The 57,671-nt window shown below is 32.3% G+C and carries 50 protein-coding genes and 1 riboswitch (1 of these 51 only partly in view); of the genes, 11 read left to right on the forward strand and 39 right to left on the reverse strand.

Annotated features, from left to right (window positions below; translation table 11 throughout):
* Nucleotides 1-1,679, forward strand: the 3' portion of a protein-coding gene (locus M2651_RS02825; protein WP_252130820.1) for a GH39 family glycosyl hydrolase. 826 nt of this gene lie to the left of the window's left edge; the window shows 1,679 of its 2,505 coding nt (coding positions 827-2,505); its start codon lies beyond the left edge, outside the window; it ends in the stop codon at nt 1,677-1,679.
* 56 nt (nt 1,680-1,735) lie between these two features.
* On the opposite strand, the gene M2651_RS02830 is transcribed toward M2651_RS02825, so the two are convergent.
* From M2651_RS02830 to M2651_RS02955, 26 genes are all read right to left on the reverse strand, one after another.
* Complete coding sequence (locus M2651_RS02830; protein WP_252130821.1) at nt 1,736-2,662, reverse strand: sugar phosphate isomerase/epimerase family protein; 927 nt, start codon at nt 2,660-2,662, stop codon at nt 1,736-1,738.
* Nucleotide 2,663: 1 nt separating this feature from the next.
* Complete coding sequence (locus tag M2651_RS02835) at nt 2,664-3,641, reverse strand: sugar phosphate isomerase/epimerase family protein (protein ID WP_252130822.1); 978 nt, start codon at nt 3,639-3,641, stop codon at nt 2,664-2,666.
* 140 nt (nt 3,642-3,781) lie between these two features.
* Nucleotides 3,782-4,420, reverse strand: a complete 639-nt coding sequence (locus tag M2651_RS02840; protein WP_252130823.1) for a nuclear transport factor 2 family protein — start codon at nt 4,418-4,420, stop codon at nt 3,782-3,784.
* 58 nt (nt 4,421-4,478) lie between these two features.
* Nucleotides 4,479-5,414 carry an ABC transporter permease gene (locus M2651_RS02845; RefSeq protein ID WP_252130824.1) on the reverse strand — a complete coding sequence of 312 codons (936 nt, stop codon included), beginning with the start codon at nt 5,412-5,414 and terminating at the stop codon, nt 4,479-4,481.
* Nucleotides 5,414-6,922, reverse strand: a complete 1,509-nt coding sequence (locus tag M2651_RS02850; RefSeq protein WP_252130901.1) for a sugar ABC transporter ATP-binding protein — start codon at nt 6,920-6,922, stop codon at nt 5,414-5,416. Before M2651_RS02850 ends, M2651_RS02845 begins: the two co-directional genes overlap by 1 nt.
* Nucleotides 6,922-7,893: an ABC transporter permease gene (locus M2651_RS02855; RefSeq protein ID WP_252130825.1), complete on the reverse strand. Its 972-nt coding sequence runs from the start codon at nt 7,891-7,893 to the stop codon at nt 6,922-6,924. The genes M2651_RS02850 and M2651_RS02855 overlap by 1 nt, the downstream gene beginning before the upstream one ends.
* Before the next feature lie 118 nt (nt 7,894-8,011).
* Nucleotides 8,012-9,148 (reverse strand): sugar ABC transporter substrate-binding protein, encoded by a 1,137-nt coding sequence (locus tag M2651_RS02860; protein ID WP_252130826.1) that lies wholly within the window; start codon nt 9,146-9,148, stop codon nt 8,012-8,014.
* 357 nt (nt 9,149-9,505) lie between these two features.
* Nucleotides 9,506-10,477, reverse strand: a complete 972-nt coding sequence (locus M2651_RS02865; RefSeq protein WP_252130827.1) for a sugar phosphate isomerase/epimerase family protein — start codon at nt 10,475-10,477, stop codon at nt 9,506-9,508.
* Nucleotides 10,478-10,495: 18 nt separating this feature from the next.
* The gene (locus tag M2651_RS02870; protein WP_252130828.1) at nt 10,496-10,891 is read right to left on the reverse strand and encodes a C-glycoside deglycosidase beta subunit domain-containing protein; all 396 of its coding nucleotides are present in this window, start codon (nt 10,889-10,891) and stop codon (nt 10,496-10,498) included.
* A gap of 16 nt (nt 10,892-10,907) precedes the next feature.
* The gene (locus M2651_RS02875; protein ID WP_252130829.1) at nt 10,908-11,462 is read right to left on the reverse strand and encodes a nitroreductase family protein; all 555 of its coding nucleotides are present in this window, start codon (nt 11,460-11,462) and stop codon (nt 10,908-10,910) included.
* A 78-nt stretch (nt 11,463-11,540) separates the two neighbouring features.
* The gene (locus M2651_RS02880) at nt 11,541-12,992 is read right to left on the reverse strand and encodes an FAD-dependent oxidoreductase (protein ID WP_252130830.1); all 1,452 of its coding nucleotides are present in this window, start codon (nt 12,990-12,992) and stop codon (nt 11,541-11,543) included.
* Between the two features lie 29 nt (nt 12,993-13,021).
* The gene (locus M2651_RS02885; protein ID WP_252130831.1) at nt 13,022-13,975 is read right to left on the reverse strand and encodes a flavodoxin family protein; all 954 of its coding nucleotides are present in this window, start codon (nt 13,973-13,975) and stop codon (nt 13,022-13,024) included.
* Nucleotides 13,976-14,094: 119 nt separating this feature from the next.
* On the reverse strand, nt 14,095-15,426 hold the full coding sequence (locus tag M2651_RS02890) for a hexokinase family protein (RefSeq protein ID WP_252130832.1): 1,332 nt from the start codon (nt 15,424-15,426) through the stop codon (nt 14,095-14,097).
* A gap of 19 nt (nt 15,427-15,445) precedes the next feature.
* Nucleotides 15,446-16,360, reverse strand: coding sequence for a sugar phosphate isomerase/epimerase family protein (locus tag M2651_RS02895; RefSeq protein ID WP_252130902.1), 915 nt, complete (start codon nt 16,358-16,360; stop codon nt 15,446-15,448).
* 77 nt (nt 16,361-16,437) lie between these two features.
* Nucleotides 16,438-17,547, reverse strand: coding sequence for a Gfo/Idh/MocA family protein (locus M2651_RS02900; protein WP_252130833.1), 1,110 nt, complete (start codon nt 17,545-17,547; stop codon nt 16,438-16,440).
* Nucleotides 17,548-17,815: 268 nt separating this feature from the next.
* Nucleotides 17,816-18,874, reverse strand: a complete 1,059-nt coding sequence (locus tag M2651_RS02905; RefSeq protein WP_252130834.1) for a Gfo/Idh/MocA family protein — start codon at nt 18,872-18,874, stop codon at nt 17,816-17,818.
* 224 nt (nt 18,875-19,098) lie between these two features.
* Nucleotides 19,099-19,440 (reverse strand): nuclear transport factor 2 family protein, encoded by a 342-nt coding sequence (locus M2651_RS02910; protein ID WP_252130835.1) that lies wholly within the window; start codon nt 19,438-19,440, stop codon nt 19,099-19,101.
* Nucleotides 19,441-19,461: 21 nt separating this feature from the next.
* Nucleotides 19,462-19,866 carry a C-glycoside deglycosidase beta subunit domain-containing protein gene (locus M2651_RS02915; RefSeq protein WP_252130836.1) on the reverse strand — a complete coding sequence of 135 codons (405 nt, stop codon included), beginning with the start codon at nt 19,864-19,866 and terminating at the stop codon, nt 19,462-19,464.
* A gap of 15 nt (nt 19,867-19,881) precedes the next feature.
* Complete coding sequence (locus tag M2651_RS02920; protein ID WP_252130837.1) at nt 19,882-20,775, reverse strand: sugar phosphate isomerase/epimerase family protein; 894 nt, start codon at nt 20,773-20,775, stop codon at nt 19,882-19,884.
* 173 nt (nt 20,776-20,948) lie between these two features.
* The gene (locus M2651_RS02925; RefSeq protein ID WP_252130838.1) at nt 20,949-23,456 is read right to left on the reverse strand and encodes a GH39 family glycosyl hydrolase; all 2,508 of its coding nucleotides are present in this window, start codon (nt 23,454-23,456) and stop codon (nt 20,949-20,951) included.
* 274 nt (nt 23,457-23,730) lie between these two features.
* Nucleotides 23,731-24,750 (reverse strand): ABC transporter permease, encoded by a 1,020-nt coding sequence (locus M2651_RS02930; RefSeq protein WP_252130839.1) that lies wholly within the window; start codon nt 24,748-24,750, stop codon nt 23,731-23,733.
* Between the two features lie 20 nt (nt 24,751-24,770).
* Complete coding sequence (locus M2651_RS02935; RefSeq protein WP_252130840.1) at nt 24,771-26,249, reverse strand: sugar ABC transporter ATP-binding protein; 1,479 nt, start codon at nt 26,247-26,249, stop codon at nt 24,771-24,773.
* 80 nt (nt 26,250-26,329) lie between these two features.
* Nucleotides 26,330-27,364 carry a sugar ABC transporter substrate-binding protein gene (locus M2651_RS02940; RefSeq protein WP_252130841.1) on the reverse strand — a complete coding sequence of 345 codons (1,035 nt, stop codon included), beginning with the start codon at nt 27,362-27,364 and terminating at the stop codon, nt 26,330-26,332.
* A 174-nt stretch (nt 27,365-27,538) separates the two neighbouring features.
* Nucleotides 27,539-29,020, reverse strand: coding sequence for an ATP-binding cassette domain-containing protein (locus M2651_RS02945; RefSeq protein ID WP_252130842.1), 1,482 nt, complete (start codon nt 29,018-29,020; stop codon nt 27,539-27,541).
* A complete protein-coding gene (locus M2651_RS02950) occupies nt 29,017-30,072 on the reverse strand; it encodes a sensor histidine kinase (protein ID WP_252130843.1) in 1,056 nt (351 codons plus the stop codon). The genes M2651_RS02945 and M2651_RS02950 overlap by 4 nt, the downstream gene beginning before the upstream one ends.
* A gap of 54 nt (nt 30,073-30,126) precedes the next feature.
* Nucleotides 30,127-31,746 (reverse strand): response regulator transcription factor, encoded by a 1,620-nt coding sequence (locus tag M2651_RS02955; protein ID WP_252130844.1) that lies wholly within the window; start codon nt 31,744-31,746, stop codon nt 30,127-30,129.
* Between the two features lie 307 nt (nt 31,747-32,053).
* On the opposite strand from M2651_RS02955, the gene M2651_RS02960 reads away from it, so the two are divergent.
* Both M2651_RS02960 and M2651_RS02965 read left to right on the forward strand, forming a co-directional pair.
* A complete protein-coding gene (locus M2651_RS02960; RefSeq protein WP_252130845.1) occupies nt 32,054-33,064 on the forward strand; it encodes a sugar phosphate isomerase/epimerase family protein in 1,011 nt (336 codons plus the stop codon).
* Between the two features lie 13 nt (nt 33,065-33,077).
* The gene (locus M2651_RS02965; RefSeq protein WP_252130846.1) at nt 33,078-33,470 is read left to right on the forward strand and encodes a C-glycoside deglycosidase beta subunit domain-containing protein; all 393 of its coding nucleotides are present in this window, start codon (nt 33,078-33,080) and stop codon (nt 33,468-33,470) included.
* Between the two features lie 49 nt (nt 33,471-33,519).
* On the opposite strand, the gene M2651_RS02970 is transcribed toward M2651_RS02965, so the two are convergent.
* The 6 genes from M2651_RS02970 to xylA form a co-directional block, all read right to left on the reverse strand.
* Entirely contained in the window at nt 33,520-33,735 is a 216-nt protein-coding gene (locus M2651_RS02970) for a heavy-metal-associated domain-containing protein (RefSeq protein WP_252130847.1), read from the reverse strand.
* A gap of 76 nt (nt 33,736-33,811) precedes the next feature.
* Nucleotides 33,812-36,055: a heavy metal translocating P-type ATPase gene (locus M2651_RS02975; protein ID WP_434062132.1), complete on the reverse strand. Its 2,244-nt coding sequence runs from the start codon at nt 36,053-36,055 to the stop codon at nt 33,812-33,814.
* A gap of 22 nt (nt 36,056-36,077) precedes the next feature.
* A complete protein-coding gene (locus M2651_RS02980) occupies nt 36,078-36,344 on the reverse strand; it encodes a metal-sensing transcriptional repressor (protein ID WP_252130848.1) in 267 nt (88 codons plus the stop codon).
* 131 nt (nt 36,345-36,475) lie between these two features.
* Nucleotides 36,476-37,975 carry a xylulokinase gene (gene xylB, locus M2651_RS02985; protein WP_252130849.1) on the reverse strand — a complete coding sequence of 500 codons (1,500 nt, stop codon included), beginning with the start codon at nt 37,973-37,975 and terminating at the stop codon, nt 36,476-36,478.
* Between the two features lie 34 nt (nt 37,976-38,009).
* A complete protein-coding gene (locus M2651_RS02990) occupies nt 38,010-39,170 on the reverse strand; it encodes an ROK family transcriptional regulator (RefSeq protein WP_252130850.1) in 1,161 nt (386 codons plus the stop codon).
* A gap of 61 nt (nt 39,171-39,231) precedes the next feature.
* Entirely contained in the window at nt 39,232-40,551 is a 1,320-nt protein-coding gene (gene xylA, locus M2651_RS02995) for a xylose isomerase (RefSeq protein WP_252130851.1), read from the reverse strand.
* Between the two features lie 226 nt (nt 40,552-40,777).
* Nucleotides 40,778-40,899: riboswitch (cyclic di-AMP (ydaO/yuaA leader) on the forward strand.
* 2 nt (nt 40,900-40,901) lie between these two features.
* Here xylA and M2651_RS03000 point away from each other — a divergent pair.
* A complete protein-coding gene (locus M2651_RS03000) occupies nt 40,902-41,927 on the forward strand; it encodes a peptidoglycan DD-metalloendopeptidase family protein (protein ID WP_252130852.1) in 1,026 nt (341 codons plus the stop codon).
* Nucleotides 41,928-42,038: 111 nt separating this feature from the next.
* Here the strand turns inward: M2651_RS03000 and M2651_RS03005 are convergent, their stop codons facing one another.
* The gene (locus tag M2651_RS03005) at nt 42,039-42,359 is read right to left on the reverse strand and encodes a rhodanese-like domain-containing protein (RefSeq protein WP_252130853.1); all 321 of its coding nucleotides are present in this window, start codon (nt 42,357-42,359) and stop codon (nt 42,039-42,041) included.
* A 187-nt stretch (nt 42,360-42,546) separates the two neighbouring features.
* On the opposite strand from M2651_RS03005, the gene M2651_RS03010 reads away from it, so the two are divergent.
* Complete coding sequence (locus tag M2651_RS03010) at nt 42,547-43,866, forward strand: replication-associated recombination protein A (protein WP_252130854.1); 1,320 nt, start codon at nt 42,547-42,549, stop codon at nt 43,864-43,866.
* A 69-nt stretch (nt 43,867-43,935) separates the two neighbouring features.
* Here the strand turns inward: M2651_RS03010 and M2651_RS03015 are convergent, their stop codons facing one another.
* From M2651_RS03015 to arfA, 4 genes are all read right to left on the reverse strand, one after another.
* Nucleotides 43,936-44,826 (reverse strand): carbohydrate ABC transporter permease, encoded by an 891-nt coding sequence (locus M2651_RS03015; RefSeq protein ID WP_350338282.1) that lies wholly within the window; start codon nt 44,824-44,826, stop codon nt 43,936-43,938.
* Between the two features lies 1 nt (nt 44,827).
* Complete coding sequence (locus M2651_RS03020) at nt 44,828-45,724, reverse strand: carbohydrate ABC transporter permease (protein WP_252130855.1); 897 nt, start codon at nt 45,722-45,724, stop codon at nt 44,828-44,830.
* 116 nt (nt 45,725-45,840) lie between these two features.
* The gene (locus M2651_RS03025; protein WP_252130856.1) at nt 45,841-47,211 is read right to left on the reverse strand and encodes an ABC transporter substrate-binding protein; all 1,371 of its coding nucleotides are present in this window, start codon (nt 47,209-47,211) and stop codon (nt 45,841-45,843) included.
* Between the two features lie 28 nt (nt 47,212-47,239).
* The gene (gene arfA / locus M2651_RS03030; RefSeq protein WP_252130857.1) at nt 47,240-48,751 is read right to left on the reverse strand and encodes an arabinosylfuranosidase ArfA; all 1,512 of its coding nucleotides are present in this window, start codon (nt 48,749-48,751) and stop codon (nt 47,240-47,242) included.
* Nucleotides 48,752-49,117: 366 nt separating this feature from the next.
* Between arfA and M2651_RS03035 the strand changes: the two genes are divergently transcribed.
* Nucleotides 49,118-50,038 carry an ArsR/SmtB family transcription factor gene (locus M2651_RS03035; RefSeq protein WP_252130858.1) on the forward strand — a complete coding sequence of 307 codons (921 nt, stop codon included), beginning with the start codon at nt 49,118-49,120 and terminating at the stop codon, nt 50,036-50,038.
* 117 nt (nt 50,039-50,155) lie between these two features.
* Here the strand turns inward: M2651_RS03035 and M2651_RS03040 are convergent, their stop codons facing one another.
* Nucleotides 50,156-52,813, reverse strand: a complete 2,658-nt coding sequence (locus tag M2651_RS03040; RefSeq protein WP_252130859.1) for a sigma-54-dependent transcriptional regulator — start codon at nt 52,811-52,813, stop codon at nt 50,156-50,158.
* Between the two features lie 505 nt (nt 52,814-53,318).
* Between M2651_RS03040 and M2651_RS03045 the strand changes: the two genes are divergently transcribed.
* From M2651_RS03045 to M2651_RS03065, 5 genes are all read left to right on the forward strand, one after another.
* Nucleotides 53,319-53,651, forward strand: a complete 333-nt coding sequence (locus M2651_RS03045; RefSeq protein WP_252130860.1) for a PTS sugar transporter subunit IIA — start codon at nt 53,319-53,321, stop codon at nt 53,649-53,651.
* Nucleotides 53,652-53,709: 58 nt separating this feature from the next.
* Nucleotides 53,710-54,021, forward strand: a complete 312-nt coding sequence (locus M2651_RS03050; RefSeq protein ID WP_252130861.1) for a PTS sugar transporter subunit IIB — start codon at nt 53,710-53,712, stop codon at nt 54,019-54,021.
* Between the two features lie 35 nt (nt 54,022-54,056).
* On the forward strand, nt 54,057-55,466 hold the full coding sequence (locus tag M2651_RS03055) for a GH1 family beta-glucosidase (RefSeq protein WP_252130862.1): 1,410 nt from the start codon (nt 54,057-54,059) through the stop codon (nt 55,464-55,466).
* Nucleotides 55,467-55,525: 59 nt separating this feature from the next.
* The gene (locus M2651_RS03060; RefSeq protein ID WP_252130863.1) at nt 55,526-56,845 is read left to right on the forward strand and encodes a PTS sugar transporter subunit IIC; all 1,320 of its coding nucleotides are present in this window, start codon (nt 55,526-55,528) and stop codon (nt 56,843-56,845) included.
* A gap of 130 nt (nt 56,846-56,975) precedes the next feature.
* Nucleotides 56,976-57,254, forward strand: coding sequence for a hypothetical protein (locus tag M2651_RS03065; protein WP_252130864.1), 279 nt, complete (start codon nt 56,976-56,978; stop codon nt 57,252-57,254).
* Nucleotides 57,255-57,321: 67 nt separating this feature from the next.
* Here the strand turns inward: M2651_RS03065 and M2651_RS03070 are convergent, their stop codons facing one another.
* Entirely contained in the window at nt 57,322-57,486 is a 165-nt protein-coding gene (locus M2651_RS03070; protein WP_252130865.1) for a hypothetical protein, read from the reverse strand.
* Nucleotides 57,487-57,671 lie beyond the last annotated feature (185 nt).

Here is a 57,671-nt window from a genome sequence, read left to right on the forward strand (position 1 = left end):
CTGGTAAAAATGAAATAAATTATTTGGCAGTTACCACTTCTTCTTCACTTACAAATTTAGCAAAATATCTTAATATGTTTCCTGAACATAATGTTAATTTATTGCAAAGAAAACTGGATAAACAGATTGATATAGGAACTATAGATATTAATAAATGCAAAAAAATTTTAGCTCATAAATTCCGCAAACTTTGTTGTGTTGGCAGTACAAGAGATTTATTATTTTCGGAAGTTCAAGATATGCTTAAACAACTACAAAGAGAAATGCCTTTTGAATATATAAAATTCCACGGACTTTTATCCGATGACATGATGATATATGACGAACTTTCAGACGGAACCCCTATTCTAAGCTTTACATATATAGATAAAGTACTTGATTTTCTGCTAAGCGTTGGACTTAAGCCACTTATCCAGCTGTCTTTTATGCCAAAAGCTTTAGCTTCTGACAAAGAAAAAAACTCTTTTTTTATGCAGTATAATACCAGTCCTCCAAAAGATATAAATAAATGGGTTTACTTAGTAACATCACTAACCAATCATTTAATTGACCGATATTCTTTAAAGGAAGTATTAAAATGGCCTTTTTGTGTGTGGAATGAACCGGATACCCCTCCTGAAATGTTCGGATTTAAAGACACTACAAGCTTTTATAATTTTTACAAAGCTACTTATTTTGCTGTAAAACAGATAGATAAACGTATTATTTTTGGTTCTCCTTCTCTACTGCTTTTACCAGAAGATCCATTTAACTGGTATTATTCTTTTTTTGAATACTGTTATAAAAACAAATGTCTTCCTGATTTTCTTAATATTCATTACTATGATGATAATTTTGAAATATTAACGAAAAATCCAATAAACAATATTATATTAAACCGCCTCAATACAGACGAGGATTCTTTTTCAAAATACCTAGATTCACTATTTAACAGATTAGAACTTTACCATTTAAAAGATATCCCAGTCTATATGACAGAATGGAACTTAACAGTAAATCACCGTAATCTAATTAATGATACTTGTTTTAAGGCTTGCTATATCACTAAAAACCTTCTGGAAAATTATGATCGTTTAAATTCTTTTGGTTATTGGTCTTTAACAGATTTCATAAACGAACTTCAGCCATCAGAAATGTTGTTCCATGGAGGACTTGGACTTTTCACTATAAACGGTATACCAAAAGCCCATTATCATGCATTTAAGCTATTATATAAATTAGAAAATGAATTAATTGATTCAGGAAAAGGATGGTTTATAACCAAATCTTCTGAAGGTGATACTATACAGATTCTCCTATATAATTACACACATTACTCTAACTTATTTGCTACTGGTGAAATCTTTGACATGACTTCTATAAAACGTTATACTTCTTTTTCCAATTTATGCAATTCTATCTTTTCTGTCAGGCTTTCAAACATAACTTATGAAAGCTGCATCATTAAGGAGACGTTTATAAATCGTAATAATGGCTCCAGCTTTGATTCCTGGGTGCAAATGGGCGGTCAGCCGCTCACTTCAAATGAAGAATTGGAAATATTAAAATCACATTCTCAGCCTGGAATGTATATTCACAAAGAAAATATTAAATCTGGATATTTAGATTTACAAATAACACTTGAGCCTTTAGAAATTAGACTTATTGAAATAAAATTCAAGGTAAAGCAAACTACTTAAAAAGTAATTTGCTTTACCTTTTTAATACATTCATAAGTTTATAGTCATACCAGCTTTTATCTATAAATAGTACCTAATTCATGATTTATATAATAAGAGGACAATGCCATTGATGCCAGCAAATCAGGGGTACCATCAGTTTCAACAGTCACCCATCCCTTAAACTGATATTTTTTCAGTAACTTCCAAAGACCCTTGAAATCTAAAACACCTTCACCAGGCTCCCAGAACCATCGAGTGCCATCGTCAACAATTTCAATATCCTGACTATATCGTATTTCATCAGGCAGTTTTGGTGAAGCTGTGTCCTTCAGATGAAAGGTACAGATACGATCATGGTAATCATCATAGAATTTAACCATATCTTCACCAATAATAGCAATTTGAGCTGTATCAAGACAATAAAAAACCGAATTATGGTCAGTCAGTTCAATAAACTCGCGATGATTTTCTTTATTAATTGCACAAAAAAATTCATTATGCAGACCGATTTTAACGCCCTTATCAATAGCATAACGCCCCATTTCAGATATAACTTTAGCAGCTTGTTGAACCTCCTCTCTAGACAAAGGTCCAGTACCATAATAATTGTTACAAGGACAGAGATTCATATGCTGTCCGCCAAATGCAACTATAAGATCTACCATTTTCTTTGCAGTTTCAAGCACTTCATCGTACTTAGAAAGAATATGAGAGTTATCTGCACCATGAAACATACCGCTAACAGAAACTCCTCGCTCCTTCGCAAACTGTGCAAAATTCTGAGGTGTTCCAAAAAGCGCCATCATTTCTTTCATATCCCATGGAGCTAATTCAATACCTTCGTATCCTGTAGCGTAATGATATTTTAATATTCTGTCCCAGTCAGAAAAATAAGCAATGTTAGACTTTTCTTCATAATAAAATTCTCTAAAATTAACAATCTTTTTATAAGGAATCGTTTTCCAATGACTCATATGAGAAAGCTTAATATTTTTACACATACTAATTCCCTCCGTTTAAATAGCTTTCAGGAAGTGCTTTATTAATATAATAGCGAGTGCGCAGCAAAGCACGATATATATCCTTTGTATGACGACAGTTGAATATAATGCTTCCATCATAGCCAAATTCCTTTAGTTTAGCAGTAATAGCTGGAAAATCAATATTCCCTTGTCCAATATCACGAAATACATGAGTAGCATTAATAGAAGGAAACTCAGGCATGGTTTGCTCATAAACTGCTTTATCATCAACAAAAGCAGTATCTGTAAAATGCACACACCCTATTATATTTATATTTTCAGAAATTATAGAGCAAGGGTCTGTACCAGCAATAACAAGGTTTGCAGTATCTAAATCAAGCTTTATATTACTATCAAGAAAACGCAGGAAGTCTACAACCTTATGACCACGCAGCAAAGACCAATACTCATTTTTTATACAAAGCATGATATTTTTATTTTCTGCATATTTAGCAACATTCCTTAGCATTTCTGCTGTTCTGTTTAGAAACTGCTCAGAAAAACTTTCCCATTTAACATCTGCAGGACAAATTTCTTTTAAATCACCAATACATGGCGTAATAGTCAGTGTAACATAGGAAGCAGAAACTTCTTTAGCAAAATCAATTGCTTCAACAGCGTAATGATAATATGCACCAAAGTACATGTCCAAATTGCTGCTGATAAACAAGGAAGGATCTAAATGTATACCTATCATTTTATTAATACCAGAACTCTTAAGAATTGATAAATAATTTTGTGGGGTCTCAAATTTTACCTTAATAGAGCGCATAGTTAGAGGAATGCCTGAACGACCTCCAAAATCCCATTTAGGTTCATATGGGATTTCTATAGTGTCAAAGCCAGCAGCTGACACCAGGCAGTAAAGTTCATCCCAAAAGTATTTGCTCTCTCTCCTGTTACGATTGGGTTCTTGCCGATGCAAATCAACCATTTCAAAACTAATACCATAATTCATAAAAATATCTCTCCTATTATCTTAATATTATAATAAACCTTATCTGTTAAAAATCATTAGATTTATTGTAATATAAAATATAACTTTCTTCCTGCCAATTTATAATAAAACTATAGTCACTTTTTGTTCATAAGTAAATTTTATTCTTTATAAAAAGTATCTCCATCATAAGTTTCGTATGGCTCTGGAGGAATTGGTATAAGCTTCGCTATACCTTTAGTTGAATACGCTAATGTACCAAACCTTGACGGCTTATCTGATGCTGGCAGTTTTCTATCGGATGTCTCTAAACTATAATCCACCCAGGATTTATAGTAATCACAATAAATCTCAGTTGTGATAATGAAGTGCCAGAATTTCCATACACCGTCTTCTTTTATAAAATCAACAGCATACTTTCCCCAACACCAGGCAGATCTAAGTTCTCCAGTATCTTTACGGGTTTCCATTCCTGGTGACATCCATACAGCTTTGGCTGTTTTTCCATCACGGGCTACTTCAATAACTTCAGTAGTCAATGTATGAAGATTAAAAGATCCTAATTTGTCCCCATCCATATATGTATGAAAGTCATAAAAGAACTTTTTAATCCCTTCGGGACCTTCAAATATCCCAAGACTGTCATTTTCTATTCTGACACCCTCAGTTTTCAGTGCAAACAAATTAACTGTGTACATATGCTCGTGGGCATTATGATAAAAAGCATATTTACCCATTAAATTCTTAATTTCATGAATATCCCATAGTCTTTCTACTTTTTCATTAATAGACATTTCCATTTTGGTTCTCCTTTCTTAACTATCTTTAAACTGAATAATTTACTAAATAGCTTTCAATCTAAAGATTTAATGAGCTCATTTTTTTATTATTAAAGTAAATAGTAGCAAATAAAACAATCATTAAAAGAACTCCCTCAACGGCTTCAGAATATTCCGTTTTAACACCGCTAAGCTGCAGTCCGTTAACAATAATAGTCATAGTAAATGCACCAATAAGCAGTTTATAAATTTTAGCGCTAAAACCACCAGTAACCAATACTCCTCCCAAAAAAATTGCCATCATAACTTTCATTTCCATAAATTGCCCCATAGAAGCACTGGCTCCCCCTAGATTAGCCATCTGAATAATCCCAACTAAACTAGCTGTAAAACCAGATAATACGAAAGCTATTACTCTAACTCTATTAGTATCAATTCCAATAGATTTTGCAGTGGTTTCATTCTCACCCATTGCCCTGCAATATCGTCCTAATTTTGTAAATTCAAAAATATATCCTAAAACAAGAATTAAAGCTGCCAAAATAATTACTTTATAAGAAAGTTTATTTACATTTGTTAATTGAACTGGTGTGAAGATTATTGAATCAGAAATAAAATAATATAAAATTCCTTTGAGTGCAATTAACATAGCTAAAGTACACATAAAGGAAGATACTTTAAACTTGCTTATAATAATCCCATTCATTAATCCTATAGCCAAACCAATAATTATTGTACTGGGAATCATGATCCAGAAACCAAACCTGTCCACCAATAAACAGCCTATTGTTGCTGATACTGCAGCTATTCCACTTATAGATAAATCAGTACTGCCCATTGCTATAATAAATATTACACCTAAACCTCCGATTATTGTTTGAATAGTTTGATCAATTATTGTCTTCAAATTATAGGGGGATATCAATGTAAATTTTGAAGTTATTGTGAAAACAATAAATAGAACTAAAAATGCAGCAAATGCAATATTTTCCTTAAATTTAATTCGTTTTTTCATTATACCATCACCTCAATGATTGATTCTTCACTGAAATGTGAGCTTCGTGGTAATTTTGTAACAATTTTCCCGCTTTTCATTATAATAATGTTATCACACATTCCAATTGCTTCAGGTAATTCATCTGTAATAAGAATAATGCCGATACCTTTTTTCTTAATATCTTTCAGGCACTGATATAAGTATGCCTTTACACCAATATCTACGCCTCTCGTCGGACAATCTACAACTAATACTTTTATATCTTTAATCAGCCATCTGCCAAGATTTACTTTTTGTTTATTTCCGCCGCTTAAGCCCGACATTAATTGATATATTCCTACACACTTTACATTAAACAGCTTAGTTGCTTCTTCTGCCATTTTGCTGATTTTTTCATTACTTAAATAGCCAAACCTATTCTTAATTTCATCAGTGGAAGGCATAGTAAAATTCTCCCTTATAGAAGCATTCATCATAAGAGCTTCTCCGTCTCGATCTTTTGGAACATAAGCTATCCCATATTTTAATGCCTGTGAGGATTTCTTAATCCGAACATTCATAGAAGTCAAATTTACAGTACCCTTTGATACTTTAGTCAAGCCATAAACAGCCTTTCCGATTGTATGAATACCAGAATCACTCAAACCGCAGAAACCAAGAATTTCACCTTTATGAAGTTCAAAACTTATATTTTTTAATCCGTCCTGAGTTTCCAAGTCATTAACTGATAACACTATTTCATCCTCATATAACTCTTCATGATCAGCACGATAATATTCACCCTCTATTTGTCTTCCAACCATTTTTGTTTTTAATTCATCAATAGTCAGTTCTCTGCTTTGTTCAGTTGAAATTAATTCACCATCACGAAGAATTGAGATAGAATCAGTTATCTCAAGCATCTCCTCTAAATCATGTGTAATCAATATTATTGAACGTTCCATTTTTTTAAACTTTTTAATAAGCTCATATAGTTTTAATCGATTGTCGTGAGAAAGTGCCTGAGTTACTTCATCTAAAATTAATATTTCAGGGTCTGTTGAAAGAGCCCTTGCCAATTCTACCATTTTTCTATTTTCTACATTCATTTCTCCAGACTTTTTATGGAAACTTATCTCTGGAAGCTCCCACTTTTTTAATACTTCATTACATGCTTTATATATCTTTTTTAAGCTAACAATTCCAAAACTTGAAAATTGTTTTGTTTTTCCTAAATACACATTAATTCCTGCTGGAAGCGAATTAACCAAGCCCAGTTCCTGTACTACAATTGCAATACCTTTGTCATTTGCATCTAATGGTGATTTAGGTGCATATTCCTCACCTTTTAAGTACATTTTTCCAGAATCACATTTATTGATGCCTGATATCATAGATAATAATGTAGATTTTCCTGAACCATTTTCGCCAACCAAACCTCTGATTTCTCCTTTTTTTAAAGAAAAGTCAATGTGCTTATTAGCATGGGTTGGACCAAAATGCTTATCTAATCCTTCAATCTGCAATATAATCTCCTTTTCCTCCATCACTTTACAACTCCTTTCTCACCTCTTTGTGCAAGTATTCCAAAAATAATTACAATTACTCCAAGGAAAGTCTGCTGCAATGTCCCAGATGGAACTCCTAGTAATGTCAGTACATTAAAAATAGCTGTTATTATTATAGTAGCAACAGGTATAGCTATCATCAGATTAATATACTTTTCCATAACCTGTGCTAAAAGTACTGCTGCCAACGGCTGAAAAATAGTAGCAATACTTGTTAATCCTGTAGCTGCAATAGCACGTCCAGCATAGCTTTCAGTTAAAAAACCAGAAGCACCAAAGAAAGCACCTGCTATCAAGCCACCTAATAATAGTGTTTTTGAAACATTAATCCCCATCATTTTTGATACTTCTTGATTACTGCCTAAAGCTCTGACATTTAACCCAATTGTTGTCTTGTTGTAAACTACATATGCAGCAATAAGGCCGATTATTAAAATAATATTAATTGCTGGTGGCTGCCCGAATATTTTTTTATCATCATCCAACTGTATTACCTGAAGCCCGTTTTTTAACCTAGAATTAGAATATATAACGGTTATTGACTCGTAAATCATGGCCATACCCATACCTGCAATCCAAGATGTAATTTTTGTTATATTATACACTTGAAAATTAATTAATAACAAAATAAAACCAACAGCCATCCCACCAACAAGTACCCCTGCTAAGCCAAACAAATTTCCTAGTGTTCCAGTCACAGTTGCAGCTAAAATAATAACAGCACCAATTGAAAAATCAGTTATATTGCTTGCAAAAATAAAACTTAATCCCCATGCTGTGAATGTTGGTATAGTCGCACCAACAATTATAAATTTCAAGTTAAATAAAGTAAGGAATTTACCGCCTGCTATATGGTTTAAAATTAATGACGCTATTATTATGAAAAAAGCTTCAGCCAATATTCTAATATAATCTTTATGTACTTTTTTATTCATAAAATTAGTCCCCATCTAACTATACCTCCAGTATATAAGTGAGTTGCTCAAAAATATGATTAAAGAATATTTTTGAACAACCTCACAATACAACAAAATAAATGTTTATAAAAACGGCTTTAGCATTTTAAGATTACTTTAACTTTTCCATGAAAATCTTATCATAGTTTCCTATAAAATCCTTATAAGTTTGATAGCTTACGTTTGGATTATATCTATAGGTAAGATTTTTATATTCCTGCTCAGAAATAGGACTCTTATCTGCCTTCATCAAATCAATGAATGCTTGAGCCTTATCAGCTGTTAATGTTGCCATTTTAAGATTTGTAAAAACTGGAGCCTTTCCATCGGGATCCAAAATAGGATGTCCATCTAAATAATTAATAAGCAGTGTATTAGCAATTGCCCCACAAACCCATTGTCCTCCGTTCAAGCCTTTTATTTTTCCGTCTAATAAAGCTTGTGCAAGATCTGGAGTAATATCAGTTGCATATACTTTCAGGTTTGAGCTTTTATCATTTCTGCTCTTTATAGCATTTAAAGCTCCTAACGCAAAATCTCCGCCAATGCCGTATAAAGAATCTGCATCTGGATAAGCGGTAATTATATCATTAGATTTAGTTACAGCCTCTGATGGATCTGCACAGTTTACAACGCCTAGCACTTCTCCGCCGCCTGCTTTAAACGTAGCTGTAAATCCTTTTTGTCTTTCATCATGGGACATATCTCCCACAGCAGCTCTAACTAAAATAGCTTTTTTAGCTCCATCTGCTAAAGCTAATTTCGCAATACCTTCTCCTGCTGCATATTCTTCAGCTGAAACAGCTCCTACAAAATATTTACTTGCTTTAATTGGAGCAAATATTGCATCTGTTGTTGGCAGCTTATCATATAATACAAAGGGCATTTTTGCATCATTACATAATTTATTAACGGCTGTGAACTGAGTAGCAGCTATTCCAAAAAACTCTACACCATTTACACCTTTAGCAATTTGCCCTTGCAAATCAGTTATTACTTTGTCAATGGTAAATTGATTGTCTGCAACATCTAGTTTGCATCCGAAATACTGCAGTTCTGTTTTTGCTTCCTTAGCTATTATCTCAAGCGGGTATGCCCCAGATCCCCACAAATTATGTGCAAATGTATAACTCTTATTTGAAGCATTATTAGTTGAAGTGGACGTCGTATTACTGCTGGAACTGCATCCAACAAGCAAAGATGTAAGCATCACTGATGAAATTATCATACTTAGTATTTTTTTGTTCATATTGTTCCTTCCCCCTATTTTTTACAATTATCCAGATAACGGTCAAAACCATAAAAATATTTACACAAGATTCACCTCTCTCTCTTTCATTATTTGACTGATAATTTTCCTTTTCTAAAAAAGCTGGCTATATAAAATATTATACAGCCACCAATTTAGATATCGTTTACAAGCATAAGAATATAACTTAAAGAACCAATTATTCTGTGATATTATTTTAAACAAAAAAATTCTTGCAATCTTGCCAGTTCTAAACATTATATGGTCATTTTTTGTTATTATGGCAATTAAATACAAAACGGCAGAATATTTACTCTGCCGTTTTAATAATATATTTATTTTTCTAATTGTATAAATTTATTCATATTCCTTTAATATATTCTTTAACAGTACATGCTGTCGTCTTACCTGTTCAACGCTGTCTAAAATACCATACTGCTGTCCTTCATATTCGCTTGACAAATATCCTTTAAATCCATTCTTTGCTAAAATGTTAATTATTTCAGGATAGTCAATTGAAGTGTCTAAGCAATCTTCTCCCATTTTATAAAACTTAGCATGTATATGGTTAGTATAAGGTATAACCTTCATAAGCTCCTTTGGATCTGCATAAGAATAATGAAATGCATTATTAAGCCAAGCTCTATCGTTATCATTTGCACCCATTTTATTAATTTCTTCTAAAGTTGTTTCTTTTTTAGCTCTGTTTTTATAAGCTTCATTTATATAACGTACAATTTTCTCAGTAGCACCAGCTTCAATTGCAGCTTCTGCCTTATATTCAGGAACTTGCTTAACAAATATACTCATATCAGGAACAAAACCAAAATACTTTGTATTATGTTTTTCAATAAATTCAACTCTTTCAGTAAACCACTCAGAATCAATTTTAAGCGGGGAGTGTATTTCTACAGTTAGCTGCAAGTCTAAAGCTTCAGCAAGTGGAAGACATTTTTCAAAAACTTTTAATGGAGTAACCGCAATAGCACGGAAGGTTTTAAATCCCAGTTTATGAGCTAAGCGCATGTCTCTAGCCATTATATCAGCACATTCATCATCACTTAATATACGATGTCTGTACATTTTCCAGTCAATAAAAGCATCAAAACAGGTAGGTTTTGTATTATATTTTTCCATCCAATATTTCCACTTTGCTATAAACTCATCATCTGGACATGGAAAATTTGGAAGCATTTGCTCTCCTAAAAGTTCTACTCCGTCAGCACCTAAATCTGAAACTGCTTTTATACAATCTTCCAAGGTCATTTTTCTTAAAAAATATTCATGTTGATAACTATATAGTGATACACCTCGTTTAATATCTACCATAATACTTACTCCTTTTTACTAAACTAATAAAGTTAATTTCTTACAATCACGATTTATACTTGGCCAAGGCATGTAAGAAATTCTCATCTCTAAATCTAATACTACCTCATGTTCTCCAGATAATAATCCACCTTCTTTTTCAATTATAAACTTACCTACTTCTCCAAATTCGCAGCGCTTATACACAGCACTTTGAAGTTCATCATACGTAAAAGAACAGCCGCCTACCCACACTTTAATCTTATCTTTTGTAAATTCCTCACCATCAACTGTAATCTTATAGTCCTCCATACAGGAAATCATAATTCCTCTATAATAAGGAATTCTAAATCCAACTTCAAAACCACAAGTCTTTCCATTATCGTCAACTACGTTTTTAAAAACGTCTTCAACGAGCATATATTTTGCATTCATATTAATAACTCCTTTCCTATACTCTCGTTACCTTCGTTTCGTCTAATGCATGGGGAGCAGAATTCATGTCTGCATATCCAATTGCAACTGCCGCAACAAACTGATATCCTTTTGGAAATTTAAATTTTTCTTCATAATATGCTTTTTTCTCACCAGTAAAAGCTACTCTCATACCTCCAAGTATAACACTTGAAAGATTCATACTCTGTGCAGCAATAACTATATTTTCAATAGCTATACCACAATCCAGCATATCAAAATGTCCATCTAGTTTAGATGTAACAAATACTATAAGCGGTGCATCAAAGAGTATTTTCTTATTTCTTGAAAGAAGTCTTTCTATAGCAACTTTATCTCCTGAGTTCATTGCTAATTCTACTAAATAATTCTCCAAATCCAGCATACTATCTGTATCTTCTACAAAATTAAAATGCCATGGCTGTCTGTTTGCTGCACTTGGTGCTGCTAATGCAGCTTTCATTAAGGTTTGTATTTGTTCCTCATTCAGCTTTGTACTTTTAAATTTGCGAATTGAGCTTCTTGACATAATAGCATTTATTGTTTCATTCATGATCCTTCTCCTCCATAATAAAATTTTCATATACTTATAATGAAACCACCCATTTATGAGTGGCTTCAATTCTGTAGATTATTCTAATGAGTCAATATAATCAGCAGCATTTTCTCCTGCCATACGCCCGCTGTTTAAAGCATAACCCATTGTATTTCCTGGTAATAAGAACATGTAACTGTCCCCATATATTGTACAAGTATCAGTACCTGCAGCATAAAGACCTTCAATAACTTCAAAATCCTGTGTAACTACTTCTGTTTTATGATTAATCTTTATTCCACCTAATGTTCCATAAGCACCAGGGAAAAATTTAGCTGCATAGAATTTTGCTTTTTTAATTGGTCTCATATACTCTGGACGTTTACCAAAAGCTTCATCTCTGCTTTCGCAAGCGTCATTATATTCATCAATTGTATTTAATAGATTTTCGCAGTTTATTCCTGTTTTCTCAGCTAATTCTTCAATTGAATCAGCAATAAATAAATATGGATTTCCTTGTGCAATTGCAGCCTCAATTTGTTCGTCAAAACCATCTATATATTCTTTGTTCATAACCATACTTAGAACGTCTACACCTTTTTTTATGTAACGTCTTTTAATTGTTTCGTCAATTATCATAAATGCACAGCGATCCTTTTGAATATTAACTGCATTTGCTGCAAAAGTACTGTTTTCAAAGTATTCTTCATTAAAGAAACGCTCTCCCTGCAGGTTTACTAAAAGATTAGGCTGAGTAAATGCAGCATGTATTGTAGGTGTAACACCCTCTCCTGGAAGGCTTATAGCAAGCTCTGCGTTAATATCTGTTTTACCAGCCCCTACTTCCCAAGCCATTTTAATTCCATCTCCAACAAGTCCAGGAATTCTAAATCCAAAAAAGTCTTTTCCATATTCATATCCTGTATACTCTTTTACCATTTCAGCATTGTCACCAAAGCCTCCTGTTGCAATAACTACTGCTTTACAGCTTGCTTTTATCTCTTCACCATCTTTACCTTGAGCTATTACACCAGTTATTTTATTGCCTTCTTTTATAAGAGATTTACCTGGTGTTTCAAAATAAAACTCCACACCTAATTCTAAGGCACGTTCAGTCATACGCTTAATCATTGTTCCAGCAGCTCTTGGTCCTGGTTCTCCTGATTCAGGCTTAACAATATGCCATGTAGGCTCTGAACCTGGAAAGTACTTAGATGCCTTATAAAATTCAACTCCCATATCCTGAAGCCAATCTATAGTATCAGCAGATTTATCAAAATATTTCTTTACAAGATTTGCGTCTACTCTCCAATGTGTATAATTCATAAACATATCAAATGCCTTATTTTTGTCAACAGTGGATAATTCCTTTCTCTGCACACTTGTTCCAAGACCAAGGGGTCCCATTGCCATATTTGCAGCACCGCCTGCAACAGATGCCTTTTCAAATACAATAACTGATTTTCCATTTTCTGCAGCTGAAATTGCAGCCGCTAATCCTGCTGGTCCAGCAGCAACTACTACTACATCACTTCGAAGTTCTTTCATTTTACATTTCCTCCTTAAATATATATCTATTATAAACTCCAGTCTTCACTGAAGTCTTTATATTTTTGCAGCATTACCGGCAATGTATCTTTTACTGCCATTATCTTAGGAATTGCAACATCTTTCATGCCTTGAATCTCATCATAATGCTCTTGAAGACCATTCCTTGTGCTCCTTGCACGATTTTGCTGTTCTTTACTGAATTCTATCTTTAATTGTTCTCCTTGGATTGAAAGTTTGCCAGTTATACCGCAAATCGGACATTCCACTGTTGTAGTTTTATTAACTGTTATCAGGTTATTGTGACATACAGGACATGTACCTTCTTCACCAAACCACTCTACTTCCTCATATGGCTTTCCTATAGCTTCTGCTACTCGGCGTCCTAACTCTCCAGCCTTTTTCATTAAATTTTCATCAAGCACTGGATTAGCTGTTCTACCCATATCATAAGCATCAATATGTCCTACAGGTTTCATCATTAAAGAGAAACCAAATAAATGCATTGTTGGAAGTCCAAGAGAAACCCAATTTTGTGTAACAGCCCCACCCACAGAAATATAACCAACATATTTATTTTTTAATGCACGTTCATCCAACAGCTCACCTCCAGCTGCAATACGTTTCTTTTGTTCCGCTTCAAGAGCTGCACGATCGTGAGCTGGTCCAAAACGGTCAATAAAATTCTTCAACTGTCCTACTGGAGCAACTGCATATACTGGTGCAGCTACAATTATTCCATCTGCATCAAGAACAGCTTGTTCTAATATTTCATAATCATCCTTTATTATGCATTTAATCTGCTTGCCTTTATCTCTTCCAGCACTACAGGCACCACAGCCTTTACAATGTTGTATGTCCATATTTATAGTGCTTATAAATTTAACTTCAGCTCCTGCTTCTTTTGCTTTAAAAAGGGCTTCTTTCACTAAAATTTCACTACATTTCATTGTTCTTCCAAAGGATATTCCTAATACTTTCATCTTTTTTCTCCTTTTTATATTTATTTATAAAACTGGTATCAAGTCTTAATCTAATTTTATTCAACATAAGGAAAAAGTCATGAAAGCAAGCTTTTTTTTCATGACTTTATTCCATTCTGTCAGTTTAACAATCCTGCTATTGCAGTTCCAATAAGAGTGGCATTTTCAGCCTTGATAAATTCACAGTAAATGCCCATCTTGTCATTTAAATATTCCTTTACATAATAATCAAGCTTTCCTCTAAAAAGTTTGGACTTATAAAAGGTTGAACCTTCAGCTGTTACACACACTGGGCTGCAAGGATTTTTTCCTTTTCCTGTTTTCAAAATAACTGAAGCTAAATTTATAGCTACTAGCTTTGCAGATCTTTCAATGATTGCATCGATTATATAATACAATGTTTGCTTATCATTATTGCTTTCATCTATACTTCCAGAATTACTGCACTTTCCAAGTAAAGTATCATTTGAATAAGGATAGTAACAGAAATCGCTTATTTCCTTAGATGAAAGATTTTCAACATTTTTTATATTTTCTTTAAATGCAGAAGAAAATAATCCTTCATCAACTGCTTTTCTTATAACCTCTAATATAAGACCACCCTGATAAGCTCCTGAAATCATTTTCTCAAACTTTTGATTACCTGGATCTGTTGTAGTCTTATCAAAAATTGCATCAATGTTTCCTCTTGCAGCTTTGCCATATCCGCCAGATTCAATATTAATAATTGTTGATCCTTCTGATTGTGCAAGTTTCTTTGACTTCTTTATATTTGTATTTTCTTCAATATAACAGGTATTTGTACCAGTACCTAATATAAAACCAATATAACTTTCAAAGTTTCTGTCAGGGCACTCTGCCTTTCCGCCAAGAAGTGTAGCTACAGTATCGTTAAGAAGCACTATATGTTTATCATCTACATAACCTTTTTCTTTAAGTGCTTTTAATAGGGCAGCTCCTATCTCTTCGCCTATCATATCTCTTACTTTAACTTCTTTATTAAATCTAATAAGTTTACCATCTTTATTTGGAAGTATCTCAGTTGGATAGGAGAAACAGAAACCTATTTTGCTGCTTTTGTGTATAATCGGCTTTAGGTATTCAACTATTGTGTTAAAAAACTCTTCCTTTGACAACTCTCCCTTTGTACCAGGCATATCATAGACTTTGAAATCTTCTATAATCGCTTTTTTATTATCATCAAAGGTAACAACAGCTGCTCTGAAATTTGTACCGCCTGCATCCATAACTATAACAGGTTCATTAACAGGGATATCTCCTTCTGAACTTATATAAGTACAAAGCATTTTAAGAGTAGTATCTTCTTCCCCATTAAGTCCTTTTTCCATATCTTCTATGAATGTATCAATACTCTCATTAATATCTATATTGCTATAATGCATACCGTATTTTTTTAAAAATGCATCTACTTTCTCTCTTATACTAATCATAATTATCTCCTTGATTTAGTTATACAAGAAACTGCCTCATATAGTTTCTGCTTATTATTATTGATTTTTTAACTGATTCTAAAGAATCTTCAAAAGCCTTGTCTTCAACTTCAATACAGGCTGGACCTGTGTATCTTATATCAGTTAAAGCTGATACATATTTTCCCCAATCTACATCTCCAAGTCCTGGAAGTTTTGGTGAAATATATTGAAGCGGTGTAGCCATTATACCTACTTGATCCAGCTTATCCTTGTATACCTTTATATCCTTAAAATGAACATGGAATATTCTATCTTTAAATTCATACACAGGCTTTATATAATCAATCTGCTGCCATACAAAGTGTGATGGATCATAGTTTAATCCCAGGTTTGGACTTGGTATAAGCTCAAACATTCTTCTCCATATGCTTGGAGTTGTTGCAAGATTTAATCCGCCTGGCCATTCATCATTTGTAAAAAGCATAGGACAGTTTTCTATAGCTATTCTCACATTGTTTTCTTCAGCAAGTTTCACTATTGGAGTCCAAACTTCCTTGAAAATTTGAAGATTTTCTTCTACATTCTTGTTTTTATCTCTGCCTATAAAGGTTGTTACAGTATTAATACCAAGGAGACTTGCAGCCTTAATTATCTTTTTAATATGCTCAACGTAAACTTCTCTCTTTTCTAAATCTGGATCTAAAGGATTTGGATAGTATCCTAAAGCTGAAATTTCAACCCCTTTAGATTTTGCATAGTTTTTAATATATGCAGCTTTTTCTTCATTCATATCTGAAACATCTATATGAGTAACACCTGCATATCTTCTTTCAGCCTTACCAACTGGCCAGCACATCATTTCTACACAGGAAAATCCATTTTCTGATGCATATTCTATTACTTCTTCAAAGGTTAAATCTGCCAGTATTGCACTTACAAATCCTAATTTCATCATTATCCTCTCCTTAAACCAATTTATTTCATATGCTGTTATTAAAAAATCCACACAATGTGTGGATTTTTTAGTTTTTAGTCTTCAAACTTAATTTCTTTTCCTGATTCAGCTGATTTATATATTGCATCTAATATTTTTGTTACAACAAATGCCTGCTCCGGTTTAACTAGTGGCTCACCATCATTAATTATAGCTTCAAGCCATTGTTTTGCTTCAATAGTTCCTGGCTCTGATGCTCCGCCTTCAAAATAAGCAATATGTCCTGCTGCTGAATTTTTCTCTTCTGTTAACATCCCATTATGAGCTCTGTTGTAAATTAATTCGTTTTCTGCATAACTCATACCTGATTTTATTTCTGCTCCTGCTTTTGTTCCGCAAAGAGTTGTTGAAGCTTCTTTTGATTCTGTTACATTTAATGCCCAAGCAGCCTCTAAGAAAATAGTTGCTCCATTTTCCATCTTTATAAATCCAAATGCTGAGTCTTCTACTTCATAAGTTTTTGGATCCCATGGTCCAAACATGTTTCCTTCAGGACCATGCTCTAATGTTCCGAGTTTCTGGAATACAGAACCTGTTACTGATACAGGCTTATAGTTATCCATCATCCAAAGTGTTATATCAAGTGCATGTGTTCCGATATCTATTAATGGTCCGCCGCCTTGAAGTGATTTATCTGGGAAAACACCCCATGTTGGAACTGCTCTTCTTCTAACTGCATGAGCTTTAGCAAAATAAATATCACCTAGCTCGTCCTTTTCGCAGGCTGCATGTAAAGATTGTACTTCTGGACGGAATCTGTTTTGGTATCCAATTGTGAATTTCTTACCTGACTTTTTCCAAGCATCTATCATTGCCTTAGCAGCTTCTGTGTTGTGAGCCATTGGCTTTTCGCACATTACATGCTTTCCAGCTTCAAATGCAGCTACAGTTATTGGACTGTGTGATACGTTTGGAGTTAATACATGAACTACATCAATTGATTCATCTTTTAATAATTCATTATAGTCAGTATAAACCTTTGCATCTTCTGTACCATATTCTTTTGCTGCCTTTACTGCTCTTTCTTCAATTATGTCACAAAAAGCAACTATTTCGCATAAATCCTTGTTGAACTTCAATGCTGGAAGATGCTTGTTATTTGCAATACCTCCACAACCTATTATTCCCACTTTTAGTTTACCCATTTTTATTACCTCACTTTTTTATTAATTTTATTATTACTTCATTAATGCTATTATAGCTTTTTAATATATGAAAACGCATTCTATTAATTGTCCATTTATGCTAATAATTTTGTCTTTAAATGAATTTTTTTCTATATGCATTCTAAAAAGATTAAAAAATTGAATAAAATTATTAATCTAAAGCATATGACTTTTAATCTCAAAAAATAAACAAAGCGTATTACAAATAATATACATACTGCAATACGCTTTACTAATCAAATTTTATTTATTCAAAATCAACACTTTTTCCTGTTTCTGCTGATTTTCTTGCTGCTTCCATTACAGCAAGAACTCTTCTTACCTGATCTGGCTTTACAATAAATTCTTCTTCACCTTTTAATGCCTTCAGGAAGTTTTCAAAATACATGATGTGATCAACATCAACCTGTGGTAAATCCTCTGTTACTAAAACACCTGGCTGTGGCGGTCCAAAGGAACGTGTAGGACCTGATGCAGTCATAGTAGTTTTGCCAGGTACATTTGTAAGCAGTCTTGTAGTTCTTGCAATCTTTCCAACTGGATCAAAACCGTCAAGGTACATGCTTCCTTTGTTTCCTCCAATAAACCAGTGACGTTCAAACCATTTTTCTTTGTCTGCAAGGAAGTAAGTACCAAGTTCAACTTCTCCAACTATACCATTTTCGAATCTGAAAATGATTTTAAAGTAATCATCTACTTCTTCATTTATAACATTACGCACATCTGCAAAAATAGTTTTTATTTTAGAATCTACCATCCAAAGCAGCTGGTCTATTAAATGTACTCCCCAGTCATACAACATACCGCCGCCGTATTTTTTATAAACATGCCAATCGTGCATGTTTCCGTTAATTCCATAAAGCATAGTCTGAATTGTGTATACATCGCCAACCATATTATTGTCGTAAACTTCTTTTGAAATGCGGAAGTCTTTATCCCAGCGTCTCTGCTGATGAACAGAGAATTTAACACCGCTTTCTTTAACTACTTCCATCATCTCATCAAATTCTTCAACTGATAATGCTGCAGGCTTTTCCAGAAGAATATGCTTTCCTGCCTTTGCTGCTTTAATAACAGCTTCTTTGTGTACATGATTGCTGACAGATAAAATAACTACATCAATTTCTTTTATTGCAAGCAGCTCATCCATACTCTTAAATACTTTTACCCCTTCTGGTGCATCTGACAATTTTTCATCATCTATATCACAAACTGCCACTAATTCTGCTTCTTCCAATTTTGCTAAAGTATTTGCGTGAACATGTCCCATAAATCCAAATCCAATTATTCCAAACTTTATGCTCATAGCCTTATCAACTCCTTTATTTTTTATATAATCTTTTATAACCAACTATAGCTTAATTATATATCAAACTTTTATGTAATGCATTGCAAATATTATTTAATTATATATTGAAATTTAACTTAAACTTATATTACAAAATAAATATAAAAAAGCAGGTTAAAATCTAAAATATAAATTTTAACCTATTCTTTTCATAACACTAATTTTAAATTTTATATCCTTAATTATTTAACACAAGGCTGTAATACATCCCAATGCTCTGCCAGTTTTCCATCTTGTATCCTGTATATATCCACTACTCTGCATTTTGTATTACCCTCTGAGTCTATATTTTTTAAATAAACTGCAATCATATCATCTTCTGAAATCATCTTTTCAATTCTTAAACAAAATTCAGGGTTCTCAATAAATTTATTAGCAAAAGCCTCCATCAAAGCTTTTCTTCCTTGTCCTACTCCTGGATTATGCTGTATATAATCTTCTCTTACATACTTTTCAGCTGCCTCAATATTGTGATCATTAAAAAACTCTTGATAAAATGCTGTAACAAGTTCTTTATTATTCATTATTATTCTCCTCTTTTCTATCTATACTAAAATTAATGTTCTTTTATGCAGTTTACTGCTAATAAGCTCATCCATAACAGGAGGCATATAGGAAGAACTGTATGCATAGCTAAGCGTAATATCATGAACTCCCTGCTCTAAACCGCCTTCTTTGAAAACAGTAAGAGTTGCCAGTTCTAATAGTCCCCAATGAACATCTCCTAATTCATACATTTCATCCTGCTTGTAAGTCACTCCATTTATAGTCCAAGTAATCTGATCACCAGTGAAAGTTTCTCCATCAACCTTTACAGTAGCCGGACGAAGCTGTGAAAGCCATAACCCTCTATAATACAAAGACCTGATATTAAATTGAAATCCTACAACTTTTCCATCACGCTCCACGTTTCTAAATCCTCTTGATTGAATACACTCTTTTTCAAGCATAGTTTTTCTCCCTCCTTATTCACCCAATAATCGTTTCAGCATTATATGATGTCTGCGCAATTGTTCTGAAGCACCTCCAGTAATTCTTGCTTTTGGTCCCTCATACTCGCTTAACAAATATCCATCCCAATTATTTTTTATTAAAGTGTTTACAATCTCTTCATATGGAATAGTCATCTCTTTAAAATCTTCTGACATCTTCAAAAATTTAGCATGACAACAGTATACATATGGAAGCAATGGGATAATATCTTCAACCGGGCTATGATCGCAGGGAGGCATTACAAAGCCGTCAGGCCCTATTTCTCCTGGTAAAAGAGAACCAGTCTGAAATACACTAAAATCAATATTAAGCCCAAAGTACTTAGTACCTGTCTGCTCAATAAATTCTATATAATCATCAACTATTTTTGATTTTAAAACCGTAGGTGCGTGAATTTCAGGACACATTCGCACATTATATTCTTCTGCCAAAGGCAGAGCCATTTTTATAAATTCTCTCCAATTTGATACAGGTGTCAGATTATCATCAATAACACCTAATTTTGTTCGAAGTATGGTAAATCCTAATCTGTTAGCTATTTTAAAATCACGTACCAGCATATCATAGGATTCTTTAGTTGTTAGTTCTCTTCCTTTATAAAGACGTGAATCCACCCAGTGACCATATTCAACTGGTATAATATCATATTTTTCAATTAGTTTATCCCAGTTTTCCAGCCATTCTTCACTAGGGTTTGGGTAACCTTCCACATGTGAATTACCTAAGATTTCTAAACCTCTTGCTCCCATATCCTGCATTTCAGCAAGCATATCTTCTAAATTCATTGTAACTCCATATTCTCCCTGATAGCTGTAAATGGATACACCTCGTTTTGGCTTTCCTGTTTTTTTTAAATTATTATCCATATTACTTATAACCCCTTTTTTAGTATTTTTTTAATTATATATCAACTTCTAATGTAAACGCATTCTTCCTTTTGTCTAATTATATTTAAAACCTTAATATATTCTCATATTTGAACCATAATTAACAAAAAACAGGTTAAAATTTAATATGTAAATTTTAACCTGTTAAACAATTAATTATATTCAAATGTAATTTCAAATAAATTTACTTCATGTGGTTCAAGAAGACTCTCTATTTTTAACTCCTCCGCACTTTCAATATAGAAAATTGTTTGCTGCGGCACACAAATTTGCTTTAAATAGTCAATTTCAGCTTTTCTAAGATTATAAATGGCATTCATCTTCAACCATTCATCAAAAATACTTCCATGTTCTCTGTTTAATGTATATTTTTTTATTCTATAACGTCCAGTTCTTATTCCTTTTAGGATAATATTTAACTGCAGATTTTGCTGGTCTTCAAAAATACTGTAGTACTTATCCAAGCTTACAGAAGTTTCTTCATTTAAGCAGTACATATAATCAAAATGCTTGTAGTTATAAGTTATTATTTCATAATTATATAAGGATTTACTAGTTATTATGTAACCATCACCTTTTTTTATAAGTGTACTACCTAGGCTTGCTAACATCTGATAAGCATAAAATCCCGGTTTTCTAATGCCGTTTGCACTAATCAGTCCCATATCTCCATAAAGTAGTGTCTTGGAATCTTTTAATTCCCCGGAAATATCTGAACAGAACCAGTAGCCAAAGCTTTTTGCAGCATCTAAAGTATCAACAATGTTTTTTACTATATATGCTCCTTTAAAAGTTGTATCATTAGCAGGCTGTCGATGAGATACACTGCAGTTCCACTCAGTAACATGTATTTCCGGAATAACAATTCCTGAAGTTTTTAACATTTTACGAACTGCATTTAAGTACATTGTAGTATAGTTCCTGTCTCTTGAAGGAAGTAATCGCGGCAAATTACTATCTGAGTTAGCTTTTTTATCCTCAATTACATCATAAGGATATAAATATATAGAAAAGAAATCAGGTATAACTCCGCTTTTTTCCCATTGTTCTAATAACTTTGGAACCCATTTTATATTCATTTCCGGATTTAAACCTGGTCCCCCAACTTTTGCATTAGGAACTATTTGTTTTATAACCCTATAATAATTCAGGAAGATTTCCATGTATTTATCAAAACTTCCTTCCCAGAAGCTATATTGCTTTTCTCCTTCCTTCCAAATTTCAAAGTACCACTGTGATACCTCACCTATACCATATCGATTGACACAATGTATAATAAATTTTTCCAGCCTATCTAAATATTCTTTACCAGTTCTTCGTTTACGTGATGCACTTTTAAAATACATAATCTTATCAGATGCGATATTTAATACTTTTGCTTTATTTCCTAACTCAATAAACGGCTTTAATCCTATGCTGTATAAAAAATCAATAAGCTTATCTATTTTATTAAAATTATAATTTGATTCTTCCTCTTGCTGCTGTTCACCGTCTATAAGCATTTCATCACTAAAGACACCTTGAAATCTTGCATATTTAAATTTAATTGTACTTTGTATATCAATTAAATGCTGCTGCATATCAGACCTTAATCCATCAGGTGCATATCCTAAGTTTATAAGGTTTTTCCAGGAATGATTAGTTTGTCCTGCCTTATCAGCATTTATGTCTACAATTATATCTCTTTTTATTACTGAATCCTGCTGTGGAAGCCTATTATTAAGCTCCTCATCAGCAGCAACATATTTCGTTAACTGCTCAGCAGCCTTTTCATATTCAACCTGTATAATCTCTGAATATATGTTTTCGCTCTCCTCAGTAACTGATTGTTTTTTTCTGATTTGATTTCTATACTCTGCAGGTGTAGTATTATATTCTTCCTTAAAGCTTTTATTGAAAGCAACTAAATTAGGAAATCCATTGTTCATGGCAATTTTAGTAACAGAATGATCTGTTCTTATTAATTCCTTTACTGCCTGTGCTAAACGAAATCTATTTAAATACTTAGAAAACGTTATACCCATCTGTGCTTTAAAAAATTTGGATAAATATTCCGGTGTCAAATATTGTGAATTTGCAACATCGTGAAGTGAAATCTGCTGATTATAATTTTGTTTGATATAAACCAGAATATTGTTCATTCGTTCATTGTATTTATTATTTTGAACATCTGTTAAATAATTTTCCTGAGAATCAGCTATTAAAAAATTTAAATTTAACAGATATATTAGTCTATATAATAAGGACATAATCTGCAGCTCATAATTATCTTCCCTATTTGAGTATTCATACATAATTTTAGCTAATATTTTTCTTATAGTATCATATTTTTCATTTTTATTCAGAGAAGAATTACACAAATACAAGCTCTGTTCTTTTTTTGATGCCTGGCTAAAAAATTCATAATCAACCTGCATAAATAAAACTAAGTTTTCTTTAACACCTTGGATTTCATAGATATCACCATTATTAATCAATACAACATCAGCTTCAGTTAACTTGTAATGTTGATTATTTATTACTGTATTCAGCTCACCCTTTAAAACAAATAAAAATTCTATATTTTTCTGAATATTAGCAGGTATTTTCATAACATTGCTTAAATGTACTGTAAGCGGTAATCCAGAAACCATATCTTTTTTATCTTTATTGTCAAACATATGATATCCCCTCTAAACTTTAGTAAATAAGTTCATTAAATCTAGATTATTTATTATATTATATATTTAATTATAATATAAAATCTATATTTAAAAAAAACAAAAATCTTAAAAAATACTAGATTTTTATCCACCGTTTAATTATAACTATATAAGTAAGCATCTTTATTGATAAAAAGAACAGGCTAAAATTCACATAGTATTTTAACCTGTTCCTTTGCTATTTGTATTCAATTAATCTAAGAATATAAGAATTCATGTTATTGTTTTATTGCTAAGCAGCTTTCTGTGCCTTCTTTACTTTAATCTGTTTCTGGTATGTGTCATAACCGATAGCTGCAAGAAGTATTATACCTTTTGCAACATATTGCGGATAGATACCCATTCCAACAAGCTGCATTCCGTTTGCTAGTACTCCAAGTATTAAAACTGCTACAACTACATTGGATATCTTGCCTTCACCGCCGGCAAAGCTTATTCCTCCAAGTACTGCTCCTGTTATACAGGTAAATACTGCATCTCCTCCCATACCTGCATTTGCACTTCCTGTTCTTGCAGTTAATATTATACCTGCAACAGCTATAAACATACCTGCTATCATAAAGGCAGCAACAGATATGAATTCGATATTTATACCTGCAAGTCTTGCAGCTTCTTTGTTACCACCCACTGCATATATATATCTTCCAAAATAAGTCTTATTAAGTATAAAGCTTGCAATTAGTACCATAACAACCATTATGATAACACAAATTGGTATTCCGAAAACATACCGCTGTCCAATAGCTTTAAAGCTGATTGGAAGATTAAAATAAGACTTAGAATTAGATATTAAATAAGCTATACCCTGATAAATTGTCATAGTACCTAATGTAACAACCATTGTATGAACATTTAATATGTTTGAAAAATAACCATTTATAAATCCTAAAAGAGCACCTGTTACTATACCTAGTAAAACACAGAGCCAAACTGGCAGCTGAACCTGCAGCATTAATATACATGTTACTATTGACACTAATGATATTTGGTAGGAAACAGAAAGGTCTGCACCACCTGCAATCATTATTAGTGAAATACCAATTGTAGCCACTATAACATAAGCATTCTGCACAAATACATTTGTAAGGTTTGACACAGTTAAAAATTTATCTGATGCCACTCCAAATACTGCAATTGCAAGAATTAACACACATATGAGATAATATTTTTTTAATATTCTAAAAAATAATCCAGTTGATTTTTCTGATGCCATTGTTTTTCCAGTTGTAACAACTTGTCCTTTTCCACTCATTTTTTATTTCATCTCCTTCTTTATTGTCCAGAAGCCAGTTCAAGTATATAATTCTGATCAAACTGTTCCTTTTGTACTTCCCCTGCAATTTTTCCTTCACTTAAAACTATGATTCTATCTGACATTCCTAGAAGTTCTTCCATATCTGAACTAATCATAATAATTGCTTTTCCTTCATTAGCCAGCCTATTCATTAATTCATAAATTTCATGCTTTGCACCAACATCTATACCTCTTGTCGGTTCATCAAAAATTATTATATTCGAATCTGTAGCCAAAACCTTAGCAAGAACAACTTTTTGCTGGTTTCCTCCAGATAAATTCATAACTAATTGATCTATATATGGAGTCTTAATAGCTAATTCACTTATATATTTCTTAGCCTGATTTTCTGCTGCTTTTTCATCAACAACTCCATTTTTGCACAACTTTCTTATATTTGATATACATATATTCCAATCAATACCCTTAGTTAAAAAAGCCCCCTGCTGCTTTCTATCTTCCGGGATTAGTCCTATACCAAGTTCAATAGCCTCTTTTGGAGAACGTACATTAACCTTTTTACCATCTATTAAAATTTCACCGGTTTCAAGCTTATCCGCTCCAAAAATCATTCTGGCAAGCTCTGTACGTCCAGCCCCTACCAAACCGGCAAATCCAAGAATTTCACCCTTATTAACATAAAAACTTATATCTTTATCTCCGTTACCAGATAAATTTTTTACTTCCAAAGCCTTTTCATTTGTAATTCTGCTTCTTTTTGGATAACTTTCTGCAAGCTCTCTTCCAACCATAAGCTGAATAAGTTCTTTTCTATTTGTTTCTGATGTAATCTTTGTATCAATATATTTTCCGTCACGCATGATACTTACTCTGTCTGAAATACTGAAAATCTCTTCCATACGGTGTGAGATATAAACTATTGTTATCCCTCTGCTTTTTAAATTCTCTATTATCTTAAAAAGACTCTCTACTTCATTCACTGTAAGTGGTGCAGTAGGTTCATCCATAACGATAAGTTTTGCATTTTTTGAAATTGCTTTTGCTATTTCAACAAGCTGCTGCTGTGCTGTTGGCAGTTCGCTTACAAGCTTATCTGGGTCAATGCTTATATTCATTGTTTCAAAAACATCCAAAGCTTTTTTTCTAAGCACTTTAAAATCAACTAATTTTCCTGTCACTTCTCCAAAACATATATTTTCAGCTACTGTAAGTCCAGGAATAAGATTAAATTCCTGATATATAACCTCTACCCCATGCTGTCTTGAAACTTTTGGTGTCATTTTTTCATATTTCATACCGTCTACTTCAATATACCCTTCATCTGGAACAACTGCCCCGCTTATAGTTTTAATTAATGTAGACTTGCCAGCACCATTTTCTCCTACTAGAGCATGTACTTCACCTTTATAGAAAGACATTGATAAATTATCAATAGCAACAACACCTGGATACCTTTTTGTTATATTATTAAGTGATAAAGCTACTTCTTTGCCCATAACGCCTACCTTCTTTCTATTAGATTAAGTGTTTCAGTATTATTAACTGAAACACTTAATCTGAGTATTATATTTATTGATTAATGTTTAAAGCTTGCAATATTGTCTACATCAATTTCATCGATTTTTGCAAAATCGTCTTTTTGATATTGCTCACCATTAAGCATTTTAATTGAATTACTTACTATATTATCAAAAGCAGCCATAATATCTCCGCCTAACTGTGCAGTTCCACGTAATACTGACTTATTATCTTTTGAATCTTCAATAGCTTTTGTAACTTCTGTTGTTAACTCTGAACCAAAAACTCCAAATTTTGATTTATCTTTTATAAGTGAGTTTGGACTCATTGCATAGGAGTTAACTCCTATAGCCATTGATCCGTTATAGCATAATATTACATTTGTCTCTGGATTTGTCTGCATTAAATTCTCAGTTGCTTTTAATGCTGTATCTGTATTATTGTCTCCAAGCTCAACTGTTTTAGTGATTTTAACTTTCTTGTTCTTTTCAGCTATACTTGCTAAAGCCTTTGAACGTGCTGCTGCATCTGGGTTTCCGCTGTAAGAGAATATAACAGCATTAACTGTTTTATCACCTGCACTTGCAAATGCTTTATCAACCCATTTTGATGCAAGATTTGCAATTGATTCACCTACTTTACTTTCATCGCTTCCCATGAAAGCGTCATATGAACCTGTATTAGTAGTAAAAGCATAAATCTTTACGCCTTTTTCCATAGCTTTTTTACAAACATCTGTTACGCTTGTATTTTCAACAGCCATAACTATTATTTCTGATGCACCCATAGTTATAAAGTTTTCTATTTGTTCTATTTGTTTCTGTGAATTCCCATCTGCTGAAGCAGATTCAAACTTATATCCTGCAGCCTTAAATCTATCGCCTAATTGCTTTTCAACCATTGCCATAAAATCATTTTGAGTAGTTGAGATTGCTAAAGCAATTAAAGTATCCTTTGGCTCTTTTTTAGCAGCTGCTTGAGTAGATGTGCCTGAAGAGCTATTAGCTGGAGCAGTATTTGTTTTTTGTCCGCATCCTGCTAATACTCCTGTAAGCATTAATGATGCAATTAATACACTTAGAAATTTTTTCATATTTTTTATTCCCCCTTATGTTTCTATAGGACATAAAGATTATCAATCCTTATGCCACCTACGTTTTAGGTACAAGCTTATTGTAAGGTTTTCATAACATTTTAACAATGGGACTATTTTTCAAAAAGGTGGCTTCTTTTTTGATGTTTTAACGTTTTCTGAAATTATTTTCATTTAGATGAATATTTTATCCTTGGCAAAAGTTTTGAAATTTCTTTTTTCAATTTCATAAGCAGCTTTACCATTTTTTAAAATTATTATTCTATCACATATTAATGTTAAATCTTTTAGATTAACTGAGAATAAAAGCATTCCTATTTCGTTTTTCGCAAGTTCTTCATAAGCTTCTGTCAGCTCCAGCTTTAAAAGTACATCAGCTCTTACAAAGGGTTCTACACAAATTAGTACTTTAGGATTAAATAACAGCCATCTATTATAAACTATTTGATGCTTTAAGGTTGAATCCACTGAAGATGGAGAATTGTTGACCTCGCTTTGTGAAGTTTTAACTATATTTAAACATTCCTTCTTAACAAAACGCTCTATCTTTGTATTAACTAAAAACTTAAAACGGCTTGTTTTTTTAATAACTGGCAGGATAATATTATCTAGTATACTCATCTTTGAAAATATAGAATCTTCAAGTAAGTCTCCTCTAACATAGCCAACTCCATGCCTTAAAGCGTGCTGAAGATTTTTAGGCTCATATTTTTTATCATTCAAATACATATGCCCTTGCGTTCTAGAGCCTTCTCCTATTAATAATTTTTCCAAATCTCTTTTAGCTTTATTTTCTATATCTAATACACCGACAATTTCTCCTTTATTAACATTTAGACTTAATCCATGTACATATTTAGTATGAATATTTTTAAGTGATAAAACTGCTGTATCTTGAGTATGAGAGTGTCTTTCTCTTGTCTTAGAAAATTCTCTCCCAACAACGATATCCATTAAAAAATCCTTATTATACTCTTGTGGATAAACTGTCTTCACATTTTTTCCTTCCCTCATTACTACAACTCTGTCAGAAATCTTCGTAACCTCATCTAAATCAGTTGAAATCCATAGCGTTGATATATCAGACCGTTTTAATTTTTTTAAAATATGAATAATCATATTCATTTCATCTATTGTATACGAACTTGCAATATCATTTGCTACAACGAGCTTAGCCTGCTTAACATAAGCCTTAATAAGTTTTACAGCCTGCTGCTCTGCTATAGACAGTTCTTCAGCTGTTTTATCAGGTTTTATATTTAAATTAAATTCTTCCATTAAAAGTTTTGTCTGATTTATTACTTTTTTCTTACTGAAGGATATATAGCTATAATTATTTTTCCAAATTATAAATATATTTTCAGCAACTGACAATTGAGGAACTAAAATATTTCGATTATAAAGCGAGAAAATTCCTAACTTTTCAGTTGGAATTTTTCTATCAATTTTATAAGGTTTTTCATCAAATAAAATTCTTCCTTTATCAAAGCTGTAGTTACTTCCTAAAATTTCTCCTAGTTCTGTCTTTCCGCAGCCTGATAAACCTACTAAACTTACTATTTCGCCTTTAAATATATTAAGCTTGAAATCATCCAGTACCCTGTAACCTTGTATATCCTTGTAAACATGTTCTAAGCGCAATACTTCCTTTTTCATACCTTATCACCCTTTATCAAGCTATAGTCATTTATAAGCGGAAGGGTTACCTCTACCTCTGTTCCTAAATTAAGAGTACTTGAGATAGTTATCCCATATTCACTCCCCCACAGCAGTTTCAACCTTTGATTAATATTTGTAATTGCAATTCCTAGGTTATTCTTTTTTTCTTTTTCATCAACTGTAATCTTATCACTGTTTAATCTTTCATTTATTTTTTCTAAAGTTTCGCTGTCAATGCCGACTCCATTGTCACTTACAGTAATAATAAGACGCTTTTCCGTAGCAGTAATATGAATTACTACTTCGCCGCTGCCAATCTTTGTTTCTAAACCATGGTATATTGAATTCTCAATAATAGGCTGAAGGGTTAATTTAGGCATTAAACAATGCCTAACTGAAGATTCCTCTGAATGATATTCAATCCTGAAGGATATACGATTATCAAATCTATATTTTTGAATAGTAATATAATTTTCTACATTTCTAAGCTCATCACTCAGTGTAACAAAGTCTCCTTTTTTACTAATGCTGTATCTAAAATAATTAGCTAGTGCCTCTGTCATTTCAGCAATTTCATGGTTTTTTTGAATTATTGCTTCACCTCGTATTGCCTCCAGAGTATTGTATAAAAAGTGAGGGTTAATCTGACTTTGCAGCTTTGATATTTCAGCCTGCTTTCGAAGAATTTCAAGAGCATGTTCTCTTTCCATGCTTTCTTTAAGCAGAGTAATCATTCTGTTTAAAGTATAAGTAATAGAAGCAGTATCATCCTGTAAATTAAAGGATAGCTCATCCTGTGTTTCTTCTAAAAACTGCAAAGCTGAATCAATATTCATAATTGGTATATATATATATCTTATAAAATGCTGTGCCATAAATATCAATACAATAATTTCAATAACTACTGCAGTAACAATAACAGATTTTTTTGCTGTATATATATTAAGTACATTAACAAGCAAAGTTAAAATAATGCTTGAAAATATTACAGAAACATTAATTATAAGTGCCTTTTTAAAAAATTTTTTTCTTTTTTTCTTATTCTTCATACAACCCTCCTGTATTCTTTTAAAGCACGTAAAGATTATTAATCTTTACGCCTCCTAGGAATACAGCTTTCTATATTCCGATGGTTTTAAGCCTACTTTTTTGTTAAAAAGTTTACTGAAGTATTTTACATCGCTATAACCTATTTTTTCAGATATCTCAGCCATACTTTTATTTGTTTTCTTTAAGAGCTTTTTAGCTTCTTCTATTCTGCAATTAATTAGATACTCCGAAAAATTCAAGCCGGTTTCTTTTCGAAAAATAGTACTTAAATATGAGCTGCTTAAATGAATTTCCCTAGCTACTATTTCTAAACTTATGTCTTCAGCAAAATGTTCTTGTATATATTGCTTTGCCATACGTATAGGCTTTGTATCCTGAAACTCTTTTTCATTATAAATGCATGATAAAGCACTCATAATAAAACTGTGAAGTGTTTCTATAAAAGTTTCTTCACTATAAGCATTATCTATAAAATCATCATATTTTTTTTGAATATCCTCATAAGGAGCTTTATTTACCCCGACATCGTTTACGTATTGCAGTAAAGTTTCACCAATAACTTCATAAAGCTCATACAGTGCAGAGGGATTATAATCTTTCTCACTATAAATCTCACTAATACAAGTATCAATAAGCCTCCTGCAGTTATCCTGTTCATTAGATTCAAAATAACTTTTTAACTGCTCTTTTCTTTCAGCAGTTAATATGTGCTTAATATTAAGTTTTTTAAATTTATGTTTGTTATAGTCTATAATTTCTTTATTTAAAAGAATAATTCTATATTTTACAGCTTCTACAGCTGCTTTAATACAATCTGGAATATTATTAAAATCTGTTTCAGCAATACTAAGACCAATAGTAACTTTAAAACAATTAAATTTATCTACTATATCTTTTAAATTTTCATTTAATTTTTCAATAGCAGCTTCAAACTTTTGTTTATCTTCTATTGAGTAATTTACAAGAGCTATCACTCCAGATTTAGCAACTGCATAAACGTATTCGGTGCAGCATGCTTCTAGGCTATTACTAACTTTGGCAGAAACTAAATCTAAAACCACTTGGTTATTAGTCTGGTTCTGCATGATTGTATCGATTTTAATATAAATAGCTTGATAGTAACCTTCTTTAAAAACCATCTGATATTCACGGTTTATTTCCTCAAGGGATTCAATACTTGACGTTTTAAAATTTCTTCCATCAAAAATATGATTTTTAATAAAATGACGCCTCATAGTTTCCTTAGTCATTGCTATTTGATTAAGAATATTACTGTTATCGTTTAATTTTTCAATCTGCTCCATCTTACTTTTTCTTATTTTTGTCAGTGCATCACAAAGTTCTGTTTTATTAATTGGCTTTAAGAGATAATATTCTACACCATATTGAAGCGCATTATAGGCATATTCAAAATATTTATATCCACTTATTATAATAAATACAGGGTTTAGATTGTTTTCTCTAGTATGTTTTATAAGTTCAATACCATCATAGCCCGGCATACGTGCATCCGTAATTACAACATCCGGCTTATGCTCACATATCATATTAAAGGCATCTAATCCGTTGTTTACGGTTGCAATCACGTTATATCCTAATTCTGCCCAGGGAACAATATTCAAAATTAAGTTGCAGACTCTTCTTTCATCATCAGCTATTATAACTTTCAGCACTTATTCCCAACCCCTTAGCTTAAGTTATAGTAATTATATTAATTACTTATTTTACAGTTTATCATTTTTTTAATTATCTTGACAATATAAAAGCTTAACTTCATTACATAACATTAACCTTTCAATTTATAAAAGCATTTAAATTATGACAAAAATTAAGATTGAATTTTTAATCTAAACAAACTTTAAAAATTAAAAATATATTTTTTACTGCAAAAAAACATAATGATTACAGCAAATAATCATTAGTAAGGCAAAAAATAAAATGATATTCTTTTATCATAATATAGTGAAAGGAGATTTTTTAATGAGCAAAATTAAAACATGTGTAAGTTTATACAGTTTGCAGGATGAATATTTAAATAAACGTATGACTCTTGAAGATATTTTTAAATTTTTAGCAGATAATTCAGTTGAAGGAATTGAGTTTTTACCAGATCAGATGATGCATAATGCACCTCATCCTTCAGAGGAAACTCTAGCAGAGTGGGACAGACTGGTAAGCACCTACAAAATGAAGCCTGTTATTGCAGATGTTTTCCTAAATACAAATTTATATAAAAACAGAGAATTAACTAAAAGAGAATGTGTAGATTTGTTAATTGAAGAAATTAAGCTTGCAAATAGATTAGGAATGAAATTAATAAGATTAGTTTCAATGGTACCTGATTTTGTAATCGAGCCATTACTACCTTATTGCGAAAAGTACGATGTTACTATAGCATTAGAAATACATGCTGGTTTAAGTTTTGATGTTAAGAAAACTCAGGATTTCATAGCTGAAATGAAGAGAGTAAACTCTCCTTATGTGGGCCTTGTTGTTGACACAGGAATCTTCTGCCGCAGACTGCCAAGAGTAATGGCTAATTACTGCAAAAATGTTTTAGGAACAAATCAGGAGGTTATTGATTATATCAATAAAATATTTGAGGAAGGAAGAGATCCAAGAAAAGTATATATTGAGAATAATGGATTCCCAGAGGATTTGAAGAAACTAATAAAATCTGATGCTGATCAATTTTTTGCTCATTTTGCTGATGGATACGAAAATGAACCTTACAGCGTTTTAGATGAATATATGCCATATATTAAACATTTTCACTTTAAATTATTTGAAATGACAGAAAGCGGAGAAGAATATTCTATAGACTACAGAGGAATTCTTCAATATCTTCATGATAAGGGCTATGACGGCTATGTATCTACAGAATATGAAGGAAACCGCTGGGTTCTTCCTGGTAATCCAATGGTAGAAAAAGAGCAGGTCATAGCACATCAGAAATTGATTAGAGAAGCTCTTAAAGAAATTCAAGGATAGGAGGATTAGTAATATGTTTGATAACAATGTTTTTCTTGAGAACAGCTGTAAAAATGTAGTACAAGCAGGTCAAATTATTGGTTTTGAATTAAAAACTAATATTACTTACTATAGAGGCATTCCTCTATCCATGGTAAATGATATTGGAGTTGAAGTAGATGGAGTAAAAGTTCCACGTGAAAATATTTTATGCTCAGTTGATGAAGTAGACTGGTTTACTTTAGATGAAATGGAAACTGTTACAACTTACAAATGGGAGTATGGCGAACCTCTAACAGTCCGTGTCATAAAGGAAGGCGGCTTATCTAAAGGAACTCACCAGGTAGCTTTAGATGTTGTTATTCGTACAGCCTATATACCTGTTCCTTTGGCCGGGAGAAAAGTAAGAACTGTTGTGATAGCTTAATTAAAAACAGAGCATTGATTATATTAATTTAATCAATGCTCCCTTTTTATTATAATATTTCTATTGAAACTACTTCATAGCCTGCATCTTCTATAGCAGACTTAATATCCTTATCTTCAATATCTGCTTCTGCCTCAATTATTGCTGTTTTAGCTTTCAAGTTTACATCTACGCTTGTTACCCCGCTAAGCTCGCTTAATGCCTCCTTAACATGATTAACGCAGTGACCGCAGCTCATTCCTTCAACTAATATTTTCTTTTTCATTTCATAGTACCTCCATTTAATAATTGTTTTTATAATTAAAAACTAGATATTAAGCTATATTTTTATCCAGCATCTTTTATTTTGCTGGCTTAAACCCTTTTAATCTTAATGCATTTAATAATACTGATACTGAACTAAAGCTCATAGCAGCAGCTGCAATTATCGGATTTAACAGTGGTCCGCCAAAAATATAAAGTATTCCCATTGCTACAGGTATACCTAAAGTATTGTAACCAAAGGCCCAGAAAAGATTCTGTTTTATATTTGCAATTGTTTTTTTACTTAACTGAATTGCAGTTGATACATCCATAAGGTCACTTCTCATAAGAACTATATCTGCTGATTCCATAGCAACATCTGTACCCGAACCAATAGCAATTCCTATGTCTGCTTGTGCAAGTGCTGGAGCATCATTTATACCGTCTCCAACCATAGCAACCTTCCTGCCTTCTGATTGAAGCTTCTTAACTTCATTTGCCTTATCCTGAGGAAGAACTTCTGCCAGAATTCTATCTATTCCTACCTGCTTAGCTATTGCTTCTGCAGTTCTCTTATTGTCACCAGTAATCATAGCAACTTCTATGCCCATTTTATGAAGCTGTTCTATTGCTTTCTTACTGCTTTCTTTAACAGTATCTGCAACAGCTACTATACCTGCTATTTTACCATCAATTGCAGCATACATAGGTGTCTTTCCTTCTTCAGCAAGCTTGTGTGAGGTTTCCTCAAGATTTTCCAATGAAATATTGCTCTCTAGCATAAGCTTTCGATTTCCTAAAAGTATAGTTTTTTCATCTATCTTAACTTCAATTCCGTAACCAGGTATGGCTTTAAAGAAATCAAGCTTTTTAAACTCTAAACCTTTTTCTTCAGCACTTTTTACTATTGCTTCTCCAAGGGGGTGCTCTGAACCCTTTTCTGCTGATGCAGCTAATTGCAGCAATTCATCTTTTGTTATAGCATCTGTAACTATTATATCAGTCACCTTTGGCTTTCCTTCTGTTATTGTTCCTGTTTTATCAAATACTATTGTCTTTACTTTATGAGCAATTTCAAGTGCCGCACCGCTTTTTATCAAAACACCATATTCTGCACCCTTGCCAGTACCAACCATAATTGCTGTAGGTGTTGCTAAGCCTAATGCACATGGACAGGCGATAACAAGAACTGATATAAATATCGTTAAAGCAAATACTAATGTTTCTCCACCAAACCAATACCATGCAGCTGCAGAAAAAATTGCAATTGTAATAACTACTGGAACAAAGTAACCTGAAATAATATCTGCCATTTTAGCAATTGGAGCTTTAGAACCTTGCGCATCTTCAACAAGCTTAATTATTTGAGCCAGTACTGTGTCTTTACCAACTTTTGTAGCTTTATATTTTATTGTACCATTTTTATTTATACTTGCACCTATTATCTTATCACCTATAGTTTTTTCTACAGGTATACTCTCTCCTGTAAGCATTGATTCATCAACGAAAGTCATACCTTCAATAACTTCACCGTCTACAGGCATCTTTTCTCCTGGTTTAACTATGATTATATCCCCTGCTTCAACTTCTTCTATAGAAATTTCTACTTCTTTGCTATCTCTTACAACTATTGCTGTCTTAGGAGCAAGTCCCATAAGTTTTTTAATTGCCTCAGAAGTTTTTCCTTTTGCAACTGCTTCCAGATATTTTCCAAGCAATATAAGTGTAATGATTACACCTGCTGATTCAAAATATAAATCATAGGCATAGTCTATGTTTCCACCATATATCTGAACTATAGCAAATATTCCATACAAAAAAGCTGCAGAAGTTCCTATAGCTATTAAAGAATCCATATTAGGACTACCCTTAAATATTGACTTAAATCCTACAGTAAAAAACCTGTGACCTGCTATCATTACAGGTATAACTAATATTAATTGTATCATCCCAAAATTTACAGGCTTTTTCATAGGGTCTATAATATCAGGTAAGTGAAACCCTGCAGACTCAAAAAACATATGTCCCATAGTTATAACAAGCAGCGGAACTGTAAAAATTGCTGATATAATAAACTTTTTCCATAAATACTTTATTTCTTTTTCTTTTTTTTCTTTATCTCTATCTACTGTAGTTTCTTCTACAGCTTTATATCCAGCTTTTTCTATTGCTTTCCTTATATCTGAAACTTTAACTTTTGAAGAATCATAGCTGATATTTAACTTTTCCGTTGCAAAATTCACATTAGACTCTGTAACACCATCAAGTTTTCTAGTAACTCTTTCGACTGTTTTTGCGCATGCAGCACAAGTCATCCCTTCTATCTTAAGACTCTTTTTCAAAACTCACCCTCCTCTTTTACGTCTATTTTTGAATAATCTTTTCTAAAATATCTATTATCTCATCTATTTTTTCATCGCCTTTGTCATTCTTTACCGCATCTTTCACACAATGAAGTATATGCTGCTTTAATATCAGCATATTTGCCTTTTTAAGTAAAGCCTGTGCTGCTATTATTTGATTTGATATATCAACACAGTATCTACCCTCTTCAATCATCTTTATTATTCCTTCAATCTGCCCTTTAGAAGTTTTAAGAGACATTAAAGCTTTAGTTTTTTCCTCATTCATTTATATCCTCCTTCCACCCCCACCATGAGAGGGGGGTATATCTGTAGTATAATCTTCTTTAAAATAATTTTCAAGAGGTTGTTACAAAATAATTTAAAGACCTAAAGTATTGAAAACTTTAGGCCTTTAAATTATTGCAGCTTGTTTATTTCCTTAAAGGATTCTTTTAATATTGGATACAAACTATTGTATACTCTATATATATTATTATATTTTTCTACGTTCTCTGGAATAGGATCTACTGAAGCTGTAACCTTTATAAGCTTTTCGCAGGCTTCATCTACAGTTTTATACAATCCACAGCCTACTGCCGCTAAAATAGCAGCACCATATGCAGGACCTTCCTTAGAACTTATAACCTGAACCCTTACTCCAAATATATCAGATAGAATCTGTCTCCAGAGCGGACTCTTTGCTCCTCCTCCGCTTACTCTAACTGCTTCTACAGGAACATTTAAGCTCTTAAGTATTTCAAGAGAATCTCTAAGACCAAAGCATACTCCTTCAAGCACTGCTCTTGTCATATCTGCTCTGCTTGTTGTAATATTTAGACCGAAGAAAACTCCTTTTGCATCTGGATCGCTATAGGGTGTCCTCTCTCCCATTAAATATGGCAAAAATACAACCCCATTGCTGCCTGCAGGAGATTCGGAAGCTTCCTTTAAAAGACTTTCAAAAGCATCTTTTTGGACATCTTTATTTATATCTTCTACCCACCATTTTAAACAGGAAGCTGCTGAAAGCATAACCCCCATCTGATGCCACTTTCCATTTGAATGACAGAAGGAATGAAGTCTGTTTGCTTCATCTACCTCATAATTGTCGCTGCTTGCAAAAACAACCCCTGAAGTTCCTAGTGCAACAGATAGAATACCACTTTTAACTATACCAGTTCCTACTGCACCAGCTGCCTGGTCTCCAGCACCTCCAACTACTACAGTTTCCTCTGTAAGTCCAGTATATTCTGCAACCTCTTTAGTAAGTTTTCCTGTAACTTCCCAGGATTCATATACTTTAGGAAGCACCTCTTCATTTATTTGAAGTATGTCTAGCATCTCTTTTGACCATTTTCTTTCTTTTACATCAAGCATCAGCATTCCAGAAGCATCAGATACATCTGTAGCAAATTCTCTCGTTAATTTATATCTGATGTAATCCTTTGGCAAAAGTATATGAGCTATTTTATCAAAAATTTCTTTTTCATGTTTTTTTACCCATAACAGCTTTGGAGCAGTGAACCCTGTTAATGCCATATTTCCTGTATAAAGTGATATTTTATCCTGGCCAATTTCATTATTTAGATAATTACACTCTTCTTGTGTTCTTTGATCGCACCAAAGTATAGCAGGTCTTAAAACATTACCTTCTTTATCTAAAAGTACAAGTCCATGCATCTGACCGCTAAAGCCTATGCCTTTTATGCTTGCTCCGTCCACATTTGAAGATTTTACTAATTCCCTAATTCCATCTCTTGTAGCATTCCACCAGTCCTCTGGGTTTTGCTCAGCCCAATTAACCTTTGGATAACTCACATCATAATCCTTTGATATTGACGCTATTACTTGTCCAGCATCATTCATGATAACTATCTTAACCGAGGAAGTACCTAAATCTACTCCTAAAAAATTCATACAAATCCATCCTCCCTAATTTCTTTATTAAATATTATATATTACTGAAGCCAAAACTATCTAAAATAGGTATAAGCGATACACCTAATATATTTGAATCATTTCCAAGACTTGAAAATAATATTTTTACGTCCCCTTCCTTGTAAAATTCATTATTTTTAAAAATTTTACTTGAAAGCTTATGATTAAAAACATCTGAAAATTTACTAATATCTCCTCCTATAACAATATAGTCTGGATTAAATATAAAAATAAGGCTTAGTATACCTTCTGCTAAATTATCTGCATACTCATCAATTACCTGAATTGCATTTTTTTCATTTAGATTAAATCTTTGTATAATTTCATCTATGCTATTTACCGTATTCTTTGTCTTCTCATTGTAATCTTTTATTAATGCACGGCTTGAAGCATAGGTCTCCCAGCAGCCCTTTCTTCCGCAATTGCACTGCCTTCCATTTTTAACTATACACATATGTCCAATTTCCCCTGCTCTTCTGTCCCTGCCTTTATACATATCATTGTTAATAAAGATTCCTCCGCCTATCCCCTCTGTAATGGAAATATATATTAAATTATTTAAATCTCTTGCTACTCCAAGCTTTGATTCTGCCAATGCTCCTGCATTAGCTTCATTTTCCAGAAAAATAGGCACATTAAAATGAGAGTAAAGTTCTTTAAAAGAAATGTTTTTAAGTCTAAAATTCGTTGCAACCTCAAGAGTAAGCTCCTTTTCATTCACAGTACCTGGAAGAGAAAAGCCTATTCCTAAAAGCTTGGTTTTTACATTCATATTTGAATTTATTAAATCTTCTATTAATGCTTTCACTACTTTAAGAACTTCTTTTTCCGTAATAACAGTCAATTCCTTTTTTCTATCTGAAATTATTCTGCTGTTTAAATCAGTAAGAACAGCTCTTACATAATCTTTTCCTAAATCGATACCAATGCTGTATCTTGAATCAGGTAAAAATCTTATGATAACAGGCTTTCTTCCACCTGTAGAGGTGGCCATCCCAGCTTCTTCTACGATGCCTTCTTCTATAAGTTCTCCTACTATTGTTGTTACCGTTGGGACACTAATATCAAGTTTTCTTGATATATCAAGCTTAGTAAGTTCTCGTTCCTTTGATAAAAGATTTATTATTCTCTTTTTATTATTAGTTTTTATATCACTATGATCTAATGCTACCATTTCATCACCACTTATAAACATAATGTAGAGACAGTTACTGCCTCTACATTATTTTACACTATTATTCGTTAAATATATATTGATTTAATTTAGCTTCTAAAAGCTCTTGTCTTCCAGACTTATTTTTAATTACACTGTTAGCTAAAGCGTATTTTTCTAAGGATTCAAAATCTGCCTTACCTTCAACGATATCCTTACCAATTCCTTCTGTAAAGCTCTTGTATCTTTCAGCTACAGCCTTTTCGAATTCACCTTCTTCAAGCATCTTGTAAGCAATTCTTAAACCGTGAGCTAAAGTATCCATACCAGCTATATAGCCAAGGAATAAATCTTCTACTTCAAAGGAAGCTCTTCTAACCTTAGCATCAAAATTAAGACCTCCCTTTCCAATTCCACCGTTTTTAAGTACTTCATACATAAGAAGGGCAGCGTCATAAATATTTGTCGGGAATTGGTCTGTATCCCATCCTAAATTTGGATCTCCTTGATTGATATCAAGGCTTCCTAGTACTCCGTTAATTCTAGCTAATGCAACTTCGTGCTGGAAAGTATGTCCTGCTAATGTAGCATGATTTGCTTCAATATTCATCTTGAAATATTTATCTAATCCGTAATTTCTTAAGAAACCTAAAACTGTTGCTACATCAAAGTCATATTGGTGTTTTGTTGGTTCCTTTGGCTTTGGCTCTATTAAGAATTGCCCAGTAAAACCTATCTTTTGAGCATAATCTACTGCCATTTTTAAGAATCTAGCTAAGTTATCTTGCTCTAATTTTAAATCGGTGTTTAATAAAGTCTCATAACCTTCTCTTCCACCCCAGAATACATAGTTTTCTCCACCAAGCTCTTTTGTAACTTCCATAGCCTTCTTAACTTGAGCTGCTGCATAAGCAAATACATCAGCGTTGCAAGTAGTAGCTGCACCATGTACATATCTAGGATTTGAGAAAGCATTTGCTGTTCCCCAAAGAAGCTTCTTGTTATGAGTCTGCATTAACTCCTTGCAGTAAGCAACTATCTCATCAAGATATGCATTAGTTTCAGCTAAATCCTTTCCTTCTGGAGCTATATCTCTGTCATGGAATGCAAAATAATCAATTCCTAGCTTATTCATAAACTCGAAAGCTGCTTCCATTTTAGCTTTAGCAATTTTCATTGGGTCTGTCTCATTATCCCAAGGCTTTTGATATGTTCCTACTCCAAATGGATCTGAACCATTTGCAGCTAAAGTATGCCAATAAGCCATTGTGAACTTAAGATGTTCCCTCATTGTTTTTCCGCCTATAACCTCATCTGGATTATAGTATTTAAATGCAAAAGGATTTTTAGAATCTTTTCCTTCATATTTTATTACTGGTACATTTTGAAAATATTCAGCCATCTTTCCCATCCTCCTAATATTCGTTATTATGAAACTGTTTTCACTTCTCATGATTTTATTTTACAACAGCTTGTTTTATTTTTCAATATGTTTTTAAAAATATTTTAAAAAGTATTTTAAAATATTAAATATATGTATTTTTTATCATGGATAAAATTTTTTAAAAAATTATTAAGTATAAGTAATAACTTTTTGTTTACATAAGTATTAACTATCATTTATAATGTAAATTAATATGCTTAATCTACATATGTAGAACGGGGGATAAACCATTTGGGGTGAATCTTTTGAAGGTATCTCTATAGCCTAACCCGTCAACTAACCTCGTAAGCCTTATAGAGGAGGATATTATGTTAAACAGAAGAATATTTATTTTTGGTGCAGCTTCTATTTTAGCAGCTATTCTTACTGCAACTGCTATAATGACTGGCACTACAACAAAGTCTGATACAATTTCAGTAAATAGTTCAGTATTATCTGAACAGACAAAACAAAATGAACAGGCCTCTGTTACTGATGTTAAACAAGACAATTCAAACGCTTCAAATATAAATGATATAAATGACCCTAATGTAGCAGAAACTCAAAACGCTTCAAATAAAGATGCCGAAGCTAATATCATTACATATACTGTTAAATCAGGTGATACTTTAGAAAGCATAGCAAGTACATATAATCTAAAAGCAAAAAATATAGCTGAATCCAATAATCTAAAAGCTGATTCCCAGCTAAAAGAAGGACAAGTTTTAGAATTTCCTTCCATAGATGGTGTACTTTATAAAATTAAAAACGGAGAAACTCTTTGGGATTTAGCTATGTTGAATAAGATTGATTTTAACAAAATTGTTGAAGTTAATAAACTGGAATCTCCAGATAAGTTAAAATTAGATCAGAAAATAATAATGCCAGGAGTAGATGAAGTTAAATCTATAACTCCTAAAACTACCAATAAAATTACAGCTTTAAATACATCCTTAAATCGTGGAGGCTCTATATCTGCAAATACTACTATGAAGGGCTCATTACCTGTTAGAGGAAAAATTACTTCATTGTTTGGTGAACGTTGGGGCAGACAGCATGAAGGAATTGATATTGCTGCACCTGTTGGTACTAATGTTTTAGCATCTATGGATGGTACGGTATCATTTAGCGGCTGGGAAAGCGGATACGGAAATCTTATAATAATCAATCATGGAAATGGGTTACAAAGTTACTATGCTCATAACTCAAAATTATTAGTTAAAAAGGGACAAGTTGTTTCTAAAGGTACTCATATTGCTGAAGTAGGCAGTACTGGAAATTCCACAGGACCACACTGTCACTTTGAAATCAGAAAAAACGGAACTGCTGTAAATCCTTTTAATTATGTAAAGTAAAAAAAATTATGCCTTGAAATTACTTCAAGGCATTTTTCTATATAACCTTTCTAGAGGCAGAGCCTGACAAAAAAAACAAATTTAGCTCTGCCTCTAGCTTTAAACTTCAATTTATCTTTCTAATTTCCCTATATATCTTCCAGTACCACCAGCTACATTTACTATATTAAAACCATGTTCTTTTAGAATTTTACAAGTCCTTGAACTTCTTGAACCAGATTGACATATAATATGATATTCTTTTGACTTATCAAGATATTTCTCAGGCTGTTTTAAAATTGTATCCATTGTAATATTCTTAGCTGTTGGTAAATGTCCAGCTTTATATTCGTAAGGTTCTCTTATATCTATTAATTCTACTTTACCTATTAATTTATCCATTTCATTAACATCCACTGATTTTACTGAATTTTTTAACATAAATTGAAACATTATTTAACCTCCTTAAATTATATCGCTATATAACAATATTCTTATATATTTATAATATTAATTTATTTTAATTTTGTCAATAGTTATAGTATTAGATTTACATTCAATATGTTTATTATTCTTCTATCACTAATAAAATATGTTATAATTAACTCAAAATTTAATAAATAACACAGGAAGTGAATATATGGATTTATTTGATATAGCTAACCAGAAAAATAATACTAATTTAAAGCCTTTAGCAGAAAGAGTGCGACCAGAAACATTGGAAGAATACATAGGTCAGCAGCATCTGCTTGCTAAAGATAAAATGCTCTATAGAGCCATAGTAACAGATAATATATCTTCTGCTATATTTTACGGCCCCCCAGGTGTTGGAAAAACAACCCTTGCAAGAATAATAGCCAGCCAGACAAAAGCAAATTTCATAGAACTTAGTGCAGTAACTGCAGGAACTTCAGATATAAAAAAGATAGTACAGGAAGCAGAAACAAACTTAAAACTCTACAGCAGAAAAACCATACTGTTTTTAGATGAGGTTCATAGATTCAGCAAAGCCCAGCAGGATTCGCTTCTGCCTTCTGTTGAGAAAGGCGTTATAATCTTAATCGGAGCTACTACAGAAAATCCTTATTTTGAAGTTAATAATGCCTTGCTGTCTCGTTCAATGATATTTGAACTCAAAGCCTTAACTGACAGCGATGTAATAAAAGCACTTAAAAACGCAATTAAAAATCCAAAAGGCTTTGGCAATTTATCTATTGATATTGAAGAAGAAGTTTTTAATTACTTTGCTGTTCACAGCAATGGTGATATTAGAAAAGCATTAAATGCTTTAGATATGGCAGTAAAAACCTCAAAAAAAATAAACAACAAAATTATCATAACCGTAGAAGATGCCAAAGAATGTATTCAAAGAAAAATGTCTTTATATGATAAAAACGGAGATAATCATTATGACACAATAAGTGCTTTTATTAAATCAATGAGAGGAAGCGATCCTGATGCAGCAGTTTTTTACCTTGCAAAGATGCTTGATGCAGGAGAAGATCCTGTATTTATAGCAAGAAGAATTGTTATTTTCGCTTCAGAGGATATTGGAAACGCAGACCCCATGGCTCTTGTAGTTGCTACAAGCGCTATGACAGCCTGTCATATGATAGGAATGCCCGAATGCAGAATTAACCTTTCTCAAGCTGCTATTTATGCTGCCTGTGCTCCTAAATCAAACGCATCTTATAACGCTATTGATTCAGCCCTTGAAGAAGTAAGAAAACATAGAGACTCTGGTATACCGCCTCATCTTATGGATGCTCATTATAAAGGTGCCTCCAGCTTAGGACATGGAACTGGATATCTTTATCCACATGCTTTTGGGGGCTTTATAGAGCAGCAGTACCTTCCAGACTCCCATAAAAATAATATTTACTACAAACCTACTCAAAACGGAATGGAAGCAAGGATAAAAGATAGGCTGAATAAATTATGGAAAGATAAGCAAAGATAATTATTATAATTATAAAGCTATAGGCTTGGTCAAAATATATTTCCCAAGCCTAACTTGAATTACTTTTTATTAACCCTTTACAGCTCCGGCAGTCATACCGTCAATAAAATACTTCTGAAAACACATGAACAATATAAATATTGGAAGTATTGCAAAAAAGGATCCGACAATCAGTAAATCATAATTGTTACCATATGGTGTTAAAAGTGTCTTCAAACCAATAGGAAGAGTAAATTTATTCTGGTCGCCCAATACCATGAACGGCCATAACAAACTATTCCAACTGTTCATGCCATTTAATATTGCCATAGCAGCAAAAGAAGGTTTCATAACTGGTAAAATTAATCTGAAGAAAATACCGTATTCTGATGCTCCATCTACTCTACCTGCAGCAATAATCTCCTTTGGAATTCCCCTTAGATACTGCCTGAAGAAAAATATGGTACCAGCATTGGCTATACCAGGCAGAATAATTGCATTATAGCTGTTCATCATACCAAGATCATTAATTAATGTATATAAAGGAAGAAGTAAAATTTCAAAGGGCACCATCATAATTAAAAGTACGCAAATAAAGAAAAAATTTTTTCCTTTAAAATCATATGCGGCAAAGCCATAGGCTACAAAAGCACTGACAAATAAAGTTAAAGTTACCTGTATAATAGTTATGAACATGCTATTTTTAAACCAAAGAAAATAATCATGTTCTCCTGTAAAAAGAAACTTAAAATTGTCAAAACTCATTATGCTTAAATCAAATTTAAGATTTAAACCATAACGGATTAAACTTTCACCTGGTTTAAAAGATGCTAAAGTTATTGCGTAAAAAGGAAGCATAATCAAACAAAATAGTCCAATAAAAAATATAAACAGTAAAATACTAAGAGTTCTATTTTTCTTCTTTCCTACAACATTGCTTACTCTAATCGTATTCATTTTAACTAAACTAGTTTTATTCAAATTAATCCTCCTCCTTTTTAAACATTCCTGTAAATGCTAACTGAGTCAGATTAATTGTCATAGCAACAACAAGAAGAACTATTCCAACTGTAGCAGCATAGCCTAATTTGTTCTTTTCTATCCCCTGTCTATATAAATATCCAACTATTGTTAGACCAATATTTTTCGGTGAATTATTACCATTAAACATCATTAAGCTTTCAGTAAACATAGCTAAACCAGCATATATACTGATTGTTACCACGTAAATTGTTGTTGGTTTTAAAAGCGGCATTGTAATTGTCTTAAACTGCTGAAATGCTGAAGCCCCATCTATTGCTGCAGCTTCATAGTATTCATTATCTATGCTCTTTAGTCCTGAAAGAAAATATAACATATTTACACCTGTCCATCTCCAGCAGGCAAGCGTTAATAAAGCAATATAGCTAAGTGTTCCATCCTTTAAATATTTAAAAGGACCCATACCAAATACAGATAATATACTATTTAATAAAGAACCCTCCATTTCTCCGAAAATCAAGCGAAAAATTGTACCTGCAACAGCTACCGAAGTAAGAGCTGGGAGAAAAAAAGCTGATTTAAAAAATTCTCTTCCTATCATTATCTTACTGTTAATAAGAACAGCAAAAAGCATAGGAAATGGTATTAACAGTACCAAAGTACCTACCATATATTTGACACTATTTAAAACTGCCTGCAGGAAAACTGTGTCTGTTGCAAGCTTTTTATAATTCGAATAACCGATCCATTTGGGAACCTGTCCCAGCATTCTTTCCTGAAAGCTCATAACAACAGAGTTTGAAAGGGGGTATATCCAGAATATTAAAAATACTATTACAAATGGTGCAATGAAAACATAAGGTGCAGCCTTTTGGGAATATATAAATTTCTTTATCAAAACAATCACTTCCCTTATATAAATATTTTTTATAAAGCAACTGCCATATACTGTATTTAATAAAATATCGTATATGGCGTTTACTTGTATTGTTATTTTTTTATTCAATACTTTATTTATTTAAGTTCCTGTTCAATTGTCTTCTGTGCTTCATCTAGCGCTTCCTTAACATCCTTGTCATCTTCAAATATAGCATTTAGAGTTGTTGTACAAAGAACATTATTAATAGTTGGTGAAGCTTTTACTGACTTAATAAACTTAATTTCTCCTTTAATTTCATTTAATACATCAAATGGATTAGTCTTAAAATATTGAACAAATTCATTATTTGGATCATGAGTAATTGATTTGTCTGTCCATATAGCTGTATTTACCGGGTCAAATCCCAATGTCTTCCATATATTAACTTCGCCCTCAGGTGAAAGCTTAGCATAAGCAACAAACTCTTTTGCCAACTGAACATTTTTAGCTGTCTTAGTAACAACTGTTCCAGTTCCACCTAAACCAAGAGAACGAGGCTGACCTTCTTTAAACACTGGAAGCGGAGCTATAGCAAACTTACCCTTTAAGTCCTTCATTTCATTTGTAAATCTTGACATATACCATAGCGGCATAAATGCACTTGCATAATTACCCTTGTTGAATTCCCCTTTTCCTTCTTCTGTATCTGGTTGTCCACCTGGAATAGTAGCAATTACATTATTTTTCTGTAAATCCTTTAACATTTCAAGCCCCTTGATTAACTCAGGTGAGTTAACTTTCGGCTTTCCATCAGCATCTGTCAGGTCAGCCCCCTGCTCTGTTGCAAGTATTGACAGCTGCCATAAAGCTGAAGTATCCGCTGTTCCCATATACTTTCCTGTCTTTTCATATACTTTTATACCAGCTTTTTTATAGTCATCCCAGGTTTTTATTGTCTTATAATCAACACCAGCTTTTTCAAGAATTTCCGTGTTATAAAAAGCTACTGTTGCACCAACATGTGTTGGAGCACCGTATACATGTCCGTTTTTGCTGTAAATTTCAAGACGAGCTGGAACTACCGTACTCTTAAATGGAGCAATAACATCATCCAAGCTTTCTAAAGGAACATTTTCCCCTTCAAGAAAGTTAGGAAATCTCCCAAGTTCCACATCAGAGATATCAGGGGCTCCCTGTCCTGTCTGAACAGCAATTAATAATTTGTTATGCATATCATCATATGGCATAACAGTAACATTTAACTTAATCTGTTTATTGGGATTCGCTTTATTCCAAGAGTCTACCATAGTTGAAAAATGTTTTCCGTGTAAATCAACAAATGTCCAGTAGCTAAGCTCGGTTGCATTTGCACCAGCTGTTTCAGCACCTAACTGTGTTTGTTTCTGTTCTTTTCCGGATGCTGGAGCTGAGTCCCCACCTGATTTCTTCCCACATGCCGTTAATCCACCCATAGCCATTACTGACACCATTGTAACAGCTAAGAATGTTCTGGTAAATTTTCTCATAAAAATTCCCCCTTTATATAAAAAAATTTTATTTTGCTAATCTGATTACATTCCAAGATAATTTTGAAAGATTTGCTGTTAATTTTCCTTCAGTAATTTCAGCATTTCCATTTTTATTTGGAACTACGTTAAATGGATTAGCTTCTGTATTTACTGCATATACATCATCCTTTTCAAGAACGATATGCTCAATTACTCTATATCCTTCAAAATGTCTAACATCACATTCAAAGCTAAGCAAATCCTGAACATCTTTATTTAAAGCAAAAATTGTTAATTCTTCTTTTTCTTCATTAAATACAGCAGCTGCTTGAAGAATTGGAACATCAGTATAATCCTTGCTGTCATATACTGGTGAAAATATTACAGGATTTAATACAACTCCTCTACCATAAGCTGAAACATGAGCAAATGGATAAAATATTGTTTGTCTCCATGCTCCACCGCCATTGGATGTCATTATTGGAGCAATAACATTTACCAATTGAGCCAAACAAGCCATCTTAACGCGGTCAGCATGTTTTAGGAAAGTTATTAACATTCCACCTACAAGCAAAGCATCCTGAAAATCGTAAACGTCTTCAAGCTGAGGAGGTGCTATTGACCATCTTTTAATTTTTCTGTCAGCTTCATTAGAATGAAACCATACATTCCACTCGTCGAAGGAAAGGTTTATTGTCTTTTTAGATCTCTTTTTAGCCTTTACATAATCAGCAGTTGCAATTACTGACTTTATAAACGCATCTAAGTCCATTGTTTTACCTAAAAAGTTTGCTGTATCTTTTTCATGATTACCATAATATTGATGCAGTGAAATATAATCTACATGCTCATAAGTATGCTCAAGTACTGTTGCTTCCCATTGACCAAAGGTTGGCATATGAATACTTGAGCTTCCACAAGCTACTAATTCGATTGTAGGATCAACCCATTTCATAACCTTAGCCGTTTCACAAGCAAGACGTCCATACTCCTCTGCTGTCTTATGACATATCTGCCAAGGTCCGTCCATTTCATTTCCTAAACACCAAACCTTTATATTATGTGTATTTTCATATCCATGTGATCTTCTTAAATCACTCCAGTAGGTTCCGCTTGGATGATTGCAATATTCTACAAGGTTTCTTGCTGCATCTGCACCACGAGTACCTAAATTTACTGCCATCATAACTTCACTATTCACTTTCTTAGCCCAGTGTGCAAACTCATTTGTACCAATTTGATTAGTTTCTATAGTTCCCCAAGCCAGTTCAGTTCTTCTTGGCCTTTTTTCTATAGGCCCTACACCATCCTCCCAGTTATATCCAGACACAAAATTTCCGCCTGGATATCTGATTATAGGAACATTTAATTCCTTAACTAATTCCATTACATCTTTTCTAAAGCCCATTTCATCTGCTTTTGGGTGACCTGGTTCATAAATTCCACCATAAACTGCACGACCAAGATGTTCAATAAAAGAACCGTAAAGGCGCTTATCCACCTCACCAATTTTGTAATCCTTATCTAGTATCATTTTTGCTTTTTTTGTGTTTAACATGCTGTTCCCCCCTAAAAACAAATAATAGTTTTTATACAACCTAATCAATTAAGCTATTCTTTGTTTTAAAAATATTTAAAACGTTTAATTAACTTTTATGTTTATATTATGCCATTTATGGTTATTGCTGTCAATATATTTTTATAAATTGTTTTATATTTTTTTAAAATAATTTATTTTAAATTATATGTTTTAATTATTTATAATTTGTTGTATAATATACATAATTATAAAATATTGTTCTCATCTTGAACACACAATGTTTTTTATGGAATTTTATATTAGAAGTGCAAATTAATTATCAAGTTAATAAATTTATTTGTTTTTATTTTAAATTTATATAAAATAAAAAGAAGGAGTTAGGACATGATTCACATTACAAATTTAAAAGAAAGCCTGCCTCTGTTTAAGGCATTGAGTTCTGATATCAGAATTGAAATTATAGAATTACTATCGGAATATAAACAACTTAATATGAATGATATTTCAGAAAAGCTTAATCTGACAAATGGTGCTGTTACCATGCATATAAAAAAACTAGAAGAATGCGGATTAATCAAAATCAATACCCTGACAGCAAAACATGGTATTCAAAAAATCTGCTGTCTTCATGAAGATAAATTTGTTATAGATATAGGTAATCAAAATATTCCAAACTCTTATGAGTGCGAAATCGGAGTTGGTCACTACTCTGCTTACGAAATATATCCGACCTGCGGCATAGCTACAAAAGATAAGATAATCGGTGAAGTAGATAACCCAAGCTACTTTGCTGATCCAGAAAGAATAAACAGTGATATTTTATGGTTTACTAAAGGTTTTGTAGAATATAGAATTCCAAATTATCTTAAGCCCGGTCAGGAATTTTCCGAAATTCAAATCTCTATGGAGATAAGTTCTGAAGCTCCCGGCAACTGTTCTATATGGCCCTCAGATGTTAATTTCAGCTTAAACAACTTTCATTTAGGAAGCTGGACCAGTCCTGGAGATTATGCTGATACAAAGGGTTTGCTTACACCATCTTGGTGGTTTCCGACGTGGAATCAATACGGGCTTTTAAAGCTTTTAACTATTAATAAATTCGGTACCTTTATAGATGGCTTGCAAATTTCCGATGTAACTTTAGAAGATTTTAATCTAAACTATAAAAGTGATTTATTTTTTAGACTATCAGTACCTGAAAATGCAAACCATGTTGGCGGCTTAACTATTTTCGGAAAAAACTTCGGCAATTACAATCAAGGTATAAATATTAGAATTATTTATGAACAAGCTTCACAAAATTAAACCAGTACTGAACGCTTTTAGTTTTTAATTACTATCTTGCTGCAGGAGTGTCTGCTACAACTTCTCCTGCAGCTTGTTCTCAACCTTTTTTAAGCTTTTAAAATTCATTAAAAACGCTTATACTAAAAAGAAACTCATAATATAGCAAATTTCATCATCGGATATATTAATAAAATATTTATTGTATAAAAATACAAAATTTTCCTTTACTGTATCATATATTCCCTTATTTTTTAATATATAATCATCTTTTTCAGGATATTCTACTGATATATCACCTTTTTTAAGCCTGTTTATCATAAAAGCTAAATGCAGAATTAAACCAATTAAACTCTCATCTTTTAATTTTATAGATAACTTATCCTCAAGCCTTCTTATATAAATCATAATATCCTTATAAAGTTCAGTTCCATCAAGATTTTCTACGTTTTGCTTTATTATTACAGGCATTTTCATAAGAGTAGTTTTAACATCTATAGCTTCCTGAAGTGCCTTTATCTCTCTCATATTTAGCACATCATACATGCTGTATTGTTTTATATCTATATCTACATGAAATGGAGAAACAATAAACAGAATCTCTTTTTCTTGCAATATTTCATTTAACTTTTGTATATAATAATTCTTGTCTAAACAGTTCAGAGTTATTATTTCAAATAAATCTTTATCATACCTAAGATTGTTATTTAAAAAACTTTTAAGTGCTATAGAACCTCCTTCACCTGTTAAACAAGCTGTTATTATAGCCACTTTAGTTTTATCACTTTTAGGCTCTTTCAGCACTCGGCTTATTTCAAAGTAAGAGTTCACTTGCAAAACTTCCCTGTATATTTCCTCCAAAGAGAGTCCTAAAAGAGCTTTTCTAGCTGATTCCAGTACATGAAGTGTTGAAACTAAAGGTATTACTTTTACAGGAACTTTAAATTCCTGCTCTATAGCCTCCCCAAAGGTAGTCAACGACCCCATATCAACAAGTAAAAGATACCCTCTGTCATTTACTTCTTCAGCTACAAGCTTTTTTAATTTTTCAAGCACAATAACAGGACTTTCTTCTATTGGCGCATTTATACCAATTACATGATTTTCACCCAGAAGTTTATTAGCTACGGCTGCCATTGAAGTTGCTGTAGTTTCACCATGAGCAATCAGAATAATTTTAACTTTGTTAATATTATTCTTAAATTTTTCTTCTGGCAGAAGAAAAATTGTTAAATAGCCTGCCTCATCTTCCGATATAGAACGATGTACATGTTTTTCAATAATAGCTTTAGCACCAAGAGCTACCTTAAATTCTTCAGGATACAATTGCTTGATTTTATCCAGCTGAGGGTTATTTACAGTTTTATCATTATTTACTCTATTAATAAGAGTATTTATGTGTAATGCTAAAGCAGTATAAGTATTATTATTTAAATTTCTCTTCAGCTCCAAAGATACATAGTACACAACCTTATCTATACACTCTAATATATCTTCACTTACAATGCTTAATAAATTTTTTCTATTTATATCTTCAGATATTCCGCTGATATGCTTTTCAAAATATTTAGTTATATCCTTCTCTAATATATTTTCTATAGCAATTTCTGCTATACCCTCTGATTTAAGTCTTTCCAGTTTTTCTTCGATTAATTTATAAATGCCATTATCCTCGTACCTTAGCGTATTATCAACTTCTAAAGAATCTGAAAATCTGAAATACTCTATTTCTTCACCAACAAGCTTATTCCATAAAATTCTATGCTCCTTTTCTTTATAGAGTCCTTCCTTAATATAAAATGGAAGACTGCCGCTATAAATTCTTACATCATTTTTTGTATTTGTAAGAAATTCAGAATAAGCTTTGGCGCATATAAGCTGAATATCACTTTTTAATTGTCCCACATTACCTGGGCAATCATAAGATAAAAATGCTCTCATTGTGTTTAAAGATACATATATATCTTTATTTATTTTTACACTTTCTTGTCTGAAAAAATTTTTAATCAAATAAAGCCTTTCTTCCAGCGACCTTTGCTTTAAAGAAGGTATTCTTATCATCATAGGAATTCTTCGTATAAAAGTTTTAAGCAGTGCTGAATTAGGATCTTCGGTAGTAGCTGAAATAATAAGTACATCTGCTTTTCTTATTTCACAATCACCCATTCGCCTGAAACAGCCAGTATCAAGAAATGTAAATAATATTTCCTGTCCTTCTGGCGGAAGCCTATGAACTTCATCTAAAAACAGTACTCCTCCATCAGCCTTCTCCAATAAACCAGGCCTGTCCGCCTCTGCTCCTGTATAAGTACCCTTTTTAACACCAAAAAGCTGAGATGTAAGAAGTTGAGGATTATTACAATAATCAGCACAGTTAAACACTATAAAAGGTGAGTTTTCTTTTCGTCTATTCATTTCTATAGCATATTCATACATTAAAGAAGCAAACATAGATTTTCCTACACCCGTATCCCCCAATATTAAAGAAGGAATACCTTTTGGAGGATACAATATAGCTGCTTTCATCTGTTCAACAGCTTGTTTTAAACTCATATTATTTTTAACTATTTGGTCAAGCTTGCTTTCCTTGCTTATATTATTTTTATCTTTTGCAATTGTAAAAAGTACTGGACGCCCAGAAGATTTTTGTACTTTTCCTTCTTTACAAAGATTATTTAACACATGGCTTACGTTAGCTCTAGTCATGCCAAGTACAGACGCTAGTGTTTGAGCATCAATACCTTTACTATCGTTTAACTCTAATAGTCTTGTATAAATCAGTTCTTTATTATTCATAGTTATATCCCTCCTTCGTTAGTAAACTTATAAAAACTTCTGCAAAGCTAAATCCGTAATCGTTTAGTATGTTCATTATAAACATTATATTCAAATAATATTTATATTTCAATAGTGTTTAAAAAACTTAAACACTATTGAAATATAAAAAAATCAGTTCTATAAATTTAAACACTAATAATTTAAATTTTAAACACTTTTGAATTTATGTAAACATTATCAATAATCAAAGTAATTGCATATCTAAATTAAAAAAGTCGTAAAAATATTTTTTTCGGCATCAAAAACCTGTTTTTCAGTATATTTTACAAAGAAATCTAATAGCAAACATTAAAATTTAGAGTTTTGGCATAAATTTTGCTAAGTATATAAGTGAAAAATTAATATGCCAAAGACTTAATAAAAACTAATAAACAGTTAAAAGTCAGTGTTTGGCATAAATTTTGCTAATAAATATTGCATCAGATATTTATAATTATTTAAATCAACTGAGGAGGGAACACTGATGAGTGAAATGGAACAAATTATTATGAATATTATTATCTATGCAGGTGATGCAAAATCTCACGCTTATGAAGCCTTACGAAAAGTAAACGAAGGAGATTATACAGGTGCAGATGAAGAAATGAAAAAAGCAGAAGAATCACTTGAAGTAGCACATAATGCACAAACATCTCTGCTTCATAAAGAAGCTAATGGAGAAAAAATGGAAATGTCAGTTTTATTTGTTCACTCACAAGACCATTTAATGACAACAATAACAGAAAAAAATTTAATTGAACAAATCATAGAACTTAGAAAGCTCATTAATCCAATATTGAGCAAAAACAATAACTAGAAGTTATCAATAATATAAACTTAAATATATAGTATAAATTTAAAAGGAGGAATTTTTTATGATTAAAATCAGATTATTTTGTGCTGCAGGTATGTCTACTAGCGTATTAGTTAACAAAATGAAGAAGGCTGCTGAAGCAAAAGGAATTGAGGTGGATATAGAAGCTTTCTCAGAAAACACCATGGCTAAAAATTTAGATGGAGTTGATGTGGCACTGCTTGGACCTCAAGTTGGTTATACACTGCCAAAAGCTAAAAAAATATGTGGTGAAAAAGGAGTTCCAGTAGATGTAATACCTATGGTAGATTATGGAATGATGAATGGTGAAAAAGTTTTAGCTCTAGCTTTAAAATTAGCAGAAAAAAAATAGTATAAAAGCGTCAGTGCAAAGGAGTGACTTTTTAAATGAAATTTCCACACGATTTCTTATTCGGTGCAGCTTCAGCTTCCTATCAGGTAGAAGGTGCATGGAATGAGGATGGAAAGGGTATTTCAAACTGGGATGTATTCTCAAAAATACCTGGAAAAACTTATAAAAATACCAACGGAGATATTTCTGTAGATCATTATCATAGATATAAAGAAGATATTAAACTAATGTCTGAAATAGGATTGGAATCGTATAGATTTTCAATCTCTTGGCCAAGAATTATTCCGGATGGAGATGGACAAGTTAACGAAAAAGGTTTGGATTTTTACAATAATTTAATAGACGAATGTTTAAAATATGGAATTGTACCTTTTGTAACCTTATATCATTGGGATTTACCACAAACCTTAGAAGAATGCGGAGGATGGACAAACAAAAGGACTGTAGATGCATTTGTAAAATATGCTAACGTTTGTTTTAATGCCTTTGGTGATAGAGTTAAACATTGGATAACATTTAATGAAACAATTGTATTTACTTCCTTAGGGTATTTGGCAGGCGCTCATCCACCAGGCATAAAAAACGATATTAAAAAATATTTTCAGGCAACTCATAATGTGTTTACTGCACACGCAAGAGCTGTAAAAGACTATAAAGCGCTTAGGCAATTTGGAGAAATCGGTATAACTCATGTATTTTCTCCAGCCTTTAGTGCAGATGAAAAAGAAGAAAATAAGCTGGCTGCCTATCATGCAAATCAATATAGTTTAGCCTGGTATTATGATCCTGTACTAAAAGGTGAATATCCAGATTATGTTGTAAAGCAGCTTGAAGAAAAAGGCTGGACTCCAGATTGGACAGAGGAAGAATTAAGTATCATTAAAACTTCTGCTGCAAGTAATGATTTTATCGGTTTAAATTATTATCAGCCGCAAAGAGTCATTAAAAATAATAACTCAGATGAAGTTATAGAAAGAACAAGGGAAAATTCTACCGGAGCACCCGGAAACGCTTCCTTTGATGGTGTTTACAGGACAGTAAAGATGGAGGATAAAGTTTATACTAAATGGGGCTGGGAGATATCTCCTGAGGCTTTCTTTGAAGGCTTGAAAATGCTTAAGGCTCATTATGGAGATATAAAAATATATATTACAGAAAACGGATTAGGAGATGAAGATCCTATTATTGAAGGTGAAATAGTAGATGTGCCTAGAATCAAATATATTGAAACCCATTTAAAAGCAGTTAAAAATGCTATTGCTGAAGGTATAAATATAAAAGGCTACTATGCATGGTCAGCAATTGACCTATTAAGCTGGTTAAACGGCTATAAAAAACAATACGGATTCATTTATGTAGATCATAATAATAATTTAAACAGAAAGATAAAATTATCTGGTTACTGGTATAAAAAGATTATTAAAGAAAGAGGTGAAAACCTTTAATTTGAAAAACTAAGTATAAAATTAAATTAAAATATAAAGTTTCAAGGAGGTTTTAAAATATGTCAGATCAACAAAAATTAATGGACAAAGTGGTTCCTGCTGTAATGAAATTTGTTAATACTAAAGCTGTTATTGCTTTAAAAGATGGTATAATGTATACCATGCCTTTAAGTTTAGTTGGTTCAATCTTTCTTCTGTTAGCTCAGATACCTTACAAACCATTTAATGACTGGGTTGCCAGCATTTTCGGACCAAACTGGATTAATCCTCTGCTTAAAATATACAACGGTTCCTTTGCACTCATGGCTTTAGCTGCTGTTATGGGTATAGCCTATACCTATACTAAAAATGAAGGACATGAAGGTCTGCCTGCTGCAATTATAGCTTTATGTTCATTAGTAATTTTAATACCAGGTACAGTAACTGCAATTGGTGCAGATAAAAAAGAAATTATTGTAGGCGGAGTATTACCTTCAGACTGGCTTGGCGGTAAAGGTATGGTACTTTCCATAATAGTAGGGTTACTTGTAGGATATGTGTACTCATTATTCTTAACTAAGAAGATAACAATTAAAATGCCTGAAGAAGTTCCAGCAGGTGTTGCAAAACAATTTACAGCTTTAATACCAGCACTTGCTATATTCACCGGATTAATGCTTGTAAATATATTATTCTCAACTGTATTTAACAGTACTTTTGCTGAATGGATATTCAAAACACTTCAAACACCTCTGCAAGGTGTAACAGACTCATTAATAGGAGTATTTATAATGGGTGCAGTTATTCCTTTCTTCTGGTGGTTTGGTGTACATGGTGCTAACATTGTAGGCGGAGTTATGAGTCCTATTTATACAGCAAATCAGCTTGCAAACCAGGCAATACTTGACAGCGGAAAAGCTTTAACATTAGATAACGGAGCTCATATTATAACCGAACAATTCCAATCATTATTTGTAACTGTTACAGGTTCCGGACTTACTATAGGTCTTGTAATAGCTATGCTTCTGGCTGCAAAATCTGCACAGTCAAAAACTTTAGGAAAACTTGCAGTATGGCCTGCTATTTTTAATATAAACGAACCAGTTACTTTCGGTTTCCCAATAGTAATGAACCCATTTATGTTTATACCGTTTGTTTTTGTTCCTCTTGTATCAGCTGTAGCAACTTATTTTGCATTTAAAATAGGATTCCTTCACCCATTTTCAGCAGTAACAGTGCCATGGACAACTCCACCTATTATATCTGGATTTATTCTTCAAGGTTGGAAAGGTGCACTCTGGCAAATAGTGATAATAGCCTGGTCTACAGTTGCTTACTTCCCATTCTTTAAGAAACAGGATGCAATCAATCTTAAAGCAGAACAGGAATCAATGTCATAAGCACAAATAAATTTCTATAAAGCATATTAAACAAATTTTTAACCCAGCATTTTCATGAATTAAATTTCATGAAAAATGTTGGGTTAACCTTTGAACTTAATGACAAGCTTTTGAAAGGAGTTATGCAAAAATGAAATTATTCAAATTAAACGTTACAGGAAACATGGAAGAATTTAATATTAATTATACAGCCTCCTCAAATTTTATCGATTATAAGGATTGTGGATATGCTGGAAGTGAACAAGAAAAATACAGCTTGTTTCTTGAGGACTTATCAAAAAATGGAGGACCTCAGCCTGTAAATATTAAAGTAAAAATGACTACACAAACAACAGACAGAGCATTATCAAAAAATGAAGTATTATCTATAAAAGAAGTTAATGATTTTATAAAAAGACTAGGAAGGTAGTATCTTTTAAAATAAATCAATAACACAAGCTTGATAAATGCAAGATTTAACATTTATTAAGCTTGTGTTATTTTTTAGTTTTATAACTAACAAAACTTGTTAAAAACCATATTATTGCAATAAATATAAAGATTATCATGCCAATGATATCTTTAACTAAAAGTCTAGTTAATCCAATAAATAATAAAAGTAAACCAAAAAGTATCTGTATTTTCCACAGTTTTAACTTCATTATTATACGCCTCACTTCGATTAAATTACTTGCGTTATGGCTTAAATTTAACAATAGTTTACTATTTAATTATAAATTAATAACAAATAATTTGCAATTTATAAATGAGTTATTAGAATTGATATATATAATAAAAATAGTGAGTTCTAAAAATATTTTAGAACTCACTATTTTTATTATTTTAA

Source organism: Clostridium caldaquaticum (genome assembly GCF_023806125.1).
Taxonomy (GTDB): domain Bacteria; phylum Bacillota; class Clostridia; order Clostridiales; family Clostridiaceae; genus Clostridium_AT; species Clostridium_AT caldaquaticum.

Excerpts from the sequence above, each read along its gene's own strand:
- M2651_RS02870 (WP_252130828.1), bottom strand. The coding sequence starts at position 10,891 with ATGAATGCAAAATATATGCTCGTTGAAGACGTTTTTAAAAACGTAGTT.
- M2651_RS02960 (WP_252130845.1), top strand. The coding sequence starts at position 32,054 with ATGAGCAAAATTAAAACATGTGTAAGTTTATACAGTTTGCAGGATGAA.
- M2651_RS03025 (WP_252130856.1), bottom strand. The coding sequence starts at position 47,211 with ATGAGAAAATTTACCAGAACATTCTTAGCTGTTACAATGGTGTCAGTA.
- xylB (WP_252130849.1), bottom strand. The coding sequence starts at position 37,975 with ATGAATTTTTTAGGAGTAGATTTAGGTACTTCCTCGGTTAAGATAGTT.
- M2651_RS02915 (WP_252130836.1), bottom strand. The coding sequence starts at position 19,866 with ATGCTTGAAAAAGAGTGTATTCAATCAAGAGGATTTAGAAACGTGGAG.
- M2651_RS02900 (WP_252130833.1), bottom strand. The coding sequence starts at position 17,547 with ATGGGTAAACTAAAAGTGGGAATAATAGGTTGTGGAGGTATTGCAAAT.
- M2651_RS02880 (WP_252130830.1), bottom strand. The coding sequence starts at position 12,992 with ATGAAAGAACTTCGAAGTGATGTAGTAGTAGTTGCTGCTGGACCAGCA.
- M2651_RS02855 (WP_252130825.1), bottom strand. The coding sequence starts at position 7,893 with ATGGGGACTAATTTTATGAATAAAAAAGTACATAAAGATTATATTAGA.
- M2651_RS03065 (WP_252130864.1), top strand. The coding sequence starts at position 56,976 with ATGAAATTATTCAAATTAAACGTTACAGGAAACATGGAAGAATTTAAT.
- M2651_RS02930 (WP_252130839.1), bottom strand. The coding sequence starts at position 24,750 with ATGAGTGGAAAAGGACAAGTTGTTACAACTGGAAAAACAATGGCATCA.
- M2651_RS02865 (WP_252130827.1), bottom strand. The coding sequence starts at position 10,477 with ATGGTAGATATTAAACGAGGTGTATCACTATATAGTTATCAACATGAA.
- M2651_RS02945 (WP_252130842.1), bottom strand. The coding sequence starts at position 29,020 with ATGAAAAAGGAAGTATTGCGCTTAGAACATGTTTACAAGGATATACAA.
- M2651_RS02840 (WP_252130823.1), bottom strand. The coding sequence starts at position 4,420 with ATGGAAATGTCTATTAATGAAAAAGTAGAAAGACTATGGGATATTCAT.
- M2651_RS02980 (WP_252130848.1), bottom strand. The coding sequence starts at position 36,344 with ATGAATGAGGAAAAAACTAAAGCTTTAATGTCTCTTAAAACTTCTAAA.
- M2651_RS02850 (WP_252130901.1), bottom strand. The coding sequence starts at position 6,922 with ATGGAGGAAAAGGAGATTATATTGCAGATTGAAGGATTAGATAAGCAT.
- M2651_RS02830 (WP_252130821.1), bottom strand. The coding sequence starts at position 2,662 with ATGTGTAAAAATATTAAGCTTTCTCATATGAGTCATTGGAAAACGATT.
- M2651_RS02935 (WP_252130840.1), bottom strand. The coding sequence starts at position 26,249 with ATGGGCAAAGAAGTAGCTTTATCACTTAATAATATAACAAAAAGGTAT.
- xylA (WP_252130851.1), bottom strand. The coding sequence starts at position 40,551 with ATGGCTGAATATTTTCAAAATGTACCAGTAATAAAATATGAAGGAAAA.
- M2651_RS02920 (WP_252130837.1), bottom strand. The coding sequence starts at position 20,775 with ATGGATAATAATTTAAAAAAAACAGGAAAGCCAAAACGAGGTGTATCC.
- M2651_RS02905 (WP_252130834.1), bottom strand. The coding sequence starts at position 18,874 with ATGAGCATAAAGTTTGGAATAATTGGATTTGGATTTATGGGACATGTT.
- M2651_RS02890 (WP_252130832.1), bottom strand. The coding sequence starts at position 15,426 with ATGATTAGTATAAGAGAGAAAGTAGATGCATTTTTAAAAAAATACGGT.
- M2651_RS02970 (WP_252130847.1), bottom strand. The coding sequence starts at position 33,735 with ATGAAAAAGAAAATATTAGTTGAAGGAATGAGCTGCGGTCACTGCGTT.
- M2651_RS02835 (WP_252130822.1), bottom strand. The coding sequence starts at position 3,641 with ATGAATTATGGTATTAGTTTTGAAATGGTTGATTTGCATCGGCAAGAA.
- M2651_RS03070 (WP_252130865.1), bottom strand. The coding sequence starts at position 57,486 with ATGAAGTTAAAACTGTGGAAAATACAGATACTTTTTGGTTTACTTTTA.
- M2651_RS03055 (WP_252130862.1), top strand. The coding sequence starts at position 54,057 with ATGAAATTTCCACACGATTTCTTATTCGGTGCAGCTTCAGCTTCCTAT.
- M2651_RS02860 (WP_252130826.1), bottom strand. The coding sequence starts at position 9,148 with ATGAACAAAAAAATACTAAGTATGATAATTTCATCAGTGATGCTTACA.
- M2651_RS03010 (WP_252130854.1), top strand. The coding sequence starts at position 42,547 with ATGGATTTATTTGATATAGCTAACCAGAAAAATAATACTAATTTAAAG.
- M2651_RS02950 (WP_252130843.1), bottom strand. The coding sequence starts at position 30,072 with ATGAAGAATAAGAAAAAAAGAAAAAAATTTTTTAAAAAGGCACTTATA.
- M2651_RS02885 (WP_252130831.1), bottom strand. The coding sequence starts at position 13,975 with ATGAAAGTATTAGGAATATCCTTTGGAAGAACAATGAAATGTAGTGAA.
- M2651_RS03060 (WP_252130863.1), top strand. The coding sequence starts at position 55,526 with ATGTCAGATCAACAAAAATTAATGGACAAAGTGGTTCCTGCTGTAATG.
- M2651_RS03050 (WP_252130861.1), top strand. The coding sequence starts at position 53,710 with ATGATTAAAATCAGATTATTTTGTGCTGCAGGTATGTCTACTAGCGTA.
- M2651_RS02910 (WP_252130835.1), bottom strand. The coding sequence starts at position 19,440 with ATGAATAATAAAGAACTTGTTACAGCATTTTATCAAGAGTTTTTTAAT.
- M2651_RS02965 (WP_252130846.1), top strand. The coding sequence starts at position 33,078 with ATGTTTGATAACAATGTTTTTCTTGAGAACAGCTGTAAAAATGTAGTA.
- M2651_RS03035 (WP_252130858.1), top strand. The coding sequence starts at position 49,118 with ATGATTCACATTACAAATTTAAAAGAAAGCCTGCCTCTGTTTAAGGCA.
- M2651_RS03040 (WP_252130859.1), bottom strand. The coding sequence starts at position 52,813 with ATGAATAATAAAGAACTGATTTATACAAGACTATTAGAGTTAAACGAT.
- M2651_RS03045 (WP_252130860.1), top strand. The coding sequence starts at position 53,319 with ATGAGTGAAATGGAACAAATTATTATGAATATTATTATCTATGCAGGT.
- M2651_RS03005 (WP_252130853.1), bottom strand. The coding sequence starts at position 42,359 with ATGTTTCAATTTATGTTAAAAAATTCAGTAAAATCAGTGGATGTTAAT.
- M2651_RS02990 (WP_252130850.1), bottom strand. The coding sequence starts at position 39,170 with ATGGTAGCATTAGATCATAGTGATATAAAAACTAATAATAAAAAGAGA.
- M2651_RS02925 (WP_252130838.1), bottom strand. The coding sequence starts at position 23,456 with ATGTTTGACAATAAAGATAAAAAAGATATGGTTTCTGGATTACCGCTT.
- M2651_RS02875 (WP_252130829.1), bottom strand. The coding sequence starts at position 11,462 with ATGAATGAAACAATAAATGCTATTATGTCAAGAAGCTCAATTCGCAAA.
- M2651_RS02895 (WP_252130902.1), bottom strand. The coding sequence starts at position 16,360 with ATGAAATTAGGATTTGTAAGTGCAATACTGGCAGATTTAACCTTTGAA.
- M2651_RS02845 (WP_252130824.1), bottom strand. The coding sequence starts at position 5,414 with ATGAAAAAACGAATTAAATTTAAGGAAAATATTGCATTTGCTGCATTT.
- M2651_RS03000 (WP_252130852.1), top strand. The coding sequence starts at position 40,902 with ATGTTAAACAGAAGAATATTTATTTTTGGTGCAGCTTCTATTTTAGCA.
- M2651_RS02940 (WP_252130841.1), bottom strand. The coding sequence starts at position 27,364 with ATGAAAAAATTTCTAAGTGTATTAATTGCATCATTAATGCTTACAGGA.
- arfA (WP_252130857.1), bottom strand. The coding sequence starts at position 48,751 with ATGTTAAACACAAAAAAAGCAAAAATGATACTAGATAAGGATTACAAA.